Origin of the sequence: Bacillus sp. 105MF (assembly GCF_000374885.1) — a bacterium.
In the GTDB taxonomy this organism is placed as follows: domain Bacteria; phylum Bacillota; class Bacilli; order Bacillales; family Bacillaceae_G; genus Bacillus_A; species Bacillus_A pseudomycoides.
Genome location: NZ_KB895572.1, coordinates 1 through 57,671, shown reverse-complemented (window position 1 = coordinate 57,671; position 57,671 = coordinate 1). Strand labels below are relative to the sequence as shown.

The window sequence follows — 57,671 nt, the reverse complement described above, 5'->3', positions numbered from 1 at the left end:
GAAAATTGATAGTCCAATTGATGCAATACGGCAGCGAATTGCCTTTATTACAGAAGATCGAAAATCAGAAGGGCTTGTCTTAGATTTTTCTATTCGTGAAAATTTAGCATTGCCAAATCTAGGGGATCTCTCAAAAGGTAGTGTGATGGATAAAGGAGTAGAAGCACAGTTCACAGAGGATATGATGAAGCTTCTCAATGTAAAAGCGGCAAATGGTGAACAAGCCGTCAAATCACTTTCTGGTGGAAATCAACAAAAGATTGTTATTGCAAAATGGCTAGGAATCCATCCGCAGCTGTTAATTTTAGATGAACCAACACGGGGCGTTGATGTTGGAGCAAAAAAAGAAATTTACTCTATTATGAACAAGCTTACAAAGCAGGGGGATGCGGTTATTATGGTTTCATCCGAACTTCCAGAAGTTTTAGGAATGAGCGATCGTGTCCTTGTTATTCATGAAGGAAAAGTAGGCGGTATTTTAGAGAAAGATAAAGCAACACAAGAGTCCATTATGGCATTAGCTACAGGGGGAGAGTAAGTTATGGCTAAAAAGGGGAATATATTGCAGCAGCTAGGTTCTTTAATTGGATTGGCACTGATTATTGTAGTTATTACAGCATTAAATCCAGCATTTATTGAAATACCAAATTTATTTAATATTTTACGCCAAGTATCGATTAATGCACTCATTGCATTTGGAATGACCTTCGTTATTTTAACTGGGGGTATTGACTTATCGGTAGGTTCTATTTTAGCATTATCAAGTGCACTTGTTGCTGGAATGATGGCAAGTGGCATGGATCCGTTCCTTGCAATGGCAGTTGGATTATTGGCTGGGCTTGTAATGGGAATTGTAAACGGTATCATCATTGCGAAAGGAAAAGTGGCACCATTTATTGCGACATTAGCAACAATGACCATTTTCCGAGGGCTTACGCTTGTTTATATGGACGGACGTCCGATCACTGGCCTTGGTGATCACTTAATGTTTCAAATGTTTGGCCGTGGTTACTTCCTTGGTATTCCCGTACCAGCTGTAACGATGATGATTGCTTTTGCTGCATTGTACTTTATTTTAAAGAAGACAACGTTTGGTCGCCGTACTTTTGCAATTGGTGGAAATGAAGAAGCAGCGGCATTATCAGGTATTAATGTAACGCGAATAAAAGTAATGATTTATGGTCTTTCTGGAATTCTGGCAGCGCTTGCGGGTATCGTGTTAACATCACGCTTAGATTCTGCACAGCCAACTGCTGGTTCTTCTTACGAATTAGATGCAATTGCTGCAGTTGTATTAGGAGGAACAAGTCTTTCTGGTGGAAGAGGTTGGATTGTCGGCACGTTCATTGGTGTACTGATTATCGGTGTACTAAATAACGGTCTAAATTTATTAGGTGTATCTTCTTTCTTCCAACAAGTTGTAAAAGGGCTTGTGATCTTACTTGCTGTATTAATTGATCGTCGAAAAGAAGCATAATGGAGGGACAATTCATGAAAAAATGGTTACTTGTACTCGTTGCACTCATAATGGCAATCACTGCTGGTTGTTCAATGGAACCACCGGAATGGGCGAAGGATTCTAGCGATAAAAGTCGAAATAAAACTATTAAAGTTGGATTTTCTGTTTCAACTTTAAACAATCCATTTTTCGTTACGTTGAAAAAAGGGGCAGAAAAGAAGGCGAAAGATAGTGGCATTGAGTTAATTGCTGTTGATGCACAAAATGATGCAGCGAAGCAAACGAATGATGTTGAGGATTTAATTCAAAAAGGCGTTGATGTAGTTGTCATTAACCCAACAGATTCAGATGCAGTTGCTTCAGCAGTAAGTGCAGCGAATGCAGCAAACATCCCTGTTATTACAGTAGATCGTGTTGCAAACTCAGGAAAAGTTGTTTCACACATCGCATCAAATAATGTAGAAGGTGGAAGCATGGCTGGTGACTACATTCGTGAGCTTGTTGGTGAAGGTGCAAATGTTGCTGAGTTAGAAGGGATTCCTGGATCATCCGCTGCTCGTGAGCGTGGGAAAGGATTCCATAAAGTTGCCGATAAGGGGCTAAAAGTTGTTGCAAAGCAAGCCGCAGACTTTGACCGTGCCAAAGGATTATCAGTTATGGAAAACATATTGCAGGCAAATAATGATATAAAAGCAGTGTTTGCTCATAATGATGAAATGGCATTAGGGGCACTTGAAGCATTAAAATCTGCTGGAAAAACAGATGTGGTTGTTGTTGGATTTGATGCCACAGATGATGCTGTGAAAGCGGTTAATGACGGACGTATGACAGCAACTGTTGCGCAAAAACCAGAATTAATCGGAGAGAAAGCGATGGAAACAGCAAGACAAGTGAACCAAGGTAAAAAAGTGGAAAAATTCATTCCGATTGAATTAGAGCTTATTAAGAAAAAATAAAATATAAACTTACATTTAGGAAGGAAGAAAAACAAATGAAATTTTTTATTGATACAGCAAACATTGATGAAATTAAAGAGGCAAATGATTTAGGCGTATTAGCAGGTGTAACAACAAATCCATCACTTGTAGCAAAAGAAGGCGTAGATTTCCATGAACGTATTCGTGAAATTTGCAGCGTTGTAACAGGACCTGTAAGTGCAGAAGTTATTAGCCTAGAATCAGATAAAATGATTGAAGAAGGAAAAGAATTAGCAAAAATTGCTCCAAACGTTGTTGTAAAAGTACCAATGACAAAAGAAGGCTTAAAAGCAGTAAAAGCATTCTCTGATTTAGGAATTCGTACAAACGTTACGTTAGTGTTCTCTGCAGTACAAGCATTGCTTGCAGCGCGTGCTGGTGCAACGTACGTATCTCCATTCTTAGGTCGTTTAGATGATATCGGTCATAATGGTATGGACTTAATTCGCCAAATCGCTGATATCTTTGTAATTCATGACATTAAAACAGAAATTATCGCAGCATCTGTACGCCATAGCGTTCACGTAACAGACGCAGCATTAAACGGTGCGCACATTGCAACAATTCCGGCAAACGTAATTGGCGCATTAGTGAAACATCCGTTAACAGATCAAGGAATTGAGAAATTCTTAGCTGATTGGGAGAAAACACAAGGGAAATAAAGTGAAACTTCCATCTGTGAAGGATTGGTCCCCGTTTATGAGGGGGAAACAAAAACTACCAAGGTTAGCATCACGTTAACCTTGGTAGTTTTTTTGTTTGTAAAATAATGAATAAAAGAATTTTCATGCAATTGTGCATATTGTCTTTTAAATTTTCTATCTAAGTTATTTAATATATAATAAATAACTCTTTTTTGTGAGTTTTTTTGATACGAGGTAAATAATCAGTACAGGGTCTGACCAGAGGACTGGAGGGCATGATTCTATAAGGGAATAATTACTATTCCATGATTATAGAACTATGTCTTTTTTATTGTATATAGAAGGGGGGATAGGTCTATATTATAGAACTTATATATATTGTGCATTCCATATTATCAATTATCTAAATTTTAAGTCTTGTTACAATTAATAAGGGAGGAAATAGTAATGAAAAGAAAAACACCGTTTAAAGTATTTTCATCTTTGGCAATCACGACAATGCTTGGTTGCACATTTGCACTTGGTACATCAGTAGCTTATGCAGAAACAACATCTCAGTCAAAAGGAAGTATTTCAACAACTCCAATTGATAACAATTTAATTCAAGAAGAGCGCTTGGCTGAAGCTTTAAAAGAACGTGGAACGATTGATCGATCAGCATCAAAAGAAGAGACACAAAAGGCTGTAGAACAATATATTGAAAAAAAGAAAGGTGATCAGCCAAATAAAGAAATTCTTCCGGATGACCCTGCTAAAGAGGCATCTGATTTCGTGAAAAAAGTAAAAGAAAAAAAGATGGAAGAAAAGGAAAAAGTGAAGAAGTCTGTAGAAAATGCTAGCTCAGAGCAAACGCCTTCACAAAATAAAAAACAGTTAAATGGAAAAGTACCAACTTCTCCAGCAAAGCAGGCTCCATATAATGGAGCTGTTCGTACAGATAAAGTACTTGTACTACTTGTAGAGTTTAGTGATTATAAACATAATAATATTGAACAAAGCCCTGGTTATATGTATGCGAACGACTTTAGTAGAGAGCATTATCAAAAAATGTTATTCGGTAATGAACCATTCACGTTATTCGATGGTTCAAAAGTAAAAACATTTAAACAATATTATGAAGAGCAGTCTGGTGGTAGTTATACGACAGATGGTTATGTAACAGAATGGTTAACTGTTCCTGGGAAAGCAGCAGATTACGGAGCAGATGGTAAGACTGGTCATGATAATAAAGGGCCTAAAGGGGCACGTGACCTTGTGAAAGAAGCCTTAAAAGCAGCAGCAGAGAAAGGATTAGATTTATCTCAATTTGACCAGTTTGATCGTTATGATACAAATGGTGATGGAAATCAAAGTGAACCAGACGGTGTAATTGATCATTTAATGGTCATTCATGCTGGGGTTGGTCAAGAAGCTGGTGGCGGTAAATTAGGTGATGATGCAATCTGGTCACATCGTTCTAAATTAGCACAAGATCCAGTTGCAATTGAAGGGACAAAGTCAAAAGTTTCATATTGGGATGGAAAAGTTGCTGCACATGATTACACAATTGAGCCTGAGGATGGTGCAGTTGGCGTATTCGCTCATGAATTTGGTCATGATCTTGGTTTACCAGATGAATATGATACGAACTATACTGGAGCTGGATCACCTGTGGAAGCATGGTCATTAATGAGTGGTGGTAGCTGGACAGGAAGAATCGCAGGGACAGAACCAACAAGTTTTTCACCGCAAAATAAAGATTTCTTACAAAAAAATATGGATGGAAACTGGGCGAAAATTGTAGAAGTAGATTACGATAAAATAAAACGTGGAGTAGGTTTCCCTACATATATTGATCAAAGTGTTACAAAATCCAATCGTCCAGGTCTTGTACGTGTAAATTTACCTGAGAAAAGTGTTGAAACAATTAAAACTGGATTTGGCAAGCATGCATACTACAGTACAAGAGGCGATGATATGCATACAACATTAGAAACACCATTGTTTGATTTAACGAAGGCAGCTAATGCGAAATTTGATTATAAAGCAAACTATGAACTTGAAGCAGAATGTGATTTTATTGAAGTGCATGCGGTGACAGAAGATGGAACAAAAACATTAATCGATAAACTAGGCGATAAAGTAGTAAAAGGTGACCAAGATACGACAGAAGGAAAATGGATTGATAAATCATATGATTTAAGTCAATTTAAAGGGAAGAAAGTGAAATTGCAATTTGATTATATTACAGATCCTGCTTTAACATATAAAGGATTTGCAATGGATAATGTGAATGTAACAGTCGATGGAAAAGTGGTATTTTCAGATGATGCAGAAGGACAAGCGAAAATGAAGTTAAATGGTTTTGTCGTTTCTGATGGAACAGAAAAGAAACCACATTATTATTATTTAGAGTGGAGAAACTATGCTGGCTCAGATGAAGGGTTAAAAGTAGGGAGAGGTCCAGTATATAATACTGGTCTTGTTGTTTGGTATGCAGATGATAGTTTTAAAGATAACTGGGTTGGCAGGCATCCTGGTGAAGGCTTCCTTGGTGTTGTTGATTCTCACCCAGAAGCTGTTGTTGGAAATTTAAATGGAAAACCAGTATACGGTAATACAGGGTTGCAAATTGCAGATGCTGCATTTTCACTTGATCAAACACCGGCGTGGAATGTAAATTCATTTACACGTGGACAATTTAATTACCCAGGCTTACCAGGTGTTGCAACATTTGATGATTCTAAAGTATACAGTAACACTCAAATTCCTGATGCGGGACGAAAAGTGCCGCAATTAGGGCTGAAATTCCAAGTTGTTGGGCAAGCAGATGATAAGTCGGCAGGAGCTATTTGGATTCGTCGTTAATAGATTAGTAATAAAATAGAAAAGTACGTTCTTCGTAGAAAGAACGTACTTTTTTATTTGTACATTAAGTTATTATTTTATTTTATGTAATACAGTGTTTACCTATATACAGTCTATCAAATGGTGTAGGGAAAAGAAATATTTCCAGGGAAATTGTCGAGACATAGTTGGCATTTATACATTTTTTTGAAAAATGAGTGAAGAGTGTATCAAGATGATTGGTATAGAAGAAAGACGAGTTTCAGCAATTTACAATGAGTAGTATTCGGATATGATTATTACTGAAAAGTAAAAAAGAACAAGCGGAATTTTTAAATATATGAAATGAAAATACATTTTTTTGATATAGAGATAAATAGAGTTTGCTCCTTTTTTGTTGTTTATAAATACATATATTTCAAGTTTTTACTGATTTTGAATCTAAAAAAATAATTATTTATAAAAAACAAAATTATATATTGATTTTGTTTTTTATTTTGAGTAAAATTCAAAGGAATTAATTAAGATAGTGATAGTTTAATAGTTTAATTGAAATCCTTTTTTAGGAAGGAAATGTAGAGGGTATTTGTAAAGTTATATATAGGGAGAGTAAAGTAATTGACAGCATTGAAAAAATTATCAGCTTTTGTGAAAAGTAGTATTGTTTTATTATGTGTAGCATGTATGTATTTTGCTATACCAACTGCACATGCAAGTGCGGAGACAGTTAAGATTTATCTTGATCCAGGTCATGGGGGAACAGATACAGGAGCGGTTGGAAATGGTTTACGAGAAAAGGATTTAACATTAGATATCGCATTACGTATTCGTAACATTTTAAATGCAGAGTATACAGGTCATGAAATTAAAATGAGTCGTACAAGTGATGTATATCCTACGCTAACACAGCGAACAACTGATGCAAATAATTGGGGAGCAAATTTCTTCTTATCTGTACATATTAACAGTGGTGGTGGCTCTGGTTATGAAGATTATAGCTATCCAAATGCAGGAGCACCAACTACGACTTACCAGAATATAATTCATCAGGAAATTATGAAAACAACTGACCTTGATGATAGAGGGATCAAAACAAATAATTTCCATGTGTTAAGAGAAACGAATATGCCAGCAGTATTAACTGAAAATGGGTTTATTGATCGAGCAGAAGATGCTCAAAAATTAGGTAATGCAACATTTAGAGAACAACTTGCAAGAGGGCATGTAAATGGTTTAGTAAAGGCATTTGGATTACAGAAGAAAACATTCTTAATTCGTGTGAAAACAGAAGAATTATATTATTATAATCAACCTGATTGGAATGCAAAGGCTGGTACTGTGAAAAAAGGTGATGTATTCACTGTTGTGGAAACGTTAACTGTAAATGGTTCAAAAATGTATAAGCTAAAATCAGGAAGCTATTTAACTGCTAATCCTTTATATATTGAGGTTTTACAATAAAGATTTGATTGAAAAAAGACAATGATGAGCTAATTCATCATTGTCTCTTTTATTTTTCCTCTGAAATAAATCATTCCAGCAAATGTGAGTAAGAATGCTGTTCCAATTACAAAGCTTACGCTCGGTGATGCCCCGATTGCTCCAACTGTAAAGGATCCAGCGACAACACCTAATGAGAAGAATGCGTAAAATAATCCGAATGCCTTCCCGCGTTTATCTTCAGTTGTATTTTCAACGAGTAAAGCATTAATAGATGGGAAGAGGATGGCGAATCCAATTCCGTAAATCATCATAACAACAAAGAGCATACCTTTTGTTGTAAATATGCCAAGTAATGATAAGGCAAGTGCCATGACTGTGATGCCAATTAGCATCATTTTTGAACGGTCAAAGCGATCATAAATACGATTTGTTGGCAGTAAGAAGAAGAGGATGGCAGTAATCCCAAATACACTTAGCATCATGCCTGTTGTAGATGCTTTGAGTGCTAGTGCTTCTACTTTTACCGGTAACATATATGTGACGATTCCTTGTGAAAACATTAATGTAAAAGCACCAATATATGCTTGTAATAATGGTTCGGATTTTAGTAATCCTATCATATCTTCTTTGTTCATCATTTGCGTCCGTGATGTGTCTTTTCTAGTCACATTGGTTGGTAATAAGAACAGGGATACGATTGTTCCGAATACCATTAAGATAGAAATCGTAACAAAGACCCACTCTACACCTGCGGTTGCTTTCATAATTCCACTGAAAGCAGGGCCAACGATAGCTGCTGTTCCGACAGCGGCACCAGATAGTGCCATTGCTTTTCCTTGTTTTGTAGATTTCGTTTGTTTAGATAGGAAAGTAAAGGCTGCAGGGATTAAGAAGCCATCACTAAATCCGTGTAAAAAGCGAACGATGAGTAATTGCTCGCCGCTTTGAACAACAGTATACAATAACACTATGAGACTCGTAATTCCCATACTCATATAGAGTACTTTCTTTGCGCCAAATTTATCAACAGATGCACCTGCGATAATATTGCCAATCATATTGGCAAACGAGTACATACCTACAACGAGACCGATAATAAGAGGAGTTCCCCCGAGGCTTTGCGCGTAAGTACTCATAATTGGTAATTGTGAAAATGTATCTAAAAACGCTACGATAACAATAAAATAAATGAAATATTTCAAGCGATGTTCACCTCTCCTCTGCTATTATGGCATAATGCGAATTTCGCCTGCAATGAAATTGAATTAACAGATGTGGAAAAAAGTACAAAGTGACAAAAAAGTGAACTTTTTTTTGTTAAAATTTAGTGAAATCCAGATTGGTTTTTTGAAATATATGGATAAGAGTACTATAATAGATTGGTAAACTTCACCAGGTTAAGTATATATACATAGAGAGGGATGCATAAAATGAAAGCATTACTTTGGCATAATCAACGTGATGTAAGAGTAGAAGAAGTTCCAGAACCAGCTGTACGATCAGGAGCAGTGAAGATCAAAGTTAAATGGTGTGGTATTTGTGGAACAGATTTACATGAATATTTAGCAGGACCTATTTTTATTCCAACAGAAGAACATCCACTAACACACGTGAAAGCACCTGTTATTTTAGGTCACGAGTTTAGTGGTGAAGTTGTTGAAATCGGTGAAGGTGTTACGAATCATAAAGTAGGGGACCGCGTTGTTGTAGAACCTATTTATTCTTGTGGTAAATGTGAAGCTTGTAAACATGGTCATTATAACGTTTGTGAACAACTTGTTTTCCACGGTCTTGGTGGAGATGGCGGTGGCTTCTCTGAATATACTGTAGTACCAGCAGATATGGTTCACCATATCCCAGATGAAATGACTTATGAACAAGGTGCACTTGTAGAACCAGCAGCAGTTGCAGTTCATGCAGTGCGTCAAAGTAAGTTAAAAGAAGGCGAAGCTGTAGCTGTATTTGGCTGTGGACCAATCGGACTTCTTGTTATCCAAGCTGCTAAAGCTGCAGGTGCAACACCTGTTATCGCAGTTGAACTTTCTAAAGAACGTCAAGAGTTAGCAAAATTAGCAGGTGCTGATTACGTATTAAATCCAGCAGAGCAAGATGTGGTAGCAGAAATCCGTAACTTAACAAACGGTTTAGGCGTAAATGTTAGCTTCGAAGTAACAGGAGTTGAAGTTGTACTTCGTCAAGCAATTGAAAGCACAAGCTTTGAAGGACAAACTGTAATCGTCAGTGTCTGGGAAAAAGATGCGACAATTACTCCAAACAACTTAGTATTAAAAGAAAAAGAAGTTGTAGGTATTCTTGGATACCGTCACATCTTCCCATCTGTTATTAAATTAATTAGCTCTGGTCAAATTCAAGCAGAGAAATTAATTACGAAAAAAATTACAGTGGATCAAGTTGTAGAAGAAGGATTTGAAGCGCTTGTAAAAGATAAAAAACAAGTGAAAATTCTTGTTTCACCTAAATAATATATAATATAGAAGAAAGTAGTCTTTTTCTAGAAATAGAAGAAGGCTACTTTTTTTGTGGATAGAAAGGTGATAGACTTTCCTTTGACTAAATTGTTTAAGTAGGAAGGGAGAGTTACATGGTTTCATTTTTACTAACTTTGAAACGAATGCTAAAAGCTTGTTCAAGAGCGTGGAAAGATAAAGAATTTCAAGTGTTATTTGTATTAACGATTATAACGTTACTATCAGGGACTATTTTTTACAGTACGGTAGAAGGATTACGCACGATTGATGCATTATATTTTAGCGTTGTTACATTAACGACAGTTGGCTATGGAGATTTTAGCCCGCAAACAGACTTTGGAAAAATCTTTACGATTTTCTATATTTTCATTGGAATTGGTTTAGTGTTTGGATTTATTCATAAGCTAGCAGTAAATGTTCAATTATCAAGTATATTATCAGGGCGAAAGAAAAAATAGAAGCAATCAGGATATGCACCTGATTGCTTCTATTTTTTACAATATTTTAGCTGTTTCTTTGCAGGAATTTAATATTCGTTTACTATAATGCAAATGAAACATATTATCCATAGAATTATAATAATGTGAATGTTCGTATAATTTATTTTCTCAATAGAAATGAGTAGAAAGGTGGGATATTCTAATCGTAGGTTAACCATATGGTTTGAATTACATATTCCAAGTAAATTAAATATAAACGGAGGTTTTCATATGAAAAAGAAAGTATTAGCCTTAGCAGCAGCTATTACATTAGTAGCACCATTGCAAAGTGTAGCGTTTGCCCATGAAAATGAGGGCGGAAATAAGGTAAGAGTAATTCAATATTGGTCTGCTGAAGATAAACATGCAGAAGGTGTAAACTCCCATTTATGGATTGTCAATCGTGCAATTGATATTATGTCTCGTAATACAACGGTTGTAAAACAAGATCAAGTTGCATTATTAAATGAATGGCGTACAGAGTTAGAGAATGGTATATATGCTGCTGATTATGAAAACCCTTATTATGATAACAGTACATTTGCTTCTCATTTCTACGATCCTGATACAGGGAAGACATATATACCTTTTGCTAAGCAGGCAAAAGAAACTGGGGCTAAATATTTTAAACTTGCTGGTGAAGCCTATCAAAAGCAAGAAATAAAACAAGCATTCTTCTATTTAGGCTTATCGCTTCATTACTTAGGAGATGTAAATCAACCAATGCATGCAGCAAACTTTACAAATCTTTCTTATCCACAAGGTTTCCACTCCAAATATGAAAATTTTGTAGATACAATAAAAAATAATTATAAAGTGGCTGATGGAAATGGATATTGGAATTGGAAAGGAGTAAATCCTGAAGACTGGATTCATGGAGCGGCTGTAGCTGCTAAGCAAGATTATGCTGGTATTGTAAATGGCACTACAAAAGATTGGTTCGTAAGAGCGGCAGTTTCACAAGAATATGCAGATAAATGGCGTGCAGAAGTTACACTAACAACAGGAAAACGTTTAGTAGAAGCACAGCGTGTCACAGCGGGATATATTCAGCTTTGGTTTGATACATATGTAAATCGCTAGAATGCTTGGTTACTTCTTAGTTAAAAAACATACACGTATAATGATTCATGATCCAGTACAGGTAATCACTTCTATTGAAATAGTTAAAAAGTTTCTTCGTAAAGAAGAAACTTTTTTTGTTTAGACACAGGAAAATGATAGTTTCTTTCCAATATGTATAAGACATATATATAGAAGGGGAGAGAACAATGTGGAGCGTAACATATTTCAAAAGGTTCCCTTACCATGCGCATTTCTTGATGAAGAAGCGTTAGAAAGAAATATTGAGTCAATTGTTCAATTGTGCGGAGGAAAGAAAGTTCGTATTGCTAGTAAATCGTTACGATCTGTTCCAGTGATGAAGAAAATTTTAGCCTCTAATAGTTGTTTTCAAGGCATTATGTGTTTTTCACCACGAGAAGTAATATTCTTAATAAAACAAGGATTTAATGATTTGTTGCTTGGATATCCTGTACATGATGAACAAGCACTTCAGGAAATTAGTTTGCTTACAAAACAAGGATTTATAATCACTTGTATGGTAGATTGCATAGAACATATTGCTTATTTAGAGAAAATTGCAATAGAAACAGGTGGACGCTTTCGAATTTGTATTGATATCGATATGAGTAGTCATTTTTTTCAGTTTCATTTTGGTGTTAGACGTTCTCCTATACGTACTACCTCTGAGGCTTTAAACGTTATTGAAAAAGCAATTCAATCTTCCGTTTTACAAATAGACGGTGTAATGGGCTATGAGGCACAGATTGCAGGAGTTGGGGACGATGTACCAAAGCAAGGTTTTAAAAATAAAATAGTTTCTTATTTAAAGAGAAAATCTGTATTTGAAGTGATGGAACGTAGACAGAGCGTTGTACGAGCATTGCAAGAACAAGGAATTACACTTCGTTTTGTAAATGGAGGAGGCACAGGAAGTATAAAAACGACAATGCAAGATGAATCCGTTACAGAGATTACAATAGGTTCTGCTTTTTACTCTCCCAAGCTCTTTGATTACTATAAAGATATTAGATTTGAACCAGCTGTTGGCTTTGCGTTGCCGATTGTTAGACAACCAAGCCAACATATATATACTTGCCTCGGTGGCGGATATATGGCTTCAGGAGCAGTTGGGAAAGACAAACAGCCTGAGATTTGGGAGCCAAGTGGGGCAAAGTTGTTAGCTTTAGAGGGAGCTGGAGAAGTACAAACGCCCGTTTATTATGATGGTTCAGAACATCTAACGGTTGGGGATGGCATGTTATTTCGGCATAGTAAAGCCGGAGAACTATGTGAGCGTTTCTCATCGTTACATCGTATTGTAGGTAACAAAGTGATAGGGGAGTATTCAACATACCGGGGGGATGGCCAATGCTTTCTGTGAAAGGGCAGAAATGGAGAAATTGGGCAGGGAATGTAGAAGGGAATCCACAATATACGATGTATCCAAAAAATATACAAGATGTGATAGAAGTAGTAAAGTTTGCAAAGGAACAGGGAAAGAGAATTCGTGTTGTTGGATCAGGACACTCCTTTACACCTCTTGTTCAAACAGAGGAAATTCTAATTTCTTTAGATGAGCTACAAGGGATAGTAGACGTGGATTCACAATCATTCATAGTAGAAGTATGGGGCGGAACAAAGTTATATAACTTAGGAAAACTGCTGGAAGACAAAGGATACGCGCAGGAAAATTTAGGAGATATTGATTCGCAATCTATTGCAGGAGCAATTAGTACAGGAACGCATGGAACAGGTATTCAATTTGGTAGTTTGGCAACACAAGTAGTAGAAGTTACAGCTGTGCTGGCATCTGGAGAAATTATTGTTTGTTCTGAGAAAGAGAATCCTGAATTTTGGAAGGCATTTCAGTTATCTCTTGGTATGCTGGGAATCATTGTAAAAGTTAAATTAAAAGTCATTCCAGCTTATTCACTTATCTATGAAAGCAGAAAGGAATCATTTTCTACTGTAATAAACAAACTAGAGGAATATAAGCAACATCGTCATTTTGAATTTTTTGTGTTTCCGTATTCAGATGATGTCCAAGTGAAAATTACAAATGAAACAGCAGAGAAAGGGATAGATTTAAAGTGGCATAAGATCAAGACAGAACTACTTGAAAATATAGCTTTTTCATTATTGTCTAAAGGATGCAAGTGGATTCCTTCTATAAGTAAAGGAGTTAGTAGACTGTCAGCAAAGGCAGTGCCGAGTGCGAAAACAATTGGTCCAAGTTATCAAATATTTGCTACATCTCGTAATGTTCGTTTTTATGAAATGGAGTATAGTGTCCCAGCGCAGTATATGAAAGATGTAGTAGGGGAAATTTACAACCTCATTGAAAAGAAGAAATTCCAAGTTCATTTTCCAATTGAATGTCGTTATGTAAAGGGAGATGATATATGGATAAGTCCTGCTTATAGAAGAGATTCAGCGTATATCGCTGTGCATATGTATAAAGGAATGAAATATGCTGCGTACTTTACAGCAATAGAACATATTTTTCAAAAGTACGAAGGGCGTCCACATTGGGGGAAAATGCATACAATGCGATATGAACCATTACAATGTGTTTATCCAAAGTTAAATTCTTTCTTGGAAGTTAGAGGAAAGGTAGATCCAATGGGGATGTTTTTAAATCCATATGTAGCAAAAATGTTTTCTATTTATGAAAAAAGCTGACAAATTATTTGTCAGCTTTTTGGAGTGTAATTGCATTTCGTGTATGGCTTATATGCTCATAAAATAATAATTTATCTCTTCATTATACATGTAATAGGACATGTATAATGAAGAGACCATTAATTGAGAACATAAACAGTAATATAATGAGCATAGTTAATGGAGTAGTCTGATTCAATATGGAACTACTAGAGAGAATATAGTTCATTCCACCTAAAACAAAATAGAACAGGCCGTAACGAATAAATAATTCTTTAATGGTAATTCGCTCATTTTTACCTTTTATATGAATACGAAGCAACGCTTTACCAATTGTTTTTCCGTTCGTCAAATACGGAATGACGATGAAATAAATGAAGACCGCACATAGGGTGAAAATAAGTTCATATAGATTGGTATAAGACTGGATACTAGAAATGAAAATAGAATTCCCTTTATTTTTTATAACTGGTACAACAATAGATAAGAAAATCCAATCAATTTGCAGTGCGATAAGACGACGAATAAATCCAACTGGTTTCGTAGCTAAATCGACATGTGCATCTAATTCATTTGATTTAGGAAGGAAGTACGTGAATATCGGTGCGATGAAATAACCAATTGCTCCCCCAAGTGTATTTAAAAATAAATCATCGACATCAAATAAACGATATGCGCAATTGTATATACCGTATAATCCAGTCACTTGTGTTATCTCAAAAAATAGTGAGAGACAAAGTGAAAAGAAGATTGTTTGTAAAAAAACAAGGCGGAAATAGTAACGTAAATATATGCCGATTGGAATCGTTAATAGTGCATTGAATGCGACTTGTAAAAAAGCAGATTCTTTTAATAAATAGAAATAGGTAGCTGGTTTGGCTAATACTGCTGCTGTATGGTTGCTGATTTCTTGAATGAAATAAAACGGTACAAGCTGAACATGCTGTGTACTAGCTGGCTGCAAGCTACATGTATCATAGGTTTGTGGCAGCGGTAAGATGACAAGAAAATAAGCGTTTAACAAGTAAAGCAGTAAAGAATATAAAATAAATGAACGCCATTTATTTAAATAGCCATATTTTCTGTAATTAAATATTAAAAATGGAATCAATAGAATCATTGCTAAAAAGGGGAATAGAATAAATGCTGTTTTAATTGGAAATAAATAAGCTGTCAAAATGTGGCTCCTTTCAAAAAAAATCGGAATCTATTATAGCTTTAATAAAATGTAAAATCAAATTTTATTTTTTAGAGACCGAGTTGTTTCGATAGGAAAGAGGGATGAAGAAGAGCCTTACTGCAAATTTGCAGAAGGCTCTTTTAGTGTAAATATTTAACATGCGTAGCATGGGATTTTGATGAGAGAATATAGCTTTTGAATTGTTGTTTCCATGGCATCGTTGTAGTTTCCTGTTTTTGAGAAATCCACTCATGATAATCTTGTTGTGTTTTCCATAATATACGAATCATATATTCATTCCCATGCTCAGTACGTTTCATGCGAGAAAATTCTAGATTAATAAACCCATATGTACCGGAGTTTGGATAGTATTCTTGTAGAGAACGAATAATTTGTTCTTCATAGCCGAATTTAATATGAATAAGTTTTGTAACAATAAACATGATTGCACCCCTTTTGTATTTGTAGTAGTAAATTAAATTGAATATCCTGTTTCAGTCACAACATGTGCAATCCTCCTATTATGCTTACGAGGTTATAGAGGTATCTTTAACGTAGATTTATCATGCTCGTAATTCATTTTTATAATGTAGGATGCATTCAATATTATACTATTCTGAAAATTTAAAGTAAATAAAAGGAAGACGACAAATTTTTTATAAAAAAGAGCGCCCTATTTAGTAGGACAACTCTTTCAGCTTTATAGGAAAATAATAGTGAGTACTCCCACGATGACACAATAAAAAGAGAAATATTTTAAATTCCCTTTCACCATCAAATGTAAGGGAAAATGAGAGTTAAACCATATAAATCTATTTCGATTTTTCAATATATAAGTCACGGTTACGAAGAATAAAAAAGTGATCTGCACTTATTTTTTTTCTTTTTTAGATTGGTATGGGGCAAGGGAAGAATTTGACTGCTTCTATGCATGGCTTGATGCTCTCTTCCGCCCAAAAAGAAAGGTTTTATGATGGTTTTTCAATTTAGATTTATATAATTTATAGAAGGTTGTCATATGTTGTCAACAGACTAATTTTGTATCAGTAAGGTTTCTACAGGATTTGACAATATTTTTAATGTCGTGTAATCTTTTGTTTCTAATATACGAATTTACATTTTGTAAGATTTGTATGAAAATCAGTTGTTAAAAGTTAAGAATTCATTACATTTTATGGGTTGTTTTCATTTTTTTGTCATGAAAAATAAAGTGTATTTAATGAGTTTGTAAACAAACTGTAAAACAAATCATGTATAACTGTATGAGAAGGGAGTCGGATTATGAACTATTTTAAGCGAATCAGTAGTCTAGTATTAGCAGGAATTATTGGTCTTTCTAGTACAGTCGCTGTAAAAGCTGAGTCAAACGACGAGAAACTGGACAACATGCAACAGCAATTGCAGCAGAATAACAATGATATTCAGCAAAAAGAACAAGAGAAGCAAGCTGTTAATAAAGAAATACAAGGTATTGAAAGTGAACTACATAATTTAAATAATACAATTACAAAAAACAAAGAGGACCAAGCTGCTATTCAAAGTAAAATCGATGAAACGCATAAGCAAATTGAACAGAAAAAGCAAGAGATTATCGTTTTAGAGGATAAAGTACTTGCTCGTAAAGATATTATGAAAAAACGTATGGTTTCTGTTCAAAATAGCTCAAATACGAGTTTAGTAGTAGAAGTTGTAGTAGAATCAAAGAATTTTGCTGATTTCTTACAACGTATGAATGCAGTATCTACAATCCTAGATGCAGATAAAGAGATTTTACGTCTGCAAGAACAAGATCTTCGTCAAATTGAAGAAGACAAAAAAGCAATTGACGAAAAAGAAGCGTCTTTAGTAGTAGACAAACAAAAATTAGCAAAAGCACAAGCGGATTTACAAGAAAACTTGAAAAAGCGTCAAGAAAACTTACAAGCTGTGCAAGCAAAATATAATCAAATTGCAAGTCAAATTAATTTAGCTGAACAAGAAAAAACAAAAATTGAATCAAGTATGAAAGAAGTACAAGAAACAATTGCTCGTGAGCAAGAAGCTGCAAGATTAGCAGCGGAAGCTCAAGCAAAAGCAGAAGCAGAAGCAAAAGCTGCGAAAGAAGCAGAAGCAAAAGCAATAGCAGACGCGGCTAAGCAAACAGCACCAGCGCCTAAGCAAGCTGAAAGTGGAAAAACACCATCTACTCCTCAGCCAGAGCCAAAACCGGCTAAAGGTGGGCGTGAAATTTATGTATTGGCAACTGCTTATACAGCTGATCCTTCTGAAAATGGAAATAAGCCAGGTGAAACTGTAAAATCTAAATTGGGTCATAACTTAACTGCAAACCCAGGAATGAAATTAATTGCTGTAGATGATGCGGTTATTCCATTGGGATCTCGTGTATTTGTTGAAGGATACGGTGAAGCAATTGCCGGGGATACTGGCGGAGATATTAAAGGTCATAGAATTGATGTATTAATGCCAGATAAAGCTTCTTCTAGTGCTTGGGGACGCAGAACGGTTAAAGTTACAATTTTAAATTAAAATCAAATCCAACTTTACATCTGGTAAAGTTGGATTTTTTTACGAAATAAATGTTAAGTTGAGTTTACATTTTGTAAAGCTTAGCATACAATGATGGTGAGAGGTGGTAAATTTGACCATTTACAATAGAGTGAAGGAGCTAAGAGCCCGTTTTAACTTTACGCAGAGCGTATTAGCTGAAAAAGTTGGCGTAACAAGGCAAACGATTGCAGCGATTGAAAAGGGTGATTACGTTCCATCGTTGTTATTAGCACTGACGATTTGTGATGTATTTGATTTAAAGATGGAGGATGTGTTTGTTTTAAATAAGGAGGGAGAAAAAAGTGAATAGAATCATTTTGTCTTATGTGGTGAATGTGTTATTTATCGGATTAGCTAGCTGGGCATTTATTGAACTCTATTATTTTGAGGTGGAATTTGCAAATATTATTCAAACAGAGAAAGTGCCATTTGAAATATCGATGAGCATCACACCGTTTTTATTGTTATTAATTGTAGCTGTTGTATCAACTATTTTTTATAAAGTTCAAAAGAAGAAATATAAGAAATTATCTTTTTGGATGTTTCCCTTGTTATTTCCACAAGATGATGAGCGGGAAGAAATCATTACAGCAAAAGCATGTCGTACGACTTTTATGGCGCTTTGGTATGTTATGCCGACTGCAGCTGCATTGCTTGTTATATATCCGATTGTAACCCCGTATATTCCTGCGTACCCATTATATGTTGTTTTTTTAATCTTCTTTATACAAATGACTGTATTCCATATTTCACTTTATCGAAATAAATTTGCTTGAAGACGTGCCGCGTGCACGTCTTTTTTTGTAATAAACATTCTATTTTTTACAAAAAATTAATGTGTGTCGAAGTGAAGATTTACAAATATTTTTTATGATAGAAATTGGACGTATCGAATAAAGGGAGTGGGGAAATGAAAAAGGCGTTCTTATACGGTGGGATGATTGCAAGTGTATTATGGACAGGAAATGATGTGAGTGCAGAAACAATAGACAAGGACGCACAAAAGGTTGTGAATAAAATAGATACGTTACCAAAGGGGAGTATATCTAACCCAGCGTATCGCGGGAAAGTGGAACAGATGGTGACGGACTTTATTGGCAAAAAACATAAGGATACAAAAGTTAATCGAATTGCCTCATTTCAAATGCCAAATGGGAAGGCTGAAATTACAGCATCAACACCTGATGGGAATACACTTGTTGTTACGGAAGCAGATTTAGGACAAATTCAGATTCTATCAATTGCAGATTTAGAGAATATAAAAGTATTAGGAAATGTGATTTTTAAAGAAATTCATTCAGAAGCAGAAGTAACGAGTGTAACGGTTACACCAGACGGAAAGTACGCATTGGCTGCTTTTCGAACTGGAGATAACGTATATTATGCAAATAAGGGACAAGTGGCGGTAGTGGATTTAGCAGCGCAGAGAGTTGTAAAAACGTATGAAGTAGGTGTAGGGCCAGATTCAGTAGCGTTAACAGCAGATGGAAGAACACTTATTATTTGTAATGAAGATGAAGAAAACGATCCAAATGATGAAAATGAAGTGAATATGAAAAAAACAAAACGACCAGGAAGTATTTCTATGATTACATTTCCTGACGGTGATGTCATGCGCGGGGAACATATTGAGCTTCCAATCCATATGAGTAACATTAGTAATGGAGCAATCTATAAGCATGATCCGCAGCCGGAGTATGTAGCGATTAGCCCAAAAGGAGATAAAGCAGCTGTTACATTACAAGAAAATAATGCGGTAGCAATTGTAAATATTGTAGAAAAACGAATTGAAAATATATTTGGTCTTGGCATCACAACACATAAAGCAGATTTAAAAAAGGGTGGTACCGTATCTTTTCAAGATGAGATGACTGCACGCCTAGAACCAGATGGTGTGACATGGGACCCGTCTGGGCGATTTCTCATTACTGCTAATGAAGGGGATCTTGGTAAAAATGAATTTAAAGATGGCGTGAAATCAGGAGGGAGAAACATTTCTGTATGGAGTCAGGCTGGGTCTCTTGTGTACGATAGTATGAATCTTATTGATGAAAAAGTAGCGGCTGTTGGTTTATATCCTGATAGCAGAAGTGAGAATCGCGGAAGTGAAGTGGAAAATGTAGCGACTGGTATGATAAAAGGAAATCCTATTTTAGCAGTGGCTGCTGAAAGGGCGAATGCTGTATTGTTTTTTGATATAACAATTCCGATGTTCCCGGTTTATATTGGACTTGCCCCATCAGCTGGGGCTGCACCGGAAGGGATTCATAAAGTAAACAGTCGAGATGTATTTGTGAGCGCGGATGAAGCAGATGGAGTGTTAAGTTTTTACCGTATCAGTAAATAAATTTCTTTTCCTTTTCGTCTCGCACTTGTACATATAGTCATCTTACTTTATCATCTTATATAGAAGTAAGATTTTGTAAAGGGAAGGAATTATGTATGAATAAGAAGAGAATATATAGTATACTAGCAGTTCTTTTATTTGTTGTAGGTGGCATTTTAATTGGTAAACCATTTTATGACGGATATATGGCAGAGAAGAAGCAAACAGAAAATGTACAAGCTGTTCAGAAGATGGAATATCAAAAACAGGATACGAAATTTGTAGACGCATCTAAAATTGACCAACCTGATTTATCAGAGGTAGCGAATGCATCATTAGATAAAACACAAGTAATTGGTCGTATTGAGATTCCAAGTATTTCACTGAAATTACCTATTTTAAATGCTTCTACCGAGAAGAATTTATTATCAGGAGCAGCAACTGTAAAAGAGAAGCAAGAGATGGGAAAAGAAAATTATGCATTGGCAGGACATAACATGTCAAAAAAAGGTGTTTTGTTTAGCGATGTATCTTCGTTAAAAAAGAACGATAAAATCTATTTATATGATAATAAAAATGAGTATGAGTACGTTGTTACGAATGTGTCAGAAGTAACACCTGATAAATGGGAAGTAGTAGAAGATCACGGGAAAACAGAAGTTACACTTATTACATGTGTGTCTGTATCTGATAACTCGAAGCGTTTTGTTGTTACTGGGGAGTTTGTAAAAGCGAAGAAAAAAAGCTGAGGGAGTAATCCCTCAGCTTTTTTAGTCCATCCATTTTACCAGTTTTTTAGAAAGCAGTAATAAAACACATCCTAAAACAATAGCGACTGCTCCTATAACTGTGAATACTTCTGAATATCCAAGTGAAGTTGTAAAACTAGCGAGTTGACCACCTAAAATGTTGGCGACCCCTGAACTAGCGAGCCAAACGCCCATCAGTAATGAAGCGAGTTTTACTGGTGCAAGGGAACTGACCATTGATAATCCAACAGGTGATAAGAACAATTCACCTAATGTGTGGAAAAGGTAAGTAAAGACAATAAATAGTAGGTTTGCTTGCTCTGTAATGTTGTGCTCATCACTACCTGTTTTTAATGTAGCGATAACAAGAACGATATAACCGATTCCAAGTAAAATCATACCGAGTCCCATTTTTGTTGGGATTTTTAAATCTCCACGTTTTGTTGTAGCCAGCTTAGCCCATAGTGCTGAAATAGCGGGAGCAAGCAAAATGATAAATAGTGGATTGACTGATTGGAACCAAGATGTTGGGATTTCCCATCCGAACACAGAACGATCAACAAACTTGTTTGTATATAACGTTAGCGAGCTACCAGCTTGTTCAAAACCAGCCCAAAAGAAGACGACGAAGCAAGTTAGAATAACGATAACTGCTGTATGTTGTTTTTCTTTTTTTGTGAGTGGTGTATTACCAGCTGTTTGTTTCCCTGATGCCGCTTGTAAATCTATTGTTGGTTTTTTACCGATATCACCAAGGTAGCGATTAGACAATGTTGTAAATAAAATTTGTCCAATAATCATACCGATTGAGGCAGCTAAGAATCCGTAACGGAAGCCGTAATGAACAACGCCATCTACTGTTGTTTTGAATAAATTTTCTGATAAAAATCCGCAAACGAGTGGAGCTAAAAATGAACCGACGTTAATACCCATATAGAAAATGGTAAATGCACTATCACGTTTTGGGTCATTTTCTTCATACAGTTGTCCAACAAGTGTAGAAATATTTGGTTTGAAGAAACCATTACCAATAATAATAAGCGCGAGTCCAAGGTATAGGCCGATTTGGTTTTGCAGGGCAAATAGCGTAAGGTTACCGATTGCCATTGTCACGCCACCTATCGTGATAGCTAAACGTCTTCCAAGAAATCGGTCAGTTAAGTATCCACCAATCATTGGAGTAAAGTAACACGCTCCAGTGTAAAAGCCATAGATAGAAAGTGCCCACCCGGGACTAAATCCTAGACCACCGCTTACTAAAGCTGTTGTTAAGTATAGTGTTAATAATCCTCGTAATCCATAGTAACTAAATCGTTCCCACATTTCTGTGAAGAAGAGTAGGTATAAACCTGGAAGATGTTTCTTGTTTCGTTGTTGTTTTTTCTCAAGTTGTATCGTTGATTCCATTTCAGTTTCCTCCTGACACAAACAAAAAACAAAGTTAATAGTTTTGTATATGTAATAGTTTACTTTATTAACTATTACATGTCAATAAAGGTTGATTTTTCAGAAGGAATTGGAAAACAGAGTGGATATAGAATGGGGATTTCTTTTGTGGTAGACTATGGACTATGTTTGTTTTAGCGTATAAGTGAAAATTGAAAAACAATGTAAAACCTTTCTTTTTAGATGGAAGAGAGCATCCGACTATGTATAGAAGCGGTTAGGGCCTTTTTTAACCCCATGCCATGGAAAACAAAAGGAGAAAACGAGTGGAGGTCTGCTTTTGTTTTCAAAGCCGTAACTGATATGTTGGAAAATCAAAATCGAGTTATATACCTCTTTTTTTAAATGGGAGAGAGCATTTGTTCATGGATAGAAGCAGTCAGATCCTTTTCCTGTCTCATGCTAAGTGAAGGCAAAGAGAGAAGATGAGTGCGAATCATCTTTTGTTAGGCGTAGCCGCAATTTATATGTGGAACAAACAAAATGTATATAGGGTGAAAAGGATTCCACTTTATATGAAAGTAAAGAAGGAGAAAGAAATGAAATCATTACAGAAAAAAGAAATTTTGCTTATGAGCCTGATGTTATTTTCCATGTTTTTTGGAGCTGGAAATCTTATTTTTCCACCTTTCCTTGGATATGAAGCGGGGAATCATGTATGGATTGCATTGTTGGGCTTTATCATATCAGCAACTGGACTTCCGATATTAGGTGTAATAGCAATCGCTAAGGCCGGAAGTTTCCAAGGACTAGCAAATCGTGTACATTCCTCTTTTGCAATTATTTTTCCTTGTTTAATTTATTTGTTTATCGGTCCTGGGCTTGGTATACCACGTGCAGGAAGTTTAGCTTTTGAAATGGGACCAGGTCAATTATTTCCTGATTCCGGTAGTGTGTTGCTACTTATCTATACAGTCATCTTTTTTAGCATTGTATATTGGCTAAGTTTATCACCATCAAAATTGATGGGGCTGTTTGGGAAACTATTAACACCTTTATTGTTATGTATGATTGCCCTTATTTTTATAAAGAGTATGATTACACCAGTAGGAGATGTTCAAGTACCAGTGGGGAACTATGGAAATACTCCGGTATTTCAAGGGTTTTTAGATGGGTATTTAACGATGGATGCTTTAGCAGCGTTAATCTTTGGAATTGTTGTGGCAAATGCTTTACGTGTAAAAGGAGTACAAGATGAAAAAGACATAGCAAAATACATGAGTATGGCAGGTATCGGTGCTGGTCTATTATTATCTCTTATTTACGTTATTCTCGGATATGTCGGATCAATAAGTGGCTCACTTGGAAAATTTGATAATGGTGCACAAGTATTAGCTCATGTGATGACTGCATTATTTGGACAGAGCGGTATGATATTATTAGGAATTATTTTTACAGTTGCTTGTTTGTGTGTATCGATCGGACTTGTTACATCTTGTAGTCAGTTTTTTACAGAAGTATTTCCAAGAGTCTCTTATAAAGTGTGGGCTTTTGTTTTAAGTGTTGTTAGTATGATTCTTGCTAATTTAGGATTAACACAAATTTTAAAAGTATCAGTCCCTATTCTTGGGTTTATTTATCCGATTGCTTTAACACTTATTATTTTAGGACTATGTCATAAGTATATCGGTAAGTATACGTATATATATCCAGTGACTATTGGACTAGTAGCGGTGTTTAGTGGAATAGATATTTTAAATCGTAACGTGCTACTTTCAAAATGGACATCTATATTAGAACACATTCCTTTATATACAGAAGGAGTAGGATGGATTATTCCAGCGATTGTAGGTGGCTGCTTAGGAATGATTGTAAGTGCTTGTATGAATAAAAAGGATTAGAAGAAAAAGGTGTTTTCTATACTGGAAAACGCCTTTTTTGTTTAATCTAATTTACCTATAAACCAAATTTCTTTGTCATTGTAATCAGAATCAGTAAAAATTTCTGTATATCCTTTTACTTGTAATTCGTTAGGTATATGTAAGCCGCATTCTTGTTCAATATCGCGTTCTTGTGGTAATGGAATCCACTGTGGTCCGTCCATGTATCTACCTAGAAAGCCTTCAAAAAATCGTTCTATTCCTTGTTTACTACATACAATTAAGATATTAGAAGCGTGTAAATTAGGAAAAGAGACAACAAAATAAATACGATACTCTTTTTCAGTTGTAGTTTTTATACGGATTAAATGCTCTACTCGATTGATTGCTGTCTGTAAATAAAATCGTTTAATCGCGTTTGATTTACGTTTTGAATGCATATAAGAAGGATTGAAGGGGAGTGGAATAGACCAGGAACTTAAAGCAGACTGTTCATTAGCATTTGGTAAAGAGTTTGTATGTATAGTCGTATATTGCAAGAAATTCCGGCATGCATGTCGTAGACCACGAGTTTTCTTTTTTGAGCCATTGTTCCCAATCGATTGTTTCAAAGCAATACCTCATAAGCAATATTTTCTATTTTTCTAGTTAAGCTGAAAAATAGAGGGGGAAATGCTATTTGTTACTATAATAGCAGAAGTTAGAAAATATTAGGAAAAATTCTCTTAAAAAATGAGTAAGCTAATAGTATGATGTAGGTAATTGGTAATTTCACCAATTATAGGTGTATTTCTGTTTTAGCAGCAAGATTAGAGGGGGGAAAGAATGAAAGAGGATTTAAACAAAAAAATAGAAGCTCTAGAAACAGCAATTGATACAATACAAGAGGCGCTCTATGAATTAAAAGTACAGCAAAGGGAAATAGAAGAAAAAGTTCAACCAGAAAGAGAGCTGAACAAACGGGAGTCTATTGAAAAGAAAGCAGAAGTCAGTATCCCCGCGCCAAATGTACGGCAAGAAGAAATAGTCGTTAGTCAAGAAAGTGTGGAGGAATCAGAAGTAAAACAAGTAGATATATCTGCGTTTAAGCCTGAACCATTTGATATTATAAAATTTTGTCAAACATGGCTACCACGTATTTTCGTTGCAATTATGCTACTTGGGGTAATTTGGCTATTTAAAGCGGGAGTAGATGCGGGATTACTTACTCCAGCAATTCGTATTGTATTTGGCGTAGTATTATCAGTTGGTTTGTACTATGTAGGTGATCTGCAAATAAAACAGGAACGTCAAGCATTAGGGTTAGTATTAGCTGGGGGGAGTATTACAGGTATTGTTTTAACGACATTCGCTGCACATTATTTGTATCATTTCTTTCCGGCAACCATTGCATTTATATTAAATATTATTTGGATTATACTTGGCATCTATCTAGCTAAGCGATATCAATCAGAGTATCTCGCTATATTTGTATCTGTAGGTGCCTTTTTTGTACCGTTCTTATTAAATAGTACAACACCTAATTCTTACATTTTCTTTGGATATGAAGTAATATTAACGATTAGTTTATTATGGTATGCGTATAAGAACCGTTATCAATATTTATATATGGTGTCTTATTGTGTTTCTGTACTTGTAACGTTTGTCTTCTTTGTCATTATGACAGTGTTACTAGGAAATTTAAATGTACAATTAACAGTTGTGTATGGATTCATTCATATTACACTTTTTTGGCATATGTTTATGAACCGAAGTTTTATTTATCAACCTAGAATGGCGTTGTTTAGTGCGAATGCAATCTTCTTTATTATCGCAATTGTAAAAATTCCAGACTTTACAACATGGGGATTATTGATTAGTACAATTGTGCACGCTGTAATGTTTGTAGCTGAATATACGAAAAATAAAAAATCATTATTTACGGATCTTTTATTTGGATTTGCAATGGGATCGTTTAGTATAGCGATTTTATATGAGTTCAGCTTAGTAAATGGATCGATCGTCTTAATGTTACAAGGATTTTTAGGTGTTGTTACTTCTGTTAAATTGAAACAAGAGATTAAGTTTTATATAAGCGCTGTCATTTATGCGATTGGTATGCTTCAAACGCTCGTTAGTCCATTTGAAGCATTTATGTCAGCTGCTTTTGTAGCTCACTTCATTTTGCTTGGAACATTTTATTATGGCATGATGAGAGTGAAACCAATGTTACAACATTTTGGAAAACATGTGTATTCGATTACACTGTACGGCTTTATGGTACTTGTATTTATTACAATTACTAGAATAGGAGAGGTTTTTTCAACAAGCGGAAGTATCATTAGTGTACCTGTCTCTCTTTTATGGATGATATATGCTTTAGTTTCAGTTTGGTTTGGGCGTAATAGAAGAATGAATGAAATACTGTATGCGGGGCTAGTGGTGTTAGTTGTGACAGTGAGTAAGTTATTCTTCTTAGATTTACCAGAAGTATCAATGATGATTCGTGCAGTATTATTCTTACTTATTGGTGGACTAGGAATTGTTATTTCTAGAATGTTTTTCTCAAAAGAAAAAGATGAGTAGTAAAAAAGCAATCCATTTAGGATTGCTTTTTTATTATTTATTATTAATAGTGACAGCTTCATTATATTTTGTCGTTGTATTTTGACGAAGACGCAAAGTGGCTTGTCCAGTTGTATTTGGTGCAAGTTGTACATTTACTACTTTTTCAGCAAAACCTAGACTGTTTGTTATGAAAGAGAATGCATTACTATATTCAAAGTTAGAAGGCCAAGTACCATTTTCATTTTGGATTTTCGCAACTTGTGATCCTCCAGTTGTGAAAATTCCTAGAGAATAATTATTATATGTTGTATTTGGTAATAAGTTATTTAATTGAATTTTCACTTGGAATACTTCATTGTTTGGCAGGATACTAGGATGCGTAACTACGTAATTATTTACAGGTGTAGTTACTGTACTGCTATATCCATATGAACCTGGCTTAAATGTATTTGTATTGAACCATTTATATCCTTGATTTGGGGCGCTCCAAGGCTCTGGTTGTGGCTCAGTTGATAAATTAGGTTGCTCAAATGTTTGTAAAGGTGTTGGGTTATCAAGTTGTAAGCCATTTACTTGATCTAAACTTGTATAGGTTTCTTGTTTAGATAACCAATTAACAATATTTCCTAATAAGATAGCGTCATTTTCTTCTTTATACCCATCATATGTTTTTTTTGCTTGTCCTGTATCTTCACGAACATATTTTGGTGAGGCATCCTCAACAGGAGAAGAATCGCCGATAAATGCTGCTTTTCCAAGACCAACTTTAGCAATAGCGGCATAAGGACCTTCTGCAATACCGCCACCATTATAAACACCACTATCAACAGCGTTATTCCATTTTGATGGGTTTTCTGGAAGGTACACGATTCCTTTTGCTAATTTAGGGTTTGTAATGGCAAGTGTAGAACCAGCATGCATAGCTACTGATGAAACACCTTTCGTAATACCAAAGGATTGTTCAGGTGATACAATATTTTTGGCAGAAACATCTCCAAGCGCATTATAGCGAAAGCGAATACCAAAGTTTTGAGATAACCAATCGGAGCTTTCTACTCCTTGCATTGCTGGCGAGTTTGCTTCTTCATTAGGCATACCTTTTGCAGGGTTGTCCCATGCACCACGTCTGTATCCATTAAATACCTCTGAAGAATCCCAGCGATTCTTATTTCGGTCTGCATTATAATGATCTGCGATAAAGAAAATACTACCACCATTTTTAACATACTGTAACATAGCATCTTGTTCAGATTTTTTATAAGGAATATTTGCTTCAGGAACAATAAACACATTATAATCTTTTAAATTTTCATATGTAATAGGTGTAGATTGGCGAAGCTCTTTTACAAAATATCCATTTTTAGAAATACCATTTCCAAAATCGGAAAAACCACCATCAATGACCCAATCAGCTGTACCTGCTGTTTGCCCATGTGTATTATCAAATAATACTTTCTTCCCATTGTTTTGATTTACAACTTTTGCAGCAATTTCAGGTGCTGGATCTGTAGAACTTTCAGCGAAAGCAGGTGGAATATAAGTGCTTCCGACACTGAGTGTAATTGCTGTTGCTAAAGAAAGTTTAAGCCATTTTTTGTTCTTCATAGAAGAATCCCCCTAATAATAAATATATGTACCTTAATAATGTAATGGATTTTTTTATGAAAATAAAGATGGAAAATGTAAAATATACAAAAAATTTGTAAAAATAACATGAATTTTGTTGATAAATATTTGTGTGAAAAATAAGAAAACCCCTTCCTCGCTATCAGGAAGGGATAACATATTTAACTAATTTTTGAATTTGCTACAGCATCTATCTTATGAAATCCTTTTAAGTAATATACAACTACCAATGCAATTAACCAAATTGGACCAACAATTAATGCAATTCGTGTATCCTCTGAATAAGCCATAATTCCTAATACTAATGTAAGGAAACCGAGTGAAAAATAAGAACTTAATGGATACAAAGGCATTTTATACGTTAAATTTTGCTTAGTTTGTGCTGGTAATCCTTTGCGGAATCGGATTTGGGTAACTAATATGATCCCCCATGTCCAAATTGCGCCGAACGTTGAAATACTAGTAAGCCATGTAAATACTTTTGCAGGAACAAGATAGTTTAAAATAACACCAGCTAGTAGGACGAAAGAAGTTGCTAAAATTCCTTTACTTGGAATCCCATTTTTATTCAAACGGCCGAACTTTTCAGGTGCCTTTTTTTGTTGCGCCAATGTAAATAACATACGTCCCGTACTAAATAGACCACCGTTACAAGAAGAAAGAGCCGCTGTTAAGACGACAAAGTTAATAATCCCTGCTGCTTTTGCTATACCAATTTGTTGGAATGTTAATACAAATGGACTTCCTTTATCGCCAAGTTCATTCCATGGATAAATTGCCATCATAACAAATAAGGCTCCAACGTAGAACAGTAAAATACGCCAAAATACGTTATCAATTGCTTTTGCGAGTGTTTTCTTTGGATTTTGTGCTTCACCAGCTGTGACACCGATGAGCTCGACTCCTAGATAAGCGAATAAAACCATTTGTAAGGAAAGAAGTAACCCAGAAAAACCATTTGGAAACCATCCGCCGTGTGACCAAAGATTTGAAATACCAGTGGCGATACCATCATTTCCAAATCCAAATAAAATAATTCCTGTACCAATTACGATCATACTGATAATTGTGACAATTTTAATTAAAGCAAACCAAAATTCAAGTTCCCCGAATACTTTTACAGATAAAAAGTTAAATGCACTCATTAATACGAGAGCCATTAATGCCCAAATCCAGCGCGGGATATCCGGGAACCAATACTCCATATAAATTCCAGCGGCAGTGATTTCTGCCATACAAGTAACAACCCATAAAAACCAGTAGTTCCATCCAGTAATATAACCTGCTAACGGTCCTAAATAATCATGTGCATATTTGCTAAAAGAACCAGCAACAGGCTGTTCAATTGCCATTTCCCCAAGAGCGCGCATAATGAAGAAGATAACGAGTCCAGCAATCATATAGGCTAATAGAATAGAAGGGCCAGCTAATTTAATAGCGGAAGCAGATCCTAAAAATAGTCCTACGCCAATAGCGGATCCAAGAGACATCAATGTGATGTGCCGTTGTTTTAGACCGCGGTTTAAATTTCCTGATTTGTTTGTGTTTTGCATAAGAAGCCTCCTTGTAGGATGAAAAAGTTTGAATACGCTTACTTGATGTTTAACTATTTTAAATTATAAAACATTTCTTTCTGTTATGCTACAAAAATAGTCGATGTATGCTGTACTATATCTATATTTGTCAGACCTAAACTTAAAATTCGAACTATTATTGAATATATTGACTCTTCTTTTTATTGGTTGGTAAGATTAAGTATTACATTTTCTCATATAATAGTAAGAAAAGAATGTGTGATAATAATTCATTGTGTAGGAAGGGTACTTAAGCATGTTTCAATTACAAAAGTATAACACTTCTGTGAAGCAAGAGATTTTAGCTGGCATCACAACGTTTTTTACATTTGCGTACATTCTTGTCATCAATCCGAAAATATTATCTGATGCAGGTGTACCTTTTGATCAAGCATTTACGGCAACCATTATTGCGACAGTTGTCGGAACACTATGTATGGCGTTTTTAGCAAATTATCCGATTGTCATTGCTCCAGCAATGGGGATGAATGCGTACTTTGCTTATTCTGTTGTACAAAAGGCAGAAGGCATTACATATGTCATTGCGTTTTCAGCAGTATTTGTAACAGGTATTATTTTTCTTTTACTATCCTTCACATCATTTCGTCAAAAGCTTATTGTAGCAATTCCAGATAGTTTAAAACAGGCTATTGCGGGTGGAATTGGGTTATTTATTGCTTTCATTGGTCTTCGTTTATCCGGGATTATCGTTGATCATCCATCTAATTTAGTTACAATTGGAGATTTTCATTCACCAGCTGTTATTTTAACACTAATTGGTTTAGTGTTAGCAGCAGTGTTAATGGCATTACGTGTGAGTGGTGCACTATTTATTAGTATGATTGTGACGGGCATCATTGCCTTTTTTACAGGTCAACTTAAGTTTGAGGATAAAATTGCAGCTATCCCTCACTTACCAAAGGGAATCATTGTTTCAAATCCGATGACTGCGTTATCTGATGTGATTGAATATGGATTATACGGAGTTGTGTTTTCATTTTTACTTGTACTGTTATTTGATACAACCGGTGCCTTGCTTGGTTTAATTAAACAAGCTGGTTTAAGTACAGATAACACTGAAAAACGTTTCGGTAAAGCATTTATTGCTGATGCAATCGGTGGTACAACGGGAGCAGTATTCGGGACAAGTCCGACAGCAGCAACGATTGAATCATCAGCGGGAATTGCAGCAGGTGGTAAAACAGGATTAACAAGTATTGTAGTAATCTGCTTAACGATAGTTACTGCATTTTTCAGTCCTGTTATTGCCTCTTTATCAAGTGTAGCAGCAATTACTGCTCCATCATTAATCATTGTAGGAAGTCTAATGGCACAAAGTATTCGCGATATTAACTGGAATGAATTTGAAGATGCATTACCGGCGTTTTTAATTTTCGTAGGGATTCCATTAACATCTAGTATTGCGAATGGAATTGCACTTGGATTTTTAATCTATCCTATCTTAAAGATTGTGAAAGGGAAAGGGATGGAAGTTCATCCGCTTCTTTATTTCTTTGCGATTTTGTTTGGATGTCATTTATTTTTATAATGAGATAGAAAAAGGTACTCCTCATAGGTAGTACCTTTTTTCGTGTATAATAAGGTAAAACTTTTATTCGTAGAAATGGATAATTCGTTATGAAGAGAGAAATTGCATTTCAATAATAATGTAATTTAATAATGGAATATATAAGTTACAATTAATAGTGAAGGAGGGGCATGGATTGGCTGTAAGTAAAATAAAGGTCGCTCGTGTTCAGTTAGATTTAACACAACAACAATTAGCAGAAAAAGTAGGAGTTACACGGCAAACGATTAGTTTAATTGAAAAAGGAAAATATAATCCTTCTTTAGATTTGTGTTTAAAAATTTGTTATGCCGTAAATCAAACGTTAAATGATTTATTTTGGGAGGATAAGGAGTGAAGGATATCGATGAGGATCGTGAAAGATGAACGCTTAATGATTCAAGGACTAAAACATACTAGAATGGCATTTGTTTTACAAAACCTTGTGATATTAGGTATGGTTTTTTACCGTTATGTCATAAAAGGAGTGGGATATGAAGGGGTTTCTGATTTACTGATGTTATTTATAGTTGGGATAACAGTAGTAAACTTTTTAAATTTAAAACAGTCAGTAGATGTATATGAAGGCGGAGAACCGGTGAAACGAAGCTATTTTTTCAAATTGTTATTGCTCCCTATTACACTTGCAATTGTAATTATGGGAATTAATATGATTGTAACACCAAATACTTCTTTAAAGGGCACAGGACTAATTGGTCTTGTTATATTTATTTGTTTCTTGGTACCATCGTTATATGCTTACAATTATAGAAGAACAATACGATCTGAAGAGGATGAATGAGACATAGAAAAACCTTCCGCGCATATGGAAGGTCTTTCTATGTCTTTTAAAGAGAAAATATGAAAAATCCTCCACCTACCTCAAGCTCGTGTAGAGGTAGGTAGGGGTAGTTCAATTCATAATGTTTTATACATTAATTTATGAAGTCCAATTGGATGTATATCGAATATTTCACCATGCTCAAGGAATCCTAATCGCTTGTAGTAATCTGTAACGGTAATACGAGCATTACACCATAATATCTCTGCTTGACGCTCTTTTAAGATTACTTCAGCTTGTTGGATTAATGAGCTACCGGCATGCTGTTTCCGAAAGATAGGTACTGTAGCCATGCCTCGTAAACGATAGTGATGGTTACCCTGTAAGGAAGGGGGGATTTCATGAGAGAACGAAGCAATGCTAATGAGTTTATCATTTAAGAAGGCACCAAGATGAAAGGAATTTGTTTCGTAATCAGATGGGTATTTACAATCTTCCAACTGTTGAGTTGGACGTAAAATTTTTTGGCGTAGTTCGTATGTTTCGGAGGCGTCAATACATTTAATTGTAACCATACATAATCCACCTTTCTTATGAAGCTTTTTCTATGAGTTGTAAAAAGAAATAGGCCGGTGCAACACAAAGGCCTAATATGCTACAAGTACCAATAATAAGGGAAAGAAAGAGACAAAAGTATTTCGTTCCATTTGGCTTCTTCCACCCATAGCTGCAAATTTCAATGCTAATACCGATGAGAATAATGGCTACAAGTACCTCTGCTAATAATAAAAGAGCTAAAGTTGAAATAGACATAGTGTGATTCATCCTCATAATTTATGATAGTAATATTTTACCATAAGGAAGTAAGAATCTTAAGAAAAAAATTAAAAGTATTATGGTTTAGGGAAACAAGGAGTAATTGTTTTGTGTTATTTTTTACATGTCGATTTAAAAAGTCCCCTCTCAATTTTGAAAGGGGACTTTTTGCTATTCTAATATGCTTTTCATTGTATCAATGTGCTCTTTTGAGCCTGTTACAAGAAGTGTATCACCATTTTGTAATTTTGTATCACCATGTGGTATTAATGCTTTGTTACCACGGTAAATTTGGATGATGAGTACGTCACCTAGGAATGGCAAGCGACGAAGCGGTAAACCGTTATATGTATTACTACGTAATTCCACTTCGCGAACCGTTTCATTCGCAGTCGTAATTAAACGAACGAGACTCGGCTTATCAATGAGTGCACGTAATAAAATGCGTGTGGAGTTAATCGTCGAGAATACAGCAATATGCTCTTGCGTTGCTTTTTCCTGTAAAAGAGGATCTTCTACACTTGCAATGACATACTCAACGCCTAATTCTTTTGCGTGTTCTGCTAATAATAAGTTTTGCTCATCATCACTTGTTGCAACGACAACTCGATCGGCATCGAATGCTCTTTGTTCCTCCAATAAGTCTATCGTAATTGTATCTAGTTTTACGATTGGGAAGTCATGAGATTTTGCTTCCTCGGTATTTACTTTATTTTGACGCATCATGTATAGTGTTACATCATAATCTTCGCGTTTTAAATCAAGTGATAATGGAAGAGTGATTCGACTTGCACCAATAATAGAAACTCTTGGTTTTGGTGTTTCCACTTTTGGAAACATCTTTTTAAATAGTACAGGTGCAAAAATACATGTAATAACTGCACTCAAGATAAGGGAAGCAGACAGACTTGGACTAATAATATTTAATTTTTCACCAATTTGTGCTGCGGCAATAACTAAGGAAAGTGTAGATGTTAATAAAATAGCACTTCCTAATACGATATTATGTGGGTACCATTTTCGCAGTACGAGTGATGGTAATAATTTTGAAATAAAGAGTCCAACAATTAAAATTGGAATCATTAACATACTAGAAGGCTCTTTAAAAATAGACCATACTTCTAGATTAACACCAACCATTACAAAGAAAATTGGAATGAAGAAACCATATCCGATGGAATCGAGTTTTTCAACCATATCTTCATTTGGTGATAATAAGGATACGAGTACACCTGCTAAAAAGGCTCCTAAAATGTTTTCTGCACCAACAGATTCAGATAATCCGACTAGTATTAAAATAAGCGCAAAAACAGCACGTGTGTCAATTTGTACACTACCAGTTTTTAGGCTTTCCAGGTATGGAATATTTTTAAAGCGTCTTGCAACAAAGTAAATTACAATACCTGCCCCAAATAGAACGAGAAGAAGCCACATGCTCTGACCGCTTTCGGAGTTTAATCCAACGAAAACAGCGAGTAAAATCATTGTAACTAAGTCCGCAATAACGGCGACTAACAAAATAATTTGACCGATTGCTGTTTTTCCTAAGTTGTTTTCTTTTAGTGTTGGGACAACAACACCTAAAGAAATCGTTGAGATAATCAATGTCATGAACATCGCGTTATCTACAAATCCAAGCCATACAAATATAAGTGATAGGGCATAGGATAAGATGAAAATAAATAAGAAGATAATGCTTGCTGCTTGGAACGTATTGGGTTCATTCGTCTTATTCTTTTTCCCTTTTTGTTTAAAGATAGAAAAATCAATTTCTAAACCGCTTAAGAACATTAAGAAGATAAATCCTAGCGTTGATAAAACTTGTAGCCACATATCTGGCTCGATAATATTAAATCCACTTTTTCCTACAAAAATTCCTGCAATAATTTCTGCAACAACGACAGGAAGTGCTTTTAGTTTAAAGCGTTGTAACAAAAGGGGAATGAAAAACGCGATTGCGACAACAATCATAAGTGATAGGACTGAGGAATGGTGTTCCACTGCGTTCTCTCCCTTCAAATAATATAGTACTCATTTTAGCCATATTATAGGAAGAAAAGCAATGTATGTGAACTCGATTCCATAAAGAAAGAGTTTTCTTAACATTTGTCATAATAAGTATAGGTTTCATGATTATGTTTTAATTGCCGTAATGTGGATGATAAGAGAGGGGAAGAGAAAAAATAGTACGATAAATAAAAAAAGACTGCTGAAATTACCTCAGCAGTCTTTTTCATGTCCATTACATAGAGAAGAAAATCCAAACTGTACCAACAACCGTTACTGCAGCGATGAAAAAGTGGAATACGATTGTGATTGTTTGTATTACTCCTTCGCCTTCTGTCATGTGCATAAACATAACAAATTGCAATGCTGCTTGTGCCACTGCCATTACAAGAATGGCTGTTAAGATTGTTGAAAGTGGCAAGCTTGTATATAACGTTACATATACAGCGAGGAACGTTAATGCAAGCGATAAAATAAATCCGAAAACGTGTGACCATGGAAAACCGCTATGTGCGTTTGCTTGAGTATTGTTTTGTCCCATTATTACGCCACCATCCCATTCAAGTAAACTAGTGTGTAAATGAAGATCCAAACAACATCAAGGAAATGCCAGTATAAGCTGATAATAAACACTTTACGAGCTGTAACTGGTGTTAAACCTCGTTTTAAAATTTGGATAACAACACAAGTTGCCCAAATGATACCAGCTGTTACGTGGGCACCATGCGTTCCAAGAAGAACGAAGAATCCAGATAAGAATCCGCTTGTTTGGATTGTTGCGCCCTCTGCAACATAAGCCATAAACTCTTCAACTTCAAAGAAAAGGAAGCCTGCACCTAAAATTAATGTGAAGATGAACCATCCTAACATCGCTTTTTGGTTGTGCTTACGCATTTCATGAATTGCGATACCGCATGTAAAACTACTTGTTAAAAGTAGGAGCGTTTGAATTAAAAGGGTTTTAAGTTCAAACAGCTGAGCTGGTGTAGGGCCATCAGCCGTACGACCAGCAAGTACTAGATAAGAGGCGAAAAGTGTTGCGAACAGCACGATTTCAGCCCCAAGAAAAATCCAAAACCCTAAAATATTCAATCTGCTTTGTTCGGATTGATATTCTAGAGGTAAGCTTTTATCTAAAGCCGCCATTTCGTTTCACCTCTCATGCAACATGTTCTGTCTTTTTAATTTCATCTACGCTAACGTAATATCCGTCGTCGTAATCAAACGAGCGCCAGATCATACAACCTAACATACCAATACCACCGACAATTGCTAACCAGAACCAGCTAAATACTAATGCAAAACCTGCAAGACCGATAAGACAAGACATAATGATTGGAACGCCTGTATTACTCGGCATATGAATTGGTTTCAATTCTTCAGGTTTTGGTGTAATAGTTTCGCCGTTCTTCTTCATTTCCCAGAATACATCGCTAGACTTAATTTCTGGTAATTTTGCGAAGTTGTAATGTTGTACTGGAGATTGTGTTGCCCATTCAAGTGTACGAGCATCCCAAGGATCTCCAGTTACATCGCGCTCACCATGACGAATGCTATAAACTACGTTGTAGCATAATAAGGCGAAGCCAATTGCCATCATTACTGCACCGACAGATGCGATTTGGTTTAATCCGCCCCATCCAAGGTCTGCGGAGTAAGTGTACATACGACGAGTCATACCATCTAAACCTAAGAAGTACATTGGGAAGAAACAAATGTTAAATCCACTCATAAAGATCCAGAATGTCCATTTACCAAGGCGTTCATTTAGCATATGACCAGTCATCTTCGGATACCAGAATGTAAATCCAGCAAGCATCGCGAATACTGTACCAGCGATTAATACGTAGTGGAAGTGAGCGATTAGGAAGTAGCTGTTATGGTATTGATAGTCAGCTGCTGCCATCGCAAGCATAACCCCCGTAACTCCACCAATTACGAAGTTTGGTATAAATGCCAATGACCAAAGCATTGGAACTGTAAAACGGATACGACCTTTATAAAGCGTAAACAACCAGTTAAAGATTTTAACACCGGTTGGGATCGAAATTGCCATTGTTGAAATCGAGAAGAATGAGTTAACTGCTGGTCCTGCACCCATTGTAAAGAAGTGATGCAGCCATACAAGACCACTTAGAGCTGCGATTGCAACCATTGAATAAACCATTGCGGTATATCCAAATAAGCGTTTACGTGAGAATGTACTTACGATTTCAGAGAAAATACCGAATGCCGGTAAAATAACGATATATACTTCAGGGTGACCCCATACCCAGAACAAGTTCGCCCAAAGCATTGGCATACCGCCGCTTGCCATTGTAAAGAAGTGAGCATCAAATAGACGGTCGAATGTCATTAATGCAAGAGCAACTGTTAATACTGGGAATGCAAAGATGATGATGACACATGTAATTAAAATAGACCAAGTAAACATTGGCATTTGCATTAATTTCATGCCTGGTGCACGCATTTTTAAGATTGTTACCATGAAATTAATCCCTGTCATCAGCGTCCCGAGACCTGAAATCTGCAATGCAATTGCATAGAAGTTATTTCCTACTCCAGGTGAGAATTCTGTACCAGCCATTGGGAAGTATGATGTCCACCCAGCGTCTGGAGAACCACCGATAACGAAGGCGATGTTAAATAACATAGCACCTACGAAGAATAACCAAAAACTTAATGCATTTAAGAAAGGATATGCAACGTCACGTGCTCCAATTTGAAGAGGAACAACAACGTTCATAAGTCCCATAACAAACGGCATTGCCATGAAGAGGATCATAACTGTACCGTGTGTTGTAAATATACCATTATAGTGTTCAGCGTTTAAATATGTTGTGTCAGGGAACGTTAACTGGGCACGAATCATTAATCCGTCCATACCGCCACGGAACATCATTACAATTGCTGAAATGATATACATAACCCCAATTTTCTTATGGTCAACAGAAGTTAACCACTCATCCCAAAGCCATCTCCATTTTTTGTACTTTGTTAGCACAAAAAGGATCGCTAACGTCACAAGAACAATAGATACGTCCGCTCCATAGATAATCGGATCGCCTGTGACAAAAAATTCATCAAGCTTCACTATATTCACTCCAATCTGTCGGAATATTCGTTATTACTTTTTGTTTTTGTAGTAGTTGTAATCACAATATTCAAGTGATTTTGGATCTACGTATTTTAAATGTGTATTAGTGAATGTCATACGCCCTACTACACCAGGTTTAATGATTTCATTGTATTTTTCTTCTGTAAGTGGTTTAGCAGTTTCTTTTACTTCTTTTACCCACTTGTCATACTTTTCTTTTGTTTTTGCTTCAAGCTCAAATTCCATGTCAGTGAATCCTTCACCAGAGAAGTTTGCGCTACGGCCAATGTAAGAACCTGGCTTATCAGCCTGTAGATATAAGTCCATAATCATGCCATCCATTGTGTATTTCATACCACCAAGCTCTGGAATCCAGAAGGCATTCATTGGACCAACAGAAGTTAGTTTAAATTGAATTGGTACACCTGCTGGTACATTTAAATAGTTAACGGTTTCAATATTTTCCTCTGGATAACTGAATAACCATTTCCAGTTGGCAGATGTAACGTAAATTTCAACTGGTTTCATATCTTTTGTTTGCTCTGGCTGCTTTTCCGATGCAAATGTTGCTTTTACTGTTGGGATTGACAATGCAATCACGATGATAACAGGGAAAATAGTCCAGATAATCTCTAAAAGAGTATTACCGTGTATATCAGGTGGCTCATAGTCCATATTTTCTGGTTTTTCACGGTAACGAATCAAGATGACTGTAAACAAGATAAATACAATTGCAATAATCAACGACATGAGTATGAATGACCAAACGATTAAATCATACTGTGTTTTTGCAACAGGCCCCTGCGGATTTAATACTGCAAGTTTTTTATCACAGCCACCGAGGAACAAGAGTAGTGATAGTGGAAGAAGCGAAGCCAACTTCCAAAATTTTTTTTTCAGTTGCACGATTGAAAATCTCCTTTCTCCTTGGATTGAAACTATGCCAATAAAACAATATAAACCTATTAATTTATAGAAGGCAATAGTTTTTGTTATATTGTTAAAAAATAGACACAAATGCACACTTTTTACGGTGAATATCATTTGTAACTTGATAACATTGTAAACTATTTTTTTGATGAAAACATGATTGTAAAAATTTTAAGATAAATAAAGTTATACCAACATATCCAAGAAATAGAAAAAAACTATCTTATCATAGGATAAGATAGTTGAATATTTTATATATTTAGTTTATTCCTTGTGTAATATTTCGTTGCTTTTCAAATGTGACAACTTTTTTATATTTAATTTGATACAAGATGTAGCAAATAATCATAAATGGAATTCCGCAATAAAGTGCGATACGTTGATCCGGTATAAAAGCTAAACTAACGAATGTAATGAAATTTAAAGAAAAAGCAACAATTGGAACGATTGGATAAAGCGGTGTACGATATTTTAAATCGTTTATATTTCCGCCATTCTTTATAAAATCTCTTCGAAAGAAAAATTGTGAAGCAGCAATTGACATCCAGACGACAACTGCTGCCATCGCTGCAATTGATGTTAGTACTAAAAAGACTGTATCTGCTGCAAATACGCTTGTTAAAAGCGAGAGACTTGCAAAGACTAAGCTGAAAATTAAAGCATTCAGTGGTATTCCCTTTTTTGTTAATTTCGCAAATGCAGGACTTGCCATACCTTGTTTTGACATAGCCCAAAGCATACGTGAATTCGCGTATAATCCTGAATTTGCTACTGATAGTACAGCAGTAATAATGACAAAATTCATAATGTCAGCCGCATATGGAATACCAACTGTATCAAAAACAAGTACAAATGGACTTTCTACAAGATTAGCTTCCTGCCATGGAAGTAAACCAACAACAACAGCAATTGCTAGTACGAAAAAGAATAAAGTACGCCAAATTGTATTTTTAATTGCTTTTGGAATTGTTTTTTCAGGGTTTTCACTTTCACCTGAAGCAATTCCAATTAGTTCGGTTCCTTGGAAGGAATAATTTACAGTAATCATTGTGAGAAGAACAGCTAAGGCACCATTTGGAAATAATCCACCATTTTCGGTGAAGTTATGAAGCATTGGTGCGGGTTGCCCATTGAAATCTAAGAACCCAAACATAACAGCGCCTCCAAGTATAATGAAGACAACAATTGTTGAGACTTTTACACTGGAAAACCAAAACTCCGTCTCTGCAAATGCTTTTGTTGATAAAGCGTTTACAAGGAAAAGGATTACTGCAAATGTAACACACCAAATCCATGAAGATACGTCTGGAAACCAACGCTTCATTAAAATGCTAACAGTCGTTAGCTCTACCCCAACTGTAACAGCCCAGTTTAACCAATACATCCAGCCAACGACAAATCCAAAACCAGGTGAAATAAATTTGCTTGCATAACTTTGGAATGAACCTGCTTCTGGCATGGCAACGGATAATTCGCCAAGACAGAGCATTGTTAAATACATGACGAAACCACCAACTAAAAATGCAAGGATTGCCCCACCAGGTCCGGCATTATGGACGATTTGTCCTGATCCCATGAATAATCCCGTACCGATGACACCTCCGAGCGCAATCATAAAAAGGTGTCTGCTTTTCATTGTACGTTTTAAACTAGTTTGTTCTGTAGTTGTTTGATTCATATTCCCTTCACCCCGTACTTTTCTCTTGTTTGTTTTACTCAATGAATATTGAGCTTGCTTCGTTTCGCTAATCATCAGTGGGGGATAAAAAACATACTGATTGCAGTTTTCTTTATGTTCCTATACGAATGGATTACGTATATTTTCTGGGTGCTTGAGTAGTCATAAAAAACAACAACGAAACGATTAGTGTTCCTTGATTTTTGTTTTGTGAATAAAAGAAATTCAATTTCTTTAACCACATTAAACATTTTTAATTCTAGCAAAATATTCTGAAAATGTATATTAATTTTTCTTTTTATTACAAAAAATTAGAATTTTAAAACAGTTGAATTGAATAATAATTCATATAATCTTTCTAGCAAACTAGGTAGAAGAAAGGTACAATAAAAAGGATAGTGTTTGATGAAAATAATGATGTAATGGAGTTTTGCATATGTTTAAAAAATTCAAATATATATGTATTGTAGGAATTATACTTGTTGTTGCTATTTTTGTAGGGAAAAATAAAATTCTTCAAAAAGTACAAGCGTTACGAGTGAATTTTTTGTTTGATATGAAGGAAACAGCTATGATTGAAAATGTTCCATTTATAAAACAACTTCCGGAATTACAGCGAGGTTGTGAGGTTACGAGTTTAGCAATGTTATTGCAGTATAAAGGTGTACAAGTGGATAAGATGCAACTTGCAAGTGAAATCAATCATGTTCCATTTAAAGAAAATAATCTTCGAGGAAATCCTCATGAAGGATTTGTTGGAAATATTTATACGAAATCCGAACCAGGTTACGGTGTTTATCATGGGCCGATTTTTAAACTTGCAGAAAAATATGTACCTGAAAAAACGATTAATTTAACTGGAAGAGAGATTGAAGATGTATATAAAGTCATTAGTTCAGGCTCACCAGTATGGGTAATTGCAAATACAACGTTTCAACCGCTAGCTGAGGATAGTTTTGAAATCTGGAATACAAATAACGGTGATGTGAAAATTACATATTATGAGCATAGTGCAGTGGTTGTTGGGTACGATCAAAACTTTGTATATATGAATGATCCGTTAGCTAACAATCCGAATAAAAAAGTATCACGTTCTGAATTTGAAAAAGCGTGGAAACAAATGGGAAAACAAGCAATTACTATTTTATAAAAATAAAAGCTATCTAATGTTAGGTGGCTTTTATTGTAAGTTAAATATTCGGAATATTGTTTATTTTGTTTTTACTTCGAGCTATAATAACGTTTAGCTTAGTGAAGAAAGGAAGAGGATAGATGGGTGAAATCAAAGATATTGTTCTTTCTAAAGAACGATTAATAAAATGGAGAAGGCATTTTCACAGATATCCAGAGTTATCTTTTCAAGAAGAAAAAACATCTCAGTATATATACGACATACTTCAAACAATTCCTCATCTAGAAATTTCAAGGCCGACAAAGTACAGCATAATGGCAAGATTAATTGGTGAACAACCTGGAAAAGTGATTGCAATTCGTGCTGATATGGATGCCCTTCCAATTCAAGAAGAAAATCAATTTGAATTTGTTTCTACATATCCAGGAGTGATGCATGCATGTGGACATGATGGTCACATTGCAATGCTCCTTGGCACTGTATATGCGCTCGTAGAGCAAAGGGAAAAAATTAAAGGGGAAATTCGTTTTCTATTTCAACATGCTGAAGAAAATTTTCCAGGTGGTGCCCAAGAAATGGTTGCAGCAGGCGTGATGGAAAATGTGGATTATATTATCGGGGCGCATCTTTGGGCTTCTTTAGAAGTTGGCAAAGTTGGTGTGATTTATGGTCCAGCGATGGCAGCGCCTGATGTATTTAAAATATCAATAGAAGGAAAAGGTGGACATGCGGGTATTCCGCATGAAACAGTTGATAGTATTGCAATCGGTACACAAATAATTACGCAGCTCCAACAAATCATATCGCGTCTTACGAATCCGCTAGATTCTCTCGTTTTATCTGTAACGCAGTTTCATGCGGGAACAACGCATAATGTAATTCCAGAACAGGCAACAATTGAAGGGACGGTAAGAAGTCTGAAGCATGAATTACGAGAACAAACTGCGCAGCGAATTGAAAAGTTTGTTAAACATATTACGGAATCTTACGGCGCAAATTATACATTTTCATATGAGTACGGCTATCGTCCAGTTGTAAATGATGAACAGGTTACGCAATTTGTTGAAAATACAGCACTAGAGCTTTACGGAAGGGAACAAGTAGTTCGTTTAGAGCCGACGATGGCCGGAGAAGATTTTTCGGCCTTTTTACAAGAAGCGCCAGGCACATTTTTCTTTATTGGTGCTGGGAATAAAGAGAAGGGGATTGTGTATCCGCATCATCATCCTCGTTTTACAATTGATGAAGATGCTTTGCCGATTGGGGTAGAAGTTTTTGTTTCATCTGTTTTGAATTTTATGAGAAAAGGAGATAGTTGAACCAATCGGGCTTTTACGGACAGTTCATCTCCCACCTAACTTCTTTGCTCTCGCTGAATTTTGAGGTGGGAGTGTTACTGTCCGTTAATGCGGGATAAATAATTACATATGTAAGAGCTATCTTATAAAAGAGATAGCTCTTTTTGTATATATTTGTTTCTATTGGCGAAATCTAACTACAACTTGTTGAAAAGAAAGTTAGGTGGGGAATTTGTTAAAGTTAGATGCTAACTTATCTAAAATTACAAAGGAAATTCGAGAAAAGTTAGATTCACCTAATGATCTAACGGTTAGAGAATTTACACTTGCCGGTTGCTCTACACGTTGTGCGGTTGTTTTTTTATGCGGATTAACAGATAAAGATAATATTTATAAGTTTATTATCAGGCCACTTCAATATGAAGAATTACCAAAACAAGCTGCAATCATTCAAACTCTGCTGGATCGTTTCCTTTCTATTACAGAGGTGAGTATTGCAAAAACGTTTCCGGGGATTATAAATGCTCTTTTAGCTGGAGATACAATCGTACTAATTGATGACATTCCATCTGCGGTAGTTGTAAACAGTCGAGCGTGGGAAAAAAGAAGCCTAGAATCCCCAATTACAGAGGCACTAATTCGTGGGCCAAGGATTGGATTTAATGAGGATATCAATGTAAATAAAATGCTAATTCGTCGTAGCCTGCGTGATCCGAAGCTCAGGTTTCAATCTTATATCATGGGGGAACGTTCGCAAAAAGAAGTAACTTTAGTATATATAGATGATATTATTAATCCTTATTTTGTAGAAGAGTTAAATCGAAGGCTCCAATCGATAGTAACAGATATTGTTCTTGAAACAGGAACAATTGAACAGTTAATTCAAGATAATAATTTGTCGCCTTTCCCGCAATTTTTGAGTACAGAAAGACCTGATAATGTAGTCGCCTCGTTGGCGAAAGGAAAAGCGGCAATTTTAGTAGACGGATCTCCTTTTGCTCTCATTGCCCCACTAGTTTTGATTGATATATTTCAATCCGTAGAAGATCATTATGAACGTTGGATAATTGGAACGTTACTAAGGTTTTTACGAATGGGGGCTGGTATTATTGCAGTTTTATTGCCAGCTATGTATGTAGCTCTTGTCTCTTATCATCAAGGGCTGATACCATCAAAATTGGCTTATTCTATTGCTGGAGCGAGAGAAGGGGTGCCATTTCCAGCTTATATTGAAACGTTTATGATGGCGCTCACGATGGAACTGATAAGAGAGGCCGGTATCAGGCTACCAAAACCGATGGGGCAAACAATCGGAATTGTTGGTGGGCTTGTCATTGGAGAAGCGGCTGTAAGCGCTGGTATTGTAAATCCTTTTTTAGTAATTATCATTGCTGTAACTGCCATTGCTACTTTTTCTCTTCCGGTATATAGCATCACAATTACATTTCGAATTTTATTATTTGTATTCGTTTTAGCTGCTACAGTATTCGGACTATACGGTATTATTTTGGCTTTAATTGCGCTAGCAATTCATCTTACAAATTTAAAGAGTGTGGGAGTACCTTATACCACGCCTATTGCGCCAGCATTCTATAAAGATTGGCAGGAAGAAATTATTCGCTTACCAAAAGCGATGCTTAAGGAACGACCAGAATATTTGCAAACGAAGGATGATACATTACGTCCAAAGGAGCGGAAGTAAATTGAGACCGTTTGAATACGGGGATGAAGAAATTGGATCACGTGAACTCGCTTTTGCGGTATCTTCAACCATTATTGGTACTGGTGCGTTGTCAATGCCAAGGGTCATTGCGACACAAACCTTGTTTTCTGATGGTTGGCTTATTTTATTAGCGGGTGGAATTATATGTGCATTTTTTGCGTGGTTTGTAACAAAAGTTGCCATTTTATTTCCAAAACAAAATTTTATTGAATATACAAGTGCTCATTTAACAAAACCAGTTACTTATGTATTTAGTGTTATTTTGATTTTGACATTTGTTGCGTTGACCGCGTATGAGATCAGAACGATTTCTATTATTTCACAAACTTATTTATTTAGTGATACGCCTATACAATGGCTTTCTTTTTTCTTTTTACTGGTTGTGATTTACGGAGTAAGTGGATCAAGAACTGCATTATTAAGACTGAATGTATTATTTTTGCCGATTGTTCTACTAGCTATATTGTTCTTGTCTTTATTAAATATAAATTTAATGGAGGTAAATAGCTTATTACCGGTATTTCAAACGAAAGTAAGTAAATATGCAGCAGGAATTAAAGATTCTATTTTCACTTTTATTGGATTCGAAGTTGCTCTTTTTTACTCAATGATGTTAAAGGGGAATATAAAAAAAGCTCCTTTGGCTGTAGCTAAAGGAGTAATGGTAACTGTTATGTCGTATATTTTAATTTATGTAACCTGTATTAGTGTTTTTACGTATATGACAACGAGGGGATTAACGTATCCTACAATTGAGTTGGGAAAAGAAATTGAAATCGGAGGGGGATTTTTAGAACGGTTCGACGCAATCTTCTTTACGACTTGGATTATTACGGTTTATAACACAACAGCTATATATTATGACCTAGCTACTCTATTGTTCTGTGCAATGTTTTCTAAATTAAATAAACATATTTTTATTTTTATAAGCGCGCCTATTATTTTTTGGATCAATATGGTTCCAGGAGATGTGAGAAAGTTATCGAATTATGGTACATATTTGGCTTGGATAGATATAGGGTGTGTCCTATTGGTGCCCTTACTAGTTCTAATTGTATATAAAATAAAAAGAAGGGCTGGTAAAAATGAATCGCCTTCTTAAATTCGTATATCTGATTAGTTTGTTATGTTACCTCAGTGCTTGCTCCGAACAACAAGAAATTGAAGAAAGAGGCTTTGTTGTAGGGGCAGCGTACGATCTTGTAAAAGAAAAAAAGTCCAATCCGGTTATGAAGGGAACATACCAAATGGTTTTGCCCCGTACGCTAACACCACAAGGAGCACAAGGGAATGCGGGGAGTAAAAACTATATTAACATTAGTGCGGTAGCAGATGGAGTTTTTGAACAAATTCGTATCGTTGCTAAAAAAATTAGTCGTGCACTATTTTTCCCTCATATACAAGTGCTAATTTTTTCTAACGATTTGTTAGCAAAACCGTATGTGTTAGAAAATACATTGGATGTATATGTTCGTGACCATGAAATGAGACGGAACATTCGTATTTTTGTTTCTGAAAAAAAAGCAGAGGATATATTAAACCAAAGTGCAAAACCTGAGAATTTACCTGCAAAGTATATTGATATGTTAGTTGACCACGCTCCGAAAAATGCACAGATGATAGAAGCGGCTCGGATTGGTGATATTCAGGAGAAAATTACAGCCAAAAGAAGTTTCGTATTGCCTGTTTTAGGGTTGACAAAACAAGGGGTGCAAATGAATGGAGCAGCCTTATTTAGAGGGAAGGATAATAAGCTTGTCGGTAGGTTGAGTGGAGAAAAAACACTAGGATTAAATTATATTATTGGAGAGAAGATGGCAGGTTTTTTTACGATTCGTAAAGGGAATCAATTTGTTACATATGAGATTCATAAAATGCGTCGTAAAATTACTACGTCCGTTACAAATGCTACTAAGCCAAAGTTTGTTATTAATTTATCGTTAGAAGGAACTTTGGCGGAACTGCATTTTAGTGATCATGACCAAATTATGGGAGAGAAGAAACTAAAGCAGTATATTGCGAAAGAGATGGAAAAACGTATTCAAAAAACAATAAAAATTGTACAAAAAGATTATAAGGTAGATGTATTAGGATTGGGAGAAGAATATAAACGTCATGATTATAAAAAGTGGAGCAAAATAAAAAATAATTGGGATCAAGGTGAAAATTATTTTAGTAATTGTGACATCGTAGTTCGGGTGCATCCGACAATTGAGCATTCAGGTTCTTCATTACCAACTCGAGTGGAGTAGAGGTGTTTTATCTTGTTTACCAAATTGAGTATAATATGTACGATATTAATAGCAATTCTCCCATACACAGTATACTTTCTTCATAAGAAAATTATGGAGTATGGTGCACAGCCGTGGCAAAAGAATAAGCAAAAAAGGAAATCTGAATAAATTTCAGATTTCCTTTGATAATCAACGAAGCGTTAATGAAATTCCCTCTATTGATGCCTGTCTCACTTTATCCCGCATTAACGAAAAGTAATCCCCCCACCGCAAAATTCAAATGAAAGCGAGGAAGATAGGTGGTGAATAACTGTCCGTAAAAGCCCGATTGATGCGGGCCTTTACAGACAAGTAGGGATGAAGAAAACTCCCGACTGATAGAAGTTTCACTTTATACAAGCCCTAACCAATGTACCAATTGCGATGTGAGGAATGTAACAACAATGGCGATTACGGTAGGGATTGCAAACGATAGAAATGTCCATTTGGGACTTTTTGTTTCTTTATATATGTTAACCAATGTTGTTCCGCATGGGAAATGAAGTAGTGAGAACAACATTGTATTTAACGCAGTTAACCAAGTCCAGCCATGTTCTAAGAACAAGTTTTTAATTTGGTTTAAATCATCTAGTTCGGTTAAAGCACCAGTTGATAAATAAGACATTAATAAAATTGGAATGACAATTTCATTAGCTGGCAAACCAAGGATGAATGCAGCTAGAATAAATCCGTCAAGACCGAGTGATTTAGCGAATGGATCTAAGAAATTCACAAAATACATAAGTAGGCTTGTGTCACCAACATAAATATTTGCTAATACCCAAGTTAGCATAGCGGCCGGTGCAGCTACGATAACCGCGCGTTTTAAAACATATAATGACTTATCAAGTGTGGAACGTACAATTGTATTCCAAATTTTCGGCTTACGGTATGGTGGTAACTCTAACGTATAGTGAGTTGGGACGCCTTTTAAAGCGGTTTTTGATAATACCCAAGATACAGTTAATGTTACGATAACCCCAATTATAACCATTCCGACTACAACACCTGCCGTAACAAGTGTTTGCATACTGCCGGTATATCCAGCGGCCATGAATAATGATGCCATTAATATTAATGTAGGCCAACGTCCATTACATGGAACGAAGTTATTTGTTAAAATCGCTAACATACGCTCGCGTGGTGATTCGATAATACGTGTTGACATAATGGCAGCAGCGTTACAACCAAACCCCATTGCCATTGTTAATGATTGTTTTCCGTGAGCGCCAGAACGTTTGAATAAACGATCCATGTTAAAAGCAACACGTGGTAAGTATCCGTAATTTTCCAGTAAAGCAAACATAGGGAAGAAAATAGCCATAGGTGGTAACATAACACTAATTACAGCTCCAGTACCACGGAATAAGCCGAGAATTAAGATGCCATGTACCCAAGTCGGTGCATTCATCGCTTGAAACCAAGCGGTTAAATGACCTTCTGCCCACCCGAAAAATTCAGCAATCATATCAGATGGCACGTTAGCTCCTGCAATTGTAAGATAAAAAATAATAGATAAAATTCCGAGCATAATTGGGAATCCGAATATAGGAGAAGTGAAAATTTTATCTAGCCTCTCTGAACGGTATAACTTATCAGTATTCGTGTATTGAACAGCTTCTTTACATATACTTGCGGAAGTTCGATAAATATCACCTACAATATCATCTCGTATATCATCTTTTGTAAGTGTTTGTGCATGTTGAACAATATAATCTAATGGAAGAGCCTTACTGGCTGAGTGAGATTTCATTTATTACGACCTCCCTTATCAGCGGCTCTTTATGATGTTTTTGAAGTGTAGCTAGAAAGTTTTTATCTCCATCTAGTATTCGTAGTGCGACCCAGCGTGCAGGGTATGTATCACCGAATACTTTATAAATTTGAGGTTCTAATTCCTGAATCATATTTTCAATTTGTTCATTATAAGTAATTTGAACAGGTGTAGGAATTAATTTTTTGCTAGCCACTTTAGCGATTACATTTAGCAAATGTCCGATTCCAACGCGGTTTCGAGCCGAAATTTTGACTACAGGTACACCCAGTGATTTTGCTAATTTCTTTTCATCAATGACGATTCCTTTTTTTTCTGCTTCATCGATTAAGTTAATACACACTATAACGTCGTTAGTCATTTCCATCACTTGTAATGCTAAATTTAAATTTCTTTCCATTGCAGTTGCATCTACAACTACTACTGTTACCTCAGGTTTTTCAAAAATAATATAATCCCGTGCAACTTCCTCATCTGCAGAGTTTGAATATAGGGAGTATGTTCCAGGTAAATCAATTACGGTATATACACTTCCGTTATGTTCATATTCACCTTCTGCTTTTAATACAGTTTTGCCAGTCCAGTTTCCGGTATGTTGTTTTAATCCTGTTAACGTATTAAACAATGTGCTCTTTCCGGTATTTGGGTTTCCTGCTAGTGCAATGCGATGGTTTTTCATACTAAATCATCTCCTATTAATCTCCCGAAAATAAGGGAACTTTCTTCACTACGCAGTGCAATGGTCGTATTGCTCACTTGATAAGCGATTGGATCTCCGAGCGGGCTTCTTTGCAATACTTTAATAGTAGCTCCGGGAATAAAGCCTAAATCTAATAAACGACGTTTCATAGTTCCTTCTAATTGTATCTTCTCGATTTGTACAAACTGCCCTGTTTGGAAATTTGAAAGGGGTTTGATATTAGCCGATACCATAAAAGTTACCTCTTCTCTATATTTTTAGTGTTGGTTTAAAAAGTTTGCCGAGGGAAACTTTTTGTTACTAATATAGTAGACTACATGAAATGATGTTGTCAATTGGTACTTTAAAAATATTCAATTATTTTTAGAATTGTTCCAATTTATTGTGTTGTACAGAAAAATATTACTGAAATTATGTGGGATACATGTGGAGTGAACGCTATAAAGTTCAAAAAATAAAGAGATTTGTAAATGTATTTTTAATATAAGTAGTGAAACCAAGAATTTTATTTACAATACATTTACATTATTAAAAGTAAATTTACAATACGGGCAATTTTGTGTGGATTCTTTTGGTTTTTCTTATAAAAAGAGTTGGGATATATGGGTTTTTAGACTTATGACCTCTATTTACTTAAAATTAAAAATCGCTTAACACTAACACAATATTATTGTCCTACAATGAATTTGTGTTCGAAAGAAGTAGATGAATGTGAAAAAGCGATAATCCAAATGGGGGTACAAGACATGGTTATGAAAAAAGGTATTAAATTTTCGTTAGCGGCATTAGTGGTTGCCGGTGCTTTAGTTGGATGCGGCAAATCAGAAAGCACGGATAGCAAAGAAACTGCTAAAGGTAGTAACGATGCAAAACAAGAATTGTCGGGTACAATTGCGGCAGCTGGTTCTACAGCTCTTCAACCGCTTGCTGAAGAAGCGGGTAAAAAATTCATGGAAAAGAATTCGAAAGTTTCTATTCAAGTTCAAGGTGGCGGTAGTGGAACAGGGATTAACCAAGTAGCTTCTGGGGCGGTTCAAATCGGTAACTCTGATGTTCCAGCTGCAGATAAAATAAAAGATCCAGAAAAAGCGAAGGAATTAGTAGACAACAAAGTGGCAGGTATTGCATTTGCACTTGTTGTAAATAAAGATGTGAAGGTTGATAACTTAACTGTGAAACAAGTACAAGATATCTTCTCTGGAAAAGTTACAAACTGGAAAGAGCTAGGCGGTAAAGATGAGAAAATTAACGTGGTAAACCGTCCAGCATCTTCTGGTACACGTGCTACATTTGAAAAAACAGTTATGAAAGATGCGAAGATTAACGATGGAACAGGTACAACACAAGATTCTAACGGTGCGGTAGAACAAGCAATTAATTCTACTCCTGGTTCTATTAGTTATCTTGCAATGTCTTATATGGTAGGCGATAAAAAAGGTGCATTACAAACTGTGAAAATTGATGGTGCAGAGCCAAAAGTTGAAAATATTTCTGCGGGCAAATATCCATTCTGGTCTTATGAGTACATGGTAACAAAAGGGGAAGCGAAAGAAGCTACAAAAGCTTATATCGATTATGTAAAAGGTAAAGACTTCGAAAAACAAGTTGAAGATATGGGTTATATTCCAATGTCTAAACTGAATAAGTAAACATTTAACGGGCTGGCTGCGAGGCCAGCCTTGTTCATTTCAATCTATGAAGTGGGGTTGTGTCCTGTGATGAAGGGGAAAAAACAAATTAATTATGTAAAAAGTGAATATATCGGAAGAACGCTTGTTACGTTTTGCGGTATATTTATTGTTCTTGTTACATTAGCAATTATTGCATTTATTTGCGGGAAAGGAATTCAATCTTTTACACAAAGTGGTATTTCATTTTCTGAGGTATTGACGTCAACAAAATGGAATCCGAATGCTGATCAGGGATCGTTTGGTGCCGTTATCTTTATTGTTGGTTCAATGCTTGTTTCATTAGGTGCGGTCGTTATTAGTGCGCCAATCGCGCTTGCTCTTGCGATATTTATGAACTTAATTTCACCAAAGTTTGGGAATAAGGTATTAAAGCCTGTTTTAGAATTATTAGTTGGAATTCCTTCAGTAGTATATGGTTTATTAGGGGTTACCATTTTAGTTCCGCTTTTACGTGATTCATTCGGTGGTGTTGGTTTTAGTTTAATTGCCGGTATTATTGTGCTCAGTATTATGATTTTACCTACTATTGCTAGTATTGCTTCCGATGCAATACGTTCGGTTCCCTTTGATTATTTGGAAGCCTCTTATGGTTTAGGTTCGACGAAATGGCAAGCGATTAGCCGTGTTATTGTTCCGGCTGCAAAAAAAGGTATTTTAACAGGGGTCGTTCTAGGATTAGCTCGTGCTTTCGGCGAAGCGTTAGCGGTTCAAATGGTAATTGGGAATACTGTTAAATTGCCTGAAGGGATATATAGTCCAACGGCAACGTTGACAGGTATTCTAACAATGGATATGACGAATACGTTAAATGGAACTGCCTGGAATAACGCTTTATGGACATTGGCAATGATATTACTTGTTATTTCATTCCTGTTTATTTTAGTAATACGAGCAATTGGCCAAAGAGGTGAACGATAGCGATGAACGCAAGAAAAGTAAATAATATTTGGACGGGTATTTTATATGCAGTTGCAGCGTTTGTAGTAGCTTTACTTGTTTTCTTAGTATACGAAATTTTGCAAAAGGGTTGGGGTTTTTGGGATCCAAGTTTCTTGTTCGGAGAACCAAGCAATACAAGAGCTGGAGGTGGAATTGGTCCGCAGTTATTCAACTCTTTCTATATGCTTGTTATTACCTTAGTCATTTCAATTCCGCTTGGATTAGGAGCAGGGATTTATCTTGCGGAATATGCGAAACAAGGACGCTTTTTAGGATTTGTTCGTTTATGTATTGAAACGATGGCATCACTACCTTCTATTGTTGTTGGGTTATTTGGTTTATTAGTGTTTGTTACAATGACTGGTTGGGGCTATACGGTAATGGGAGGAGCACTTGCTTTAACGATTTTAAATTTACCGGGTCTAACGCGTGTTTGTGAAAGTGCGATTACGGAAGTTCCGTCTAATGTAAAAGAAGCGAGTCTTGGGCTTGGTGCAACAAAATGGCAAACGATTGTGCGAATTATTATCCCCACAGCATTGCCGCAAATTATTACGGGGATTATTTTAGCTGCGGGTCGTATATTTGGTGAGGCGGCGGCGTTAATTTATACAGCGGGATTAACATCACCGATTTTAAATTCTGCTGCCGATTTTTCAAGTCCTGCACACCCGTTGAATCCATTTCGACCAGCTGAAACATTAGCAGTTCATATTTGGAAATTGAACTCTGAAGGGATTATTCCAGATGCGAAGTTAATTGCGACAAAATCAGCAGCAGTCTTAATTATTATGGTATTACTCTTTAATATTATTGCCCGTTTTACTGCATCTGTACTTCATAAACGTTTTACGGGAGCTAAGAAATCTCGTAAAACAACGAAAGCCAAAGCGGCTTAAACGCTTGTACCCTAAATGGATAAGAAGCTCTCTGTTTATAAAAAAACAGGGAGCTTTTTTGTGTGAAGTGAATCCGGTAATCTCGGTTATAGCAGGAGTATGAAGATAAAATATTGTATATATACCTGTGTATGTAAATGCTGAATGGAGATGGAGAGGAAGTTTTTTATGTTTTTTCTACAAATGTCAGGCTTACCGGGTTCGGGAAAATCAACACTTTCTAGACGTATAGCGAAAAATACAGGTGCAATTGTGATTGATCATGATATTGTGAAAACGGCCTTACTAGAGTCGTTGGAAACTCGTCAAATTGAAACAACGGCCGCTGGTGGAATTTCGTATGAAATCGAATGGGCGCTAATAGATTTTCATTTATCCATGGGGCATAGTGTAATATTGGATAGCCCGTGTCTCTATATAGAAATGGTGGAAAAGGGGACGATCTTGTCTAGGGAACATCGTGTGAAATACAAATATATTGAATGCTATCTTAATAATATAGAAGAAATTAATAATAGGCTAAAGACACGAGAACGAATGATAAGTCAAATTGAGAAAGTGGAATCTGAAGAAGTGTTTAAAGAAGGGTTAGATGGTAGTAAACGACCATCTGATTTTACATATCTTATTGTAGATTCTGGGAAGCCTTTAGCGGATTATATTGATGAAGTGATGACGTATATGAATGAGTAGTCGTGAAATTATAATTGTATATTATAGTAGAAAAAACGTTATCTTCAAAACAGAAGATAACGTTTTTTGGTGTTAAGCTTTTGGTGTATCTATAGAAGAGACTACTTTTCTGCGTGAGCGTCGTTTTTTACCGAATTTATCTAACAGTTCATACATAACAGGGACGACAACTAGTGTGAGCACAGTTGAAACTGCTAAACCACCGATTACAACAACCGCTAAACTTTTAGATACCATACTGCCGGCTTGTGATTGGCTGAATAATAATGGTAACATCGCTACTATTGTTGTAATGGCTGTCATAATAATTGGTCGTAGCCTTGTAGAGCCTGCTTCTAGTAAAGCTTCCCGTGTCGTCATGCCGTGTTCTCTATTTTGTTGAACACGTTCTATTAATACAATGGCATTGGTGACTACGATACCAATTAACATTAATGCACCGATTAGTGCATTTAAATCGACTGGTGTTTTTGAAATGATTAATCCTAAAATACCGCCAACAGCAGCTAGTGGTAAAGAGAATAAAATCGCAAATGGGGCGCGTGCTTGCCCGAAAGTAATAACCATAATTAAATAAACAATCCCGATGGCGATACCCATGATTTTGAATAAATTTGTAAAGTCTTCTTGCATTGATTCAGTTGCACCAGCAATTTTAACTTTCGCACCGTTTGGTAGGTCTAATTCTGAAATAGCTTTGTTCACTTCAGTGTTTACTTTACTTAAATCTTCATTTGTTGCTTCGGCAGTTATTTGAATGGTTTCTTTTCCATCTTTATGGAAAATCTCTGTTTGTAATCGTTTTTCTGAAATGGTTGCAATATCTTTTAAAGGAATTGATCCTGCTATAGGTGATAAGATGTTTGTGTTAAGAATATCCTCCTTGTTACTTATCTTTTCTTGTTTATGTTCCAGCATAATGGTTGTTTTCTCATCATCAATTGTCAGTTGCCCAATTGGTGATTTTTTCATAAGGAATGTAACTTGTTGTCCGGCTGTTTCTGGTGTCAATCCAACTTGTTCCGCTTTCTTTTGATCAATATCGATTTGCCATTCTTTTTTTGACTCTTCTCGATTTGTTTTTACTTTAGAAAGATTGTCTATACTTTTTAGTTTTGTTTCAACGACATCAGCAGCTTTTTTTAAATTTGTCTCATTGTTTGCTGTCACGTTAAATTGCAAGCTGTTTCCTCCGCCGGAATTAGAATAGCTTGCCTTTGTATAATCGAATTCGGCTGGTTTAAAGTCTGCATGCTCTTTTTTTAGTTTTTTGATATATTGATCGATATCTGTTCCTTTTTTGAAGACTACAGCAATAGATGCAAGGTTATTTTTAGTTGTAAATCCAAACTGTGCATCTTCAGCACTGGAACCCATTCGTAAAATAACATCTTTTACATCGCTGTTAGAAAGTAATTTTTTTTCAAAATCAAAGGCTGTTTGCTTTCTAGATTCAAAATCGTAATTTGCTGGGAATGTCATCTGAATTGAAAGCATCGTATCGTCTTCTGATTTGATATTTGCTTTTGGAAGTAATATATAAGCAGCAATTGATCCGGCAAATAATAAGAAAGAAGAAAATAAAATAATAAATTTATGTGAAAGGGCCCACTTTAAAGTAGCTGTATACTTTCTTGAAGGTTTCGGTGTACGCTGCCTTGTTTTTCTCAGTAATAAAAATGCCATAAGTGGAACAACGGTTAAGGCCACCACTAGTGAAGAAAGTATAGAGTATACAACGGCCAATACCATAGGTAACATTAGCTTGCCGATTGTACCTGATACAAGACCGATAGGTAAAAAGACAGCGACTGTTGTTAAAGTAGAAGAGGTAATCGCAACAGCTACCTCTTTTGTGGCGTCTAGAATGATGTCTTTTGAAAAATGTTCTTTTTGTAAGCGCCGGAAGATATTTTCAATGACAACAATACTATCGTCAACAAGTCGACCAACCGCTACTGCTAAGCCTCCGAGAGTTAAAATGTTTAATGTAACATTAGATTGATCAAGTAAAAATAGTGTTAGTAAAATGGATAACGGAATACTAACGACAGCGATAAGGGTTGTTCGAACGCTGCGTAAAAAGATTAAAATAATAAATGTCGCAGCAATTGCTCCTAAAATGACTTCTTTCCCCATGCTCATAACTGCATTTTCAACTTGTTCGTGAGTAGAGGATATTAATTTAATTGTATAAGTATCTTTATATTCTTTGCTTATAGTTTTTATTTTTTTATCAATTTCTTTTCCGATTGCAACTGCATTTTTGCTAGGTTCTTTCATAATAACTAATCCAGTTCCCTCTTCGCCATTCACATGTGAAACGGTATCAAAATGTTGTTTTATTTTTACTTGAGCTATATCTTGTAATTTGATTTGAGGGGTAAGTGACATGTTTTTTATTTCATCTACATTTTTGACATTTCCAATGACGCGTAGGCTGTGGTCTTCGTTATTGACAGTAACTTGACCAACTGGAGTGGAAGTTTCTTTTCCTTGTAAGGCGGCTAATACTTGCTGTGGTGTTACGTTTTTATTTTTCATTTCATTTGGGTCTAAGAGGATAGATAACTCGGATGTTGATTTACCGTAATACATGACGTTAGCAACGCCGTCGATATTTTCAAGTTGCGGGATGATTTCTTCTTCAATTTGTTTTTCGTCTGCTTTTGTAAAACCATTCTGTTTTTGAACGGTAATTTGTGCAAGTGGAATCATAGAGGTATTAAGTTGACTAACGACGGGTTTTGTAATTTCTTTTGGGAAATTTACGTTGCTGGTAATTTTTTCGACCTCGCGTGTAGCATCCTTCATATTAGCTTTAGATGTATAAGCGATATCGATACGAGATAAACCTTCATAAGTAGAAGAAGTTATTGTATCGACGTGTTCCAAATTTCGAAACTTTTTTTCGAGCGGTTCGGTTACTTCTTTTGTCAATGTTTCAGCATCTAGCCCTTGAGACATTGTAGTGACAGTTATTGCGGGATTATCGACGCTGGGTAGAAACTCCATCGGTAATTTGGAGCCGGAATAAATGCCGAGCACAGAAATGAGAAAAACCATGATGATGATAGCGGCTCGATTTTTTAATGAGAATTTTGTTAACCTATCCATAAAAATGATTCCTCCGTTTAAGTTGTTTTTTAGCCTACTTCGTTACTATATAACAAAACCTGGATATCTTTCATTAATTGAATGTAAAAAAATTCTAAATTTATTCTTAAGTAGCGAGTGAATAGGGTTTTGTAAGGAAGAGCTAGAGAGTTGGCTGGGTATTTTAGCCTTTTAAAATTCTGTTGAAGTCAGGAGGAAGAAAATCCATTTAAATATGAAATAAAGAGGCGAAATTATTAAGTGGAAAACTTTTTTAGTTTTTTCAAAAAAACACTTGTGATTTAAAAATAAGGATGGTATATTAATAAACGTCGCTGATGCGGAACACGCAGAAAGTGAAAAAAAGAAATTAAAAAACTTAGTTGACATCGAAAAATGAAGATGCTAACATAAGGAAGTCGCCGATCGGCGATGGACAAGTTCTTTGAAAACTGAACGAAACAAACAACGTGAAACGTCAATTTTTATTTTAGATGCTAGACAAACTAACTTTATTGGAGAGTTTGATCCTGGCTCAGGATGAACGCTGGCGGCGTGCCTAATACATGCAAGTCGAGCGAATGAATTAAGAGCTTGCTCTTATGAAGTTAGCGGCGGACGGGTGAGTAACACGTGGGTAACCTGCCCATAAGACTGGGATAACTCCGGGAAACCGGGGCTAATACCGGATAACATTTTGCACCGCATGGTGCGAAATT

Annotated in this window: 48 protein-coding genes, 1 rRNA gene and 1 pseudogene (1 of these 50 running past the window's edge); 31 read left to right on the top strand and 19 right to left on the bottom strand. The window is 35.8% G+C overall.

What is annotated here, in order from left to right; translation table 11 throughout:
* From C564_RS0112505 to C564_RS0112480, 6 genes are all read left to right on the top strand, one after another.
* Positions 1–538, top strand: the 3' portion of a protein-coding gene (locus tag C564_RS0112505; RefSeq protein ID WP_018765553.1) for a sugar ABC transporter ATP-binding protein. The gene continues 947 nt to the left of window position 1, outside the view; the window shows 538 of its 1,485 coding nt (coding positions 948–1,485); the start codon falls outside the window, past its left edge; it ends in the stop codon at positions 536–538.
* A 3-nt stretch (positions 539–541) separates the two neighbouring features.
* A complete protein-coding gene (locus C564_RS0112500; RefSeq protein ID WP_003195190.1) occupies positions 542–1,477 on the top strand; it encodes an ABC transporter permease subunit in 936 nt (311 codons plus the stop codon).
* 14 nt (positions 1,478–1,491) lie between these two features.
* Positions 1,492–2,415, top strand: a complete 924-nt coding sequence (gene rbsB, locus C564_RS0112495) for a ribose ABC transporter substrate-binding protein RbsB (protein WP_018765552.1) — start codon at positions 1,492–1,494, stop codon at positions 2,413–2,415.
* 35 nt (positions 2,416–2,450) lie between these two features.
* On the top strand, positions 2,451–3,098 hold the full coding sequence (gene fsa / locus C564_RS0112490; protein WP_003195186.1) for a fructose-6-phosphate aldolase: 648 nt from the start codon (positions 2,451–2,453) through the stop codon (positions 3,096–3,098).
* A gap of 429 nt (positions 3,099–3,527) precedes the next feature.
* On the top strand, positions 3,528–5,927 hold the full coding sequence (locus C564_RS0112485) for an immune inhibitor A (RefSeq protein ID WP_018765551.1): 2,400 nt from the start codon (positions 3,528–3,530) through the stop codon (positions 5,925–5,927).
* Between the two features lie 597 nt (positions 5,928–6,524).
* The gene (locus tag C564_RS0112480) at positions 6,525–7,367 is read left to right on the top strand and encodes an N-acetylmuramoyl-L-alanine amidase (protein ID WP_018765550.1); all 843 of its coding nucleotides are present in this window, start codon (positions 6,525–6,527) and stop codon (positions 7,365–7,367) included.
* Between the two features lie 29 nt (positions 7,368–7,396).
* Here C564_RS0112480 and C564_RS0112475 read toward each other — a convergent pair whose 3' ends face one another.
* Complete coding sequence (locus C564_RS0112475) at positions 7,397–8,551, bottom strand: MFS transporter (RefSeq protein ID WP_003195178.1); 1,155 nt, start codon at positions 8,549–8,551, stop codon at positions 7,397–7,399.
* A gap of 228 nt (positions 8,552–8,779) precedes the next feature.
* Between C564_RS0112475 and bdhA the strand changes: the two genes are divergently transcribed.
* The 5 genes from bdhA to C564_RS0112450 all read left to right on the top strand — a co-directional run bounded on the left by bdhA (position 8,780) and on the right by C564_RS0112450 (position 14,064).
* Positions 8,780–9,832: a (R,R)-butanediol dehydrogenase gene (gene bdhA / locus C564_RS0112470; protein ID WP_018765549.1), complete on the top strand. Its 1,053-nt coding sequence runs from the start codon at positions 8,780–8,782 to the stop codon at positions 9,830–9,832.
* A 119-nt stretch (positions 9,833–9,951) separates the two neighbouring features.
* Positions 9,952–10,296, top strand: a complete 345-nt coding sequence (locus C564_RS0112465) for a potassium channel family protein (protein WP_003195171.1) — start codon at positions 9,952–9,954, stop codon at positions 10,294–10,296.
* Positions 10,297–10,548: 252 nt separating this feature from the next.
* A complete protein-coding gene (cerA, locus tag C564_RS0112460; protein WP_003195169.1) occupies positions 10,549–11,400 on the top strand; it encodes a phospholipase CerA in 852 nt (283 codons plus the stop codon).
* Between the two features lie 190 nt (positions 11,401–11,590).
* A complete protein-coding gene (locus tag C564_RS0112455) occupies positions 11,591–12,763 on the top strand; it encodes an amino acid deaminase/aldolase (RefSeq protein WP_003195167.1) in 1,173 nt (390 codons plus the stop codon).
* Positions 12,751–14,064: a D-arabinono-1,4-lactone oxidase gene (locus C564_RS0112450; RefSeq protein ID WP_018765548.1), complete on the top strand. Its 1,314-nt coding sequence runs from the start codon at positions 12,751–12,753 to the stop codon at positions 14,062–14,064. Before C564_RS0112455 ends, C564_RS0112450 begins: the two co-directional genes overlap by 13 nt.
* A gap of 4 nt (positions 14,065–14,068) precedes the next feature.
* Here C564_RS0112450 and C564_RS33470 read toward each other — a convergent pair.
* Together C564_RS33470 and C564_RS0112440 are read right to left on the bottom strand one after the other, a co-directional pair.
* Positions 14,069–15,220: pseudogene (locus tag C564_RS33470) on the bottom strand (VanZ family protein).
* A gap of 143 nt (positions 15,221–15,363) precedes the next feature.
* Entirely contained in the window at positions 15,364–15,666 is a 303-nt protein-coding gene (locus tag C564_RS0112440; protein WP_003195160.1) for a hypothetical protein, read from the bottom strand.
* Positions 15,667–16,504: 838 nt separating this feature from the next.
* Here C564_RS0112440 and C564_RS0112435 point away from each other — a divergent pair.
* The 5 genes from C564_RS0112435 (at position 16,505) to C564_RS0112415 (ending at position 20,845) form a co-directional block, all read left to right on the top strand.
* A complete protein-coding gene (locus tag C564_RS0112435) occupies positions 16,505–17,749 on the top strand; it encodes a PcsB-like coiled-coil domain-containing protein (RefSeq protein ID WP_018765546.1) in 1,245 nt (414 codons plus the stop codon).
* A 103-nt stretch (positions 17,750–17,852) separates the two neighbouring features.
* Positions 17,853–18,080, top strand: coding sequence for a helix-turn-helix transcriptional regulator (locus C564_RS0112430; protein ID WP_078211672.1), 228 nt, complete (start codon positions 17,853–17,855; stop codon positions 18,078–18,080).
* Complete coding sequence (locus C564_RS0112425) at positions 18,073–18,546, top strand: hypothetical protein (protein WP_018765544.1); 474 nt, start codon at positions 18,073–18,075, stop codon at positions 18,544–18,546. The genes C564_RS0112430 and C564_RS0112425 overlap by 8 nt, the downstream gene beginning before the upstream one ends.
* A 134-nt stretch (positions 18,547–18,680) precedes the next feature.
* Positions 18,681–20,117: a WD40 repeat domain-containing protein gene (locus C564_RS0112420; protein ID WP_018765543.1), complete on the top strand. Its 1,437-nt coding sequence runs from the start codon at positions 18,681–18,683 to the stop codon at positions 20,115–20,117.
* Positions 20,118–20,212: 95 nt separating this feature from the next.
* Positions 20,213–20,845 carry a class A sortase gene (locus tag C564_RS0112415; RefSeq protein WP_003195147.1) on the top strand — a complete coding sequence of 211 codons (633 nt, stop codon included), beginning with the start codon at positions 20,213–20,215 and terminating at the stop codon, positions 20,843–20,845.
* A 21-nt stretch (positions 20,846–20,866) separates the two neighbouring features.
* Here C564_RS0112415 and C564_RS0112410 read toward each other — a convergent pair whose 3' ends face one another.
* On the bottom strand, positions 20,867–22,252 hold the full coding sequence (locus C564_RS0112410) for a peptide MFS transporter (RefSeq protein ID WP_018765542.1): 1,386 nt from the start codon (positions 22,250–22,252) through the stop codon (positions 20,867–20,869).
* A 578-nt stretch (positions 22,253–22,830) separates the two neighbouring features.
* On the opposite strand from C564_RS0112410, the gene brnQ1 reads away from it, so the two are divergent.
* Positions 22,831–24,132: a branched-chain amino acid transport system II carrier protein BrnQ1 gene (gene brnQ1, locus C564_RS0112405; RefSeq protein ID WP_422109948.1), complete on the top strand. Its 1,302-nt coding sequence runs from the start codon at positions 22,831–22,833 to the stop codon at positions 24,130–24,132.
* A gap of 41 nt (positions 24,133–24,173) precedes the next feature.
* Here the strand turns inward: brnQ1 and C564_RS0112400 are convergent, their stop codons facing one another.
* Positions 24,174–24,722 carry a DUF3916 domain-containing protein gene (locus tag C564_RS0112400; RefSeq protein ID WP_018765540.1) on the bottom strand — a complete coding sequence of 183 codons (549 nt, stop codon included), beginning with the start codon at positions 24,720–24,722 and terminating at the stop codon, positions 24,174–24,176.
* 214 nt (positions 24,723–24,936) lie between these two features.
* On the opposite strand from C564_RS0112400, the gene C564_RS0112395 reads away from it, so the two are divergent.
* A complete protein-coding gene (locus C564_RS0112395; protein ID WP_018765539.1) occupies positions 24,937–26,676 on the top strand; it encodes a DUF2339 domain-containing protein in 1,740 nt (579 codons plus the stop codon).
* A 33-nt stretch (positions 26,677–26,709) separates the two neighbouring features.
* Here C564_RS0112395 and C564_RS0112390 read toward each other — a convergent pair whose 3' ends face one another.
* Both C564_RS0112390 and C564_RS0112385 read right to left on the bottom strand, forming a co-directional pair.
* Entirely contained in the window at positions 26,710–28,263 is a 1,554-nt protein-coding gene (locus C564_RS0112390) for a hypothetical protein (RefSeq protein ID WP_003195292.1), read from the bottom strand.
* A gap of 182 nt (positions 28,264–28,445) precedes the next feature.
* Complete coding sequence (locus tag C564_RS0112385) at positions 28,446–29,837, bottom strand: amino acid permease (protein WP_018765538.1); 1,392 nt, start codon at positions 29,835–29,837, stop codon at positions 28,446–28,448.
* Between the two features lie 277 nt (positions 29,838–30,114).
* Here C564_RS0112385 and C564_RS0112380 point away from each other — a divergent pair, with 277 nt between their 5' ends.
* The 3 genes from C564_RS0112380 (at position 30,115) to C564_RS0112370 (ending at position 32,227) form a co-directional block, all read left to right on the top strand.
* Entirely contained in the window at positions 30,115–31,407 is a 1,293-nt protein-coding gene (locus C564_RS0112380; RefSeq protein WP_003195288.1) for an NCS2 family permease, read from the top strand.
* 175 nt (positions 31,408–31,582) lie between these two features.
* The gene (locus C564_RS0112375) at positions 31,583–31,783 is read left to right on the top strand and encodes a helix-turn-helix transcriptional regulator (protein ID WP_016113146.1); all 201 of its coding nucleotides are present in this window, start codon (positions 31,583–31,585) and stop codon (positions 31,781–31,783) included.
* A gap of 9 nt (positions 31,784–31,792) precedes the next feature.
* On the top strand, positions 31,793–32,227 hold the full coding sequence (locus C564_RS0112370; protein WP_018765537.1) for a hypothetical protein: 435 nt from the start codon (positions 31,793–31,795) through the stop codon (positions 32,225–32,227).
* Positions 32,228–32,343: 116 nt separating this feature from the next.
* Here C564_RS0112370 and C564_RS0112365 read toward each other — a convergent pair whose 3' ends face one another.
* From C564_RS0112365 to C564_RS0112330, 8 genes are all read right to left on the bottom strand, one after another.
* Positions 32,344–32,781: a GNAT family N-acetyltransferase gene (locus tag C564_RS0112365; protein ID WP_018765536.1), complete on the bottom strand. Its 438-nt coding sequence runs from the start codon at positions 32,779–32,781 to the stop codon at positions 32,344–32,346.
* 16 nt (positions 32,782–32,797) lie between these two features.
* Positions 32,798–33,031, bottom strand: coding sequence for a DUF4022 family protein (locus tag C564_RS0112360; protein WP_081621470.1), 234 nt, complete (start codon positions 33,029–33,031; stop codon positions 32,798–32,800).
* 162 nt (positions 33,032–33,193) lie between these two features.
* A complete protein-coding gene (locus C564_RS0112355) occupies positions 33,194–35,023 on the bottom strand; it encodes a monovalent cation:proton antiporter family protein (RefSeq protein WP_018765534.1) in 1,830 nt (609 codons plus the stop codon).
* Between the two features lie 241 nt (positions 35,024–35,264).
* A complete protein-coding gene (qoxD, locus tag C564_RS0112350; protein WP_003195276.1) occupies positions 35,265–35,570 on the bottom strand; it encodes a cytochrome aa3 quinol oxidase subunit IV in 306 nt (101 codons plus the stop codon).
* 2 nt (positions 35,571–35,572) lie between these two features.
* On the bottom strand, positions 35,573–36,175 hold the full coding sequence (gene qoxC, locus C564_RS0112345) for a cytochrome aa3 quinol oxidase subunit III (protein ID WP_003195274.1): 603 nt from the start codon (positions 36,173–36,175) through the stop codon (positions 35,573–35,575).
* 13 nt (positions 36,176–36,188) lie between these two features.
* Complete coding sequence (gene qoxB, locus C564_RS0112340) at positions 36,189–38,123, bottom strand: cytochrome aa3 quinol oxidase subunit I (RefSeq protein ID WP_003195272.1); 1,935 nt, start codon at positions 38,121–38,123, stop codon at positions 36,189–36,191.
* Between the two features lie 33 nt (positions 38,124–38,156).
* A complete protein-coding gene (gene qoxA / locus C564_RS0112335; protein WP_003205897.1) occupies positions 38,157–39,032 on the bottom strand; it encodes a cytochrome aa3 quinol oxidase subunit II in 876 nt (291 codons plus the stop codon).
* Between the two features lie 283 nt (positions 39,033–39,315).
* Positions 39,316–40,734, bottom strand: a complete 1,419-nt coding sequence (locus C564_RS0112330; protein WP_018765533.1) for an amino acid permease — start codon at positions 40,732–40,734, stop codon at positions 39,316–39,318.
* Between the two features lie 436 nt (positions 40,735–41,170).
* Here C564_RS0112330 and C564_RS0112325 point away from each other — a divergent pair, with 436 nt between their 5' ends.
* From C564_RS0112325 to C564_RS0112305, 5 genes are all read left to right on the top strand, one after another.
* The gene (locus C564_RS0112325; protein ID WP_003195266.1) at positions 41,171–41,884 is read left to right on the top strand and encodes a C39 family peptidase; all 714 of its coding nucleotides are present in this window, start codon (positions 41,171–41,173) and stop codon (positions 41,882–41,884) included.
* A 122-nt stretch (positions 41,885–42,006) separates the two neighbouring features.
* On the top strand, positions 42,007–43,185 hold the full coding sequence (locus C564_RS0112320) for an amidohydrolase (protein WP_018765532.1): 1,179 nt from the start codon (positions 42,007–42,009) through the stop codon (positions 43,183–43,185).
* Between the two features lie 202 nt (positions 43,186–43,387).
* Positions 43,388–44,866 (top strand): spore germination protein, encoded by a 1,479-nt coding sequence (locus C564_RS0112315; RefSeq protein ID WP_003195263.1) that lies wholly within the window; start codon positions 43,388–43,390, stop codon positions 44,864–44,866.
* A gap of 1 nt (position 44,867) precedes the next feature.
* Entirely contained in the window at positions 44,868–45,989 is a 1,122-nt protein-coding gene (locus tag C564_RS0112310; RefSeq protein ID WP_018765530.1) for an endospore germination permease, read from the top strand.
* On the top strand, positions 45,973–47,139 hold the full coding sequence (locus C564_RS0112305; RefSeq protein ID WP_018765529.1) for a Ger(x)C family spore germination protein: 1,167 nt from the start codon (positions 45,973–45,975) through the stop codon (positions 47,137–47,139). The genes C564_RS0112310 and C564_RS0112305 overlap by 17 nt, the downstream gene beginning before the upstream one ends.
* Before the next feature lie 373 nt (positions 47,140–47,512).
* On the opposite strand, the gene C564_RS0112300 is transcribed toward C564_RS0112305, so the two are convergent.
* Genes C564_RS0112300 through C564_RS0112290 form a run of 3 tightly spaced genes read right to left on the bottom strand, consistent with a single transcriptional unit; the run spans position 47,513 to position 49,867 of the window.
* Positions 47,513–48,913 (bottom strand): nucleoside recognition domain-containing protein, encoded by a 1,401-nt coding sequence (locus tag C564_RS0112300; RefSeq protein ID WP_018765528.1) that lies wholly within the window; start codon positions 48,911–48,913, stop codon positions 47,513–47,515.
* Complete coding sequence (locus C564_RS0112295) at positions 48,891–49,613, bottom strand: FeoB small GTPase domain-containing protein (protein WP_018765527.1); 723 nt, start codon at positions 49,611–49,613, stop codon at positions 48,891–48,893. The genes C564_RS0112300 and C564_RS0112295 overlap by 23 nt, the downstream gene beginning before the upstream one ends.
* Positions 49,610–49,867: a FeoA family protein gene (locus C564_RS0112290; RefSeq protein ID WP_003195253.1), complete on the bottom strand. Its 258-nt coding sequence runs from the start codon at positions 49,865–49,867 to the stop codon at positions 49,610–49,612. The genes C564_RS0112295 and C564_RS0112290 overlap by 4 nt, the downstream gene beginning before the upstream one ends.
* 513 nt (positions 49,868–50,380) lie before the next feature.
* Between C564_RS0112290 and C564_RS0112285 the strand changes: the two genes are divergently transcribed.
* From C564_RS0112285 to C564_RS0112270, 4 genes are all read left to right on the top strand, one after another.
* Complete coding sequence (locus C564_RS0112285) at positions 50,381–51,283, top strand: phosphate ABC transporter substrate-binding protein PstS family protein (RefSeq protein ID WP_018765526.1); 903 nt, start codon at positions 50,381–50,383, stop codon at positions 51,281–51,283.
* A gap of 69 nt (positions 51,284–51,352) precedes the next feature.
* Complete coding sequence (pstC, locus tag C564_RS0112280) at positions 51,353–52,243, top strand: phosphate ABC transporter permease subunit PstC (RefSeq protein WP_026008547.1); 891 nt, start codon at positions 51,353–51,355, stop codon at positions 52,241–52,243.
* 2 nt (positions 52,244–52,245) lie between these two features.
* Positions 52,246–53,163 carry a phosphate ABC transporter permease PstA gene (gene pstA, locus C564_RS0112275; RefSeq protein WP_003195248.1) on the top strand — a complete coding sequence of 306 codons (918 nt, stop codon included), beginning with the start codon at positions 52,246–52,248 and terminating at the stop codon, positions 53,161–53,163.
* Positions 53,164–53,331: 168 nt separating this feature from the next.
* On the top strand, positions 53,332–53,856 hold the full coding sequence (locus tag C564_RS0112270; RefSeq protein WP_018765525.1) for an AAA family ATPase: 525 nt from the start codon (positions 53,332–53,334) through the stop codon (positions 53,854–53,856).
* A gap of 72 nt (positions 53,857–53,928) precedes the next feature.
* Here the strand turns inward: C564_RS0112270 and C564_RS0112265 are convergent, their stop codons facing one another.
* The gene (locus tag C564_RS0112265; protein WP_018765524.1) at positions 53,929–56,973 is read right to left on the bottom strand and encodes an efflux RND transporter permease subunit; all 3,045 of its coding nucleotides are present in this window, start codon (positions 56,971–56,973) and stop codon (positions 53,929–53,931) included.
* 491 nt (positions 56,974–57,464) lie between these two features.
* Here C564_RS0112265 and C564_RS0112260 point away from each other — a divergent pair.
* Positions 57,465–57,671, top strand: a 16S ribosomal RNA gene (locus C564_RS0112260); the annotation flags it as partial.

Coding starts and splice junctions, on each gene's coding strand:
- C564_RS0112440 (WP_003195160.1), bottom strand. CDS start 15,666: ATGTTTATTGTTACAAAACTTATTCATATTAAATTCGGCTATGAAGAA.
- C564_RS0112395 (WP_018765539.1), top strand. CDS start 24,937: ATGAAAGAGGATTTAAACAAAAAAATAGAAGCTCTAGAAACAGCAATT.
- qoxD (WP_003195276.1), bottom strand. CDS start 35,570: ATGGGACAAAACAATACTCAAGCAAACGCACATAGCGGTTTTCCATGG.
- C564_RS0112410 (WP_018765542.1), bottom strand. CDS start 22,252: ATGGAATCAACGATACAACTTGAGAAAAAACAACAACGAAACAAGAAA.
- C564_RS0112300 (WP_018765528.1), bottom strand. CDS start 48,913: ATGAAATCTCACTCAGCCAGTAAGGCTCTTCCATTAGATTATATTGTT.
- cerA (WP_003195169.1), top strand. CDS start 10,549: ATGAAAAAGAAAGTATTAGCCTTAGCAGCAGCTATTACATTAGTAGCA.
- C564_RS0112435 (WP_018765546.1), top strand. CDS start 16,505: ATGAACTATTTTAAGCGAATCAGTAGTCTAGTATTAGCAGGAATTATT.
- C564_RS0112325 (WP_003195266.1), top strand. CDS start 41,171: ATGTTTAAAAAATTCAAATATATATGTATTGTAGGAATTATACTTGTT.
- bdhA (WP_018765549.1), top strand. CDS start 8,780: ATGAAAGCATTACTTTGGCATAATCAACGTGATGTAAGAGTAGAAGAA.
- C564_RS0112390 (WP_003195292.1), bottom strand. CDS start 28,263: ATGAAGAACAAAAAATGGCTTAAACTTTCTTTAGCAACAGCAATTACA.
- C564_RS0112285 (WP_018765526.1), top strand. CDS start 50,381: ATGGTTATGAAAAAAGGTATTAAATTTTCGTTAGCGGCATTAGTGGTT.
- brnQ1 (WP_422109948.1), top strand. CDS start 22,831: ATGAAATCATTACAGAAAAAAGAAATTTTGCTTATGAGCCTGATGTTA.
- C564_RS0112380 (WP_003195288.1), top strand. CDS start 30,115: ATGTTTCAATTACAAAAGTATAACACTTCTGTGAAGCAAGAGATTTTA.
- rbsB (WP_018765552.1), top strand. CDS start 1,492: ATGAAAAAATGGTTACTTGTACTCGTTGCACTCATAATGGCAATCACT.
- C564_RS0112485 (WP_018765551.1), top strand. CDS start 3,528: ATGAAAAGAAAAACACCGTTTAAAGTATTTTCATCTTTGGCAATCACG.
- C564_RS0112305 (WP_018765529.1), top strand. CDS start 45,973: ATGAATCGCCTTCTTAAATTCGTATATCTGATTAGTTTGTTATGTTAC.
- C564_RS0112290 (WP_003195253.1), bottom strand. CDS start 49,867: ATGGTATCGGCTAATATCAAACCCCTTTCAAATTTCCAAACAGGGCAG.
- pstA (WP_003195248.1), top strand. CDS start 52,246: ATGAACGCAAGAAAAGTAAATAATATTTGGACGGGTATTTTATATGCA.
- C564_RS0112465 (WP_003195171.1), top strand. CDS start 9,952: ATGGTTTCATTTTTACTAACTTTGAAACGAATGCTAAAAGCTTGTTCA.
- C564_RS0112450 (WP_018765548.1), top strand. CDS start 12,751: ATGCTTTCTGTGAAAGGGCAGAAATGGAGAAATTGGGCAGGGAATGTA.
- qoxC (WP_003195274.1), bottom strand. CDS start 36,175: ATGGCGGCTTTAGATAAAAGCTTACCTCTAGAATATCAATCCGAACAA.
- C564_RS0112420 (WP_018765543.1), top strand. CDS start 18,681: ATGAAAAAGGCGTTCTTATACGGTGGGATGATTGCAAGTGTATTATGG.
- C564_RS0112270 (WP_018765525.1), top strand. CDS start 53,332: ATGTTTTTTCTACAAATGTCAGGCTTACCGGGTTCGGGAAAATCAACA.
- C564_RS0112385 (WP_018765538.1), bottom strand. CDS start 29,837: ATGCAAAACACAAACAAATCAGGAAATTTAAACCGCGGTCTAAAACAA.
- C564_RS0112295 (WP_018765527.1), bottom strand. CDS start 49,613: ATGAAAAACCATCGCATTGCACTAGCAGGAAACCCAAATACCGGAAAG.
- C564_RS0112360 (WP_081621470.1), bottom strand. CDS start 33,031: ATGAATCACACTATGTCTATTTCAACTTTAGCTCTTTTATTATTAGCA.
- C564_RS0112330 (WP_018765533.1), bottom strand. CDS start 40,734: ATGAATCAAACAACTACAGAACAAACTAGTTTAAAACGTACAATGAAA.
- C564_RS0112320 (WP_018765532.1), top strand. CDS start 42,007: ATGGGTGAAATCAAAGATATTGTTCTTTCTAAAGAACGATTAATAAAA.
- C564_RS0112265 (WP_018765524.1), bottom strand. CDS start 56,973: ATGGATAGGTTAACAAAATTCTCATTAAAAAATCGAGCCGCTATCATC.
- fsa (WP_003195186.1), top strand. CDS start 2,451: ATGAAATTTTTTATTGATACAGCAAACATTGATGAAATTAAAGAGGCA.
- pstC (WP_026008547.1), top strand. CDS start 51,353: ATGAAGGGGAAAAAACAAATTAATTATGTAAAAAGTGAATATATCGGA.
- C564_RS0112415 (WP_003195147.1), top strand. CDS start 20,213: ATGAATAAGAAGAGAATATATAGTATACTAGCAGTTCTTTTATTTGTT.
- C564_RS0112370 (WP_018765537.1), top strand. CDS start 31,793: ATGAGGATCGTGAAAGATGAACGCTTAATGATTCAAGGACTAAAACAT.
- C564_RS0112365 (WP_018765536.1), bottom strand. CDS start 32,781: ATGGTTACAATTAAATGTATTGACGCCTCCGAAACATACGAACTACGC.
- C564_RS0112500 (WP_003195190.1), top strand. CDS start 542: ATGGCTAAAAAGGGGAATATATTGCAGCAGCTAGGTTCTTTAATTGGA.